At 61.3% G+C, this 57,671-nt stretch carries 35 protein-coding genes and 3 pseudogenes; 20 read left to right on the top strand and 18 right to left on the bottom strand.

Features of this window, described 5'->3' with window-relative positions; genetic code table 11:
* The first annotated feature begins 432 nt into the window (after positions 1-432).
* Positions 433-1,086 carry a TetR/AcrR family transcriptional regulator gene (locus BLR20_RS22065; protein ID WP_032612017.1) on the top strand — a complete coding sequence of 218 codons (654 nt, stop codon included), beginning with the start codon at positions 433-435 and terminating at the stop codon, positions 1,084-1,086.
* A 64-nt stretch (positions 1,087-1,150) separates the two neighbouring features.
* Here the strand turns inward: BLR20_RS22065 and BLR20_RS22060 are convergent, their stop codons facing one another.
* Complete coding sequence (locus tag BLR20_RS22060; protein WP_054993246.1) at positions 1,151-3,841, bottom strand: beta-glucosidase; 2,691 nt, start codon at positions 3,839-3,841, stop codon at positions 1,151-1,153.
* A 59-nt stretch (positions 3,842-3,900) separates the two neighbouring features.
* Positions 3,901-4,149: a hypothetical protein gene (locus BLR20_RS22055; protein WP_032612013.1), complete on the bottom strand. Its 249-nt coding sequence runs from the start codon at positions 4,147-4,149 to the stop codon at positions 3,901-3,903.
* Positions 4,150-4,574: 425 nt separating this feature from the next.
* Here BLR20_RS22055 and BLR20_RS22050 point away from each other — a divergent pair.
* Positions 4,575-4,772 (top strand): annotated as a pseudogene (locus BLR20_RS22050) (transcriptional regulator); the annotation flags it as partial.
* Positions 4,773-4,815: 43 nt separating this feature from the next.
* On the opposite strand, the gene BLR20_RS22045 reads toward BLR20_RS22050, so the two are convergent.
* On the bottom strand, positions 4,816-6,984 hold the full coding sequence (locus BLR20_RS22045; protein ID WP_054993248.1) for a TonB-dependent siderophore receptor: 2,169 nt from the start codon (positions 6,982-6,984) through the stop codon (positions 4,816-4,818).
* Between the two features lie 256 nt (positions 6,985-7,240).
* Here BLR20_RS22045 and BLR20_RS22040 point away from each other — a divergent pair, with 256 nt between their 5' ends.
* The 5 genes from BLR20_RS22040 to BLR20_RS22020 all read left to right on the top strand — a co-directional run bounded on the left by BLR20_RS22040 (position 7,241) and on the right by BLR20_RS22020 (position 12,283).
* Positions 7,241-8,779: a cryptochrome/photolyase family protein gene (locus tag BLR20_RS22040; protein WP_054993265.1), complete on the top strand. Its 1,539-nt coding sequence runs from the start codon at positions 7,241-7,243 to the stop codon at positions 8,777-8,779.
* Positions 8,776-8,919, top strand: coding sequence for a DUF2256 domain-containing protein (locus BLR20_RS22035; RefSeq protein WP_003315231.1), 144 nt, complete (start codon positions 8,776-8,778; stop codon positions 8,917-8,919). The genes BLR20_RS22040 and BLR20_RS22035 overlap by 4 nt, the downstream gene beginning before the upstream one ends.
* A gap of 146 nt (positions 8,920-9,065) precedes the next feature.
* Complete coding sequence (locus BLR20_RS22030) at positions 9,066-9,494, top strand: DUF2231 domain-containing protein (RefSeq protein WP_054993249.1); 429 nt, start codon at positions 9,066-9,068, stop codon at positions 9,492-9,494.
* Positions 9,491-10,783 carry a PQQ-dependent sugar dehydrogenase gene (locus BLR20_RS22025; RefSeq protein WP_010429713.1) on the top strand — a complete coding sequence of 431 codons (1,293 nt, stop codon included), beginning with the start codon at positions 9,491-9,493 and terminating at the stop codon, positions 10,781-10,783. Before BLR20_RS22030 ends, BLR20_RS22025 begins: the two co-directional genes overlap by 4 nt.
* Before the next feature lie 300 nt (positions 10,784-11,083).
* A complete protein-coding gene (locus BLR20_RS22020) occupies positions 11,084-12,283 on the top strand; it encodes an MFS transporter (protein WP_054993250.1) in 1,200 nt (399 codons plus the stop codon).
* A gap of 61 nt (positions 12,284-12,344) precedes the next feature.
* On the opposite strand, the gene BLR20_RS28635 is transcribed toward BLR20_RS22020, so the two are convergent.
* From BLR20_RS28635 to BLR20_RS22010, 3 genes and pseudogenes are all read right to left on the bottom strand, one after another.
* Positions 12,345-13,052: a methyl-accepting chemotaxis protein gene (locus tag BLR20_RS28635; RefSeq protein ID WP_477749718.1), complete on the bottom strand. Its 708-nt coding sequence runs from the start codon at positions 13,050-13,052 to the stop codon at positions 12,345-12,347.
* Positions 13,053-13,475: 423 nt separating this feature from the next.
* A pseudogene (locus tag BLR20_RS28630) lies at positions 13,476-13,985 on the bottom strand (MCP four helix bundle domain-containing protein); the annotation flags it as partial.
* A gap of 267 nt (positions 13,986-14,252) precedes the next feature.
* Positions 14,253-15,248, bottom strand: coding sequence for an aldo/keto reductase (locus tag BLR20_RS22010; RefSeq protein ID WP_054993252.1), 996 nt, complete (start codon positions 15,246-15,248; stop codon positions 14,253-14,255).
* 170 nt (positions 15,249-15,418) lie between these two features.
* On the opposite strand from BLR20_RS22010, the gene BLR20_RS22005 reads away from it, so the two are divergent.
* Complete coding sequence (locus BLR20_RS22005; protein ID WP_010433258.1) at positions 15,419-16,141, top strand: haloacid dehalogenase type II; 723 nt, start codon at positions 15,419-15,421, stop codon at positions 16,139-16,141.
* Between the two features lie 24 nt (positions 16,142-16,165).
* Here BLR20_RS22005 and BLR20_RS22000 read toward each other — a convergent pair whose 3' ends face one another.
* Complete coding sequence (locus BLR20_RS22000; protein WP_010433255.1) at positions 16,166-16,684, bottom strand: GNAT family N-acetyltransferase; 519 nt, start codon at positions 16,682-16,684, stop codon at positions 16,166-16,168.
* A 622-nt stretch (positions 16,685-17,306) separates the two neighbouring features.
* On the opposite strand from BLR20_RS22000, the gene BLR20_RS21995 reads away from it, so the two are divergent.
* The 4 genes from BLR20_RS21995 (at position 17,307) to BLR20_RS21980 (ending at position 40,625) form a co-directional block, all read left to right on the top strand.
* Entirely contained in the window at positions 17,307-26,372 is a 9,066-nt protein-coding gene (locus BLR20_RS21995) for a non-ribosomal peptide synthetase (RefSeq protein WP_054993253.1), read from the top strand.
* On the top strand, positions 26,369-30,481 hold the full coding sequence (locus BLR20_RS21990) for a non-ribosomal peptide synthetase (RefSeq protein ID WP_054993254.1): 4,113 nt from the start codon (positions 26,369-26,371) through the stop codon (positions 30,479-30,481). The genes BLR20_RS21995 and BLR20_RS21990 overlap by 4 nt, the downstream gene beginning before the upstream one ends.
* Positions 30,478-39,660 carry a hybrid non-ribosomal peptide synthetase/type I polyketide synthase gene (locus BLR20_RS21985; protein ID WP_074595043.1) on the top strand — a complete coding sequence of 3,061 codons (9,183 nt, stop codon included), beginning with the start codon at positions 30,478-30,480 and terminating at the stop codon, positions 39,658-39,660. The genes BLR20_RS21990 and BLR20_RS21985 overlap by 4 nt, the downstream gene beginning before the upstream one ends.
* A 95-nt stretch (positions 39,661-39,755) precedes the next feature.
* Positions 39,756-40,625, top strand: coding sequence for a TauD/TfdA dioxygenase family protein (locus BLR20_RS21980; protein ID WP_054993256.1), 870 nt, complete (start codon positions 39,756-39,758; stop codon positions 40,623-40,625).
* 42 nt (positions 40,626-40,667) lie between these two features.
* On the opposite strand, the gene BLR20_RS21975 is transcribed toward BLR20_RS21980, so the two are convergent.
* Complete coding sequence (locus BLR20_RS21975) at positions 40,668-41,183, bottom strand: GNAT family N-acetyltransferase (protein ID WP_054993257.1); 516 nt, start codon at positions 41,181-41,183, stop codon at positions 40,668-40,670.
* Positions 41,184-41,337: 154 nt separating this feature from the next.
* On the opposite strand from BLR20_RS21975, the gene BLR20_RS21970 reads away from it, so the two are divergent.
* From BLR20_RS21970 to BLR20_RS28535, 3 genes and pseudogenes are all read left to right on the top strand, one after another.
* A complete protein-coding gene (locus tag BLR20_RS21970) occupies positions 41,338-42,465 on the top strand; it encodes a saccharopine dehydrogenase family protein (protein ID WP_054993266.1) in 1,128 nt (375 codons plus the stop codon).
* A gap of 151 nt (positions 42,466-42,616) precedes the next feature.
* Positions 42,617-43,756, top strand: a pseudogene (locus tag BLR20_RS28540) (methyl-accepting chemotaxis protein); the annotation flags it as partial.
* Between the two features lie 33 nt (positions 43,757-43,789).
* Entirely contained in the window at positions 43,790-44,662 is an 873-nt protein-coding gene (locus BLR20_RS28535; protein WP_371834329.1) for a methyl-accepting chemotaxis protein, read from the top strand.
* Between the two features lie 175 nt (positions 44,663-44,837).
* Here the strand turns inward: BLR20_RS28535 and BLR20_RS21960 are convergent, their stop codons facing one another.
* The gene (locus BLR20_RS21960) at positions 44,838-45,770 is read right to left on the bottom strand and encodes a DMT family transporter (RefSeq protein WP_054993259.1); all 933 of its coding nucleotides are present in this window, start codon (positions 45,768-45,770) and stop codon (positions 44,838-44,840) included.
* 74 nt (positions 45,771-45,844) lie between these two features.
* On the opposite strand from BLR20_RS21960, the gene BLR20_RS21955 reads away from it, so the two are divergent.
* On the top strand, positions 45,845-46,699 hold the full coding sequence (locus tag BLR20_RS21955) for a LysR family transcriptional regulator (RefSeq protein ID WP_054993260.1): 855 nt from the start codon (positions 45,845-45,847) through the stop codon (positions 46,697-46,699).
* 34 nt (positions 46,700-46,733) lie between these two features.
* Here the strand turns inward: BLR20_RS21955 and BLR20_RS21950 are convergent, their stop codons facing one another.
* From BLR20_RS21950 to BLR20_RS21940, 3 genes are all read right to left on the bottom strand, one after another.
* Positions 46,734-47,018, bottom strand: a complete 285-nt coding sequence (locus BLR20_RS21950; RefSeq protein WP_010437186.1) for a type II toxin-antitoxin system RelE/ParE family toxin — start codon at positions 47,016-47,018, stop codon at positions 46,734-46,736.
* Entirely contained in the window at positions 47,008-47,247 is a 240-nt protein-coding gene (locus BLR20_RS21945; RefSeq protein ID WP_032611982.1) for a CopG family ribbon-helix-helix protein, read from the bottom strand. Before BLR20_RS21945 ends, BLR20_RS21950 begins: the two co-directional genes overlap by 11 nt.
* Positions 47,248-47,406: 159 nt before the next feature.
* Positions 47,407-48,423: a 1-aminocyclopropane-1-carboxylate deaminase gene (locus BLR20_RS21940; protein ID WP_002552793.1), complete on the bottom strand. Its 1,017-nt coding sequence runs from the start codon at positions 48,421-48,423 to the stop codon at positions 47,407-47,409.
* A gap of 186 nt (positions 48,424-48,609) precedes the next feature.
* Here BLR20_RS21940 and BLR20_RS21935 point away from each other — a divergent pair, with 186 nt between their 5' ends.
* Together BLR20_RS21935 and BLR20_RS21930 are read left to right on the top strand one after the other, a co-directional pair.
* A complete protein-coding gene (locus tag BLR20_RS21935) occupies positions 48,610-49,116 on the top strand; it encodes an Lrp/AsnC family transcriptional regulator (protein WP_010437192.1) in 507 nt (168 codons plus the stop codon).
* 146 nt (positions 49,117-49,262) lie between these two features.
* Positions 49,263-50,171, top strand: a complete 909-nt coding sequence (locus BLR20_RS21930; protein ID WP_010437195.1) for a DUF808 domain-containing protein — start codon at positions 49,263-49,265, stop codon at positions 50,169-50,171.
* A gap of 177 nt (positions 50,172-50,348) precedes the next feature.
* On the opposite strand, the gene BLR20_RS21925 is transcribed toward BLR20_RS21930, so the two are convergent.
* The 6 genes from BLR20_RS21925 to puuE form a co-directional block, all read right to left on the bottom strand.
* On the bottom strand, positions 50,349-51,134 hold the full coding sequence (locus tag BLR20_RS21925; RefSeq protein ID WP_003423373.1) for an outer membrane protein OmpK: 786 nt from the start codon (positions 51,132-51,134) through the stop codon (positions 50,349-50,351).
* Positions 51,135-51,500: 366 nt separating this feature from the next.
* The gene (locus BLR20_RS21920) at positions 51,501-52,793 is read right to left on the bottom strand and encodes a urate hydroxylase PuuD (RefSeq protein ID WP_054993261.1); all 1,293 of its coding nucleotides are present in this window, start codon (positions 52,791-52,793) and stop codon (positions 51,501-51,503) included.
* Positions 52,794-52,798: 5 nt separating this feature from the next.
* Complete coding sequence (locus BLR20_RS21915) at positions 52,799-53,311, bottom strand: ureidoglycolate lyase (protein ID WP_003371439.1); 513 nt, start codon at positions 53,309-53,311, stop codon at positions 52,799-52,801.
* Between the two features lie 220 nt (positions 53,312-53,531).
* A complete protein-coding gene (gene alc, locus BLR20_RS21910) occupies positions 53,532-54,527 on the bottom strand; it encodes an allantoicase (protein ID WP_010427176.1) in 996 nt (331 codons plus the stop codon).
* 41 nt (positions 54,528-54,568) lie between these two features.
* Positions 54,569-55,084 (bottom strand): 2-oxo-4-hydroxy-4-carboxy-5-ureidoimidazoline decarboxylase, encoded by a 516-nt coding sequence (gene uraD / locus BLR20_RS21905; RefSeq protein ID WP_010427174.1) that lies wholly within the window; start codon positions 55,082-55,084, stop codon positions 54,569-54,571.
* Positions 55,081-56,010, bottom strand: a complete 930-nt coding sequence (puuE, locus tag BLR20_RS21900; protein ID WP_054993262.1) for an allantoinase PuuE — start codon at positions 56,008-56,010, stop codon at positions 55,081-55,083. The genes uraD and puuE overlap by 4 nt, the downstream gene beginning before the upstream one ends.
* 389 nt (positions 56,011-56,399) lie before the next feature.
* On the opposite strand from puuE, the gene uraH reads away from it, so the two are divergent.
* The gene (gene uraH, locus BLR20_RS21895; protein WP_054993263.1) at positions 56,400-56,753 is read left to right on the top strand and encodes a hydroxyisourate hydrolase; all 354 of its coding nucleotides are present in this window, start codon (positions 56,400-56,402) and stop codon (positions 56,751-56,753) included.
* A 111-nt stretch (positions 56,754-56,864) separates the two neighbouring features.
* Complete coding sequence (locus BLR20_RS21890; protein ID WP_054993264.1) at positions 56,865-57,614, top strand: GntR family transcriptional regulator; 750 nt, start codon at positions 56,865-56,867, stop codon at positions 57,612-57,614.
* Positions 57,615-57,671 lie beyond the last annotated feature (57 nt).

Raw genomic sequence — 57,671 nt, 5'->3', positions numbered from 1 at the left:
CCGTCCGCGGGGCGCAGCGAGCGGACTGCTTTCTCTCGACAGGCTACACCTGATGCTGGTCTTTCTATGACGACCACCATACGGTCATTCTCGCGCTTGAACTCACGGCCTGTCGTGACTGCGTAACAGCGGCCATGTCAGTGGACACCTGCCGACGAATCGGGTTTCGAGGGATCAGGAATTTAAAGCAGCCATTGTGTCCTGCGCTGATTGAAGGGGAGTGTCCAAAAGCACGGCAATTTGTCCGGGTGTTCATCGGCCTGTGGGCGGCTTTCTTTAGAGGGCTTCAGGCCAGGGGAATGACTTTTTTGCAAGCTGCGCACATTGCTCATGAGCTGATGCGAATTGTGCTTGCGGAGCAGCCTTTTTTCAGGGGTTCTTCGGAGCACATGCTAGGATTTACCCTTTCGTTATGCGAAACGTGCCCTTCGTATGTCCATCAATGCAAACAGCTCCGGTACACCCAGCGCAGCCAAGCAGCCAGCAGCCAAACGTCGCCTGCCCAAGGGCGAGGTGCGCAAGGCCGAAATCATCAAGGCGGCCATGACCCTCTTCGCCCGTGATGGCTACGCCGGTGCCTCGCTGACCAACATTGCCAAAGTGGCAGGTCTCTCTCAGGTCGGCCTGCTGCACCATTTCCCGACCAAACTGGTGTTGCTGCAAGCTGTTCTCGAACATCGCGACCAGTACATTGCCGGCCGGCTGCAGGATGCCGATCAGGTCGCTTCTCTGCAGGGGTTCCTGTCCTTTCTGAAGCAGGTCATGAGCTTCAGTATCGAAGACGCCGCGGTCAGCCAGGCGCTGATGATCATCAACACTGAAAGTCTGTCGGTCACGCATCCTGCACACCGCTGGTTCAGCGAGCGTTTCGCGATTGTGCACGGTCATCTTCAGGCGCATCTGAAGTTGCTGGTCGAGGAGGGCGAAATTCGAGCGGATATTGACGCAAGGCAGATCAGCCTTGAGATCGCCGCCATGATGGATGGCATGCAGATTCAATGGCTTCGATCGCCAGGAAATGTGCAGATAGAGGAGGGGTTTGCCAGGTTTCTCGAACGACTGGCGCGGGATCTGGCTGCACATTGAGCTGCCAGGAAGGCATCGATGGTCCTGTCGACCACCGATGCCTTTGACGCGTGAGAAATGTCGCTTAGTAAGCCTGTTCTGCCTTGACCTGTACGGCCTTGCGCAGGGGGATCGGCAGCGGGTTGGAGTCGCGAGTGGTCAATTTTTCCGGGTACAGCGCTACAACCGTGCGGTCGAGTGTCAGGTTTTCCGAGTCCTTGCCCACCAGCACCTTGAACTTGCCAGGATCAACGTTCCAGCTCACCGAGTTTGCTGAGTAGTAAGCGAACGAACGCGAGTCCAGTGCGATGGTCACGGTCTTGCTTTCGCCAGGCTTCAGGTAAACCTTGGAAAAGCCCTTCAGCTCTTTCTCTGGACGATCAACCAGCGGCTTGGAAGGCTGCACGTACAGCTGAGCCACTTCAAAACCGGCCTTGTCACCCGTGTTGGTAACCTTGAACGACGCTTGAATGGTCGCGCCCGGTGCCAGCACGTTGCTCGACAGCTTCAGATCGCTGTACGCATAAGTGGTATACGAAAGGCCGAAACCGAATGGGTAGAGCGGTTTGGTGTGCTTCTTGTCGTAACCGCGATAGCCCAGGTACAGACCTTCGCTGTAGCTCATCTCGACAGGCGGGTTAGGGCTGCTGAAATAGTACGGCACCGGGTTCGAGTACGATGCGTAGCTCGGATTGTCCTGCGCCTTCTTGTCCAGCGTGATCGGCAGCTTGCCCGACGGATTGACCTTGCCGAAGAGGATCTCAGCCAGTGCCTGACCGCCCTGTTGCCCTGGATACCAGGCATGCAGAGACGCGGCTACCTTGTCAGCCCACGGCTGCATGTCCATGCCACCGCCACCGTGCAGCACCACGATGGTTTTCGGGTTGGCTTTCTGAATGAAGCCGATCAGCTCGGACTGGAATTGCGGCAGTTCGAACGGACGGTCAAGCGACTCACCCTCGTATTCGAAGTTGTTGCCGGCGGCTACCACGACAGCGTCGTAATCCCCTAGGTTCTTCGGTGGACGCAACGATGCCCAGCTCATCTGCACGCCGTTCATGCCGCCCAGTACCGGGGTGAAGTTGCCCTTGAGCCGGCGGTATTCGAGACGCACGTTGTACTCGGTACCGGCCTTGAGGTTCAGCGTTTTAACCGTTCGCGGAACCACTGGAATCAGATCGAACGAGACTTGCGAACCCTCGCCCTCGAGCACCAGTTCATCATTGATCCAGAGTTTATAGGCACCGTCCGCACGGACCTTGAACACCTGAGGGCCGGTGATCGTCGGTTTGATCTTGCCAGTGAAACGGGCCGAGAACGAACCGGCTGAAGGGCTGTAGCCATTGACCGCGCTGCTGCCGTAATCAGTGACGTTGGTGTTGGTAATCCAGTCCAGATTGACGCCCGGCTCGATGCGGGTTGCAACCGGATCGCCGGACAGCGAGGTGTTGGCGTAATACTCGGCTTTTACGCCGGTATTGCTGATCGCCTGTTGGTCACTGCCAGGCTGATACCAGACCGATGACTTAGGGTTCAGGCTCATCTGTGGCAGGTAGTCCACATTGGATGGGCTAGACGCCAGTTGCTTCAGTCCGCTCACTTCGGTGACATAACTGGCCGGTGCCGAATAGGCGGTACCGAACGGCGCGGTCGGTGGCTGCATGGCCATGTCGCCAATGACGGCGATCCTTGCGTTTCTGGACAATGGCAGCAGAGGTTTCTGCCCGTCCACTGGCTCGTTGCGCAGCAGGACGATCGATTCTCTGGCCACGTTCAAGGCCGCCAGCTGACCGTATTCACGATGCTCCAGTGGCTGCGCCTTGTTGATCCCTTTGTCAAAGCCGTAGCTGACCAGTGCCCTCAGGTTCCGGCGCACCTTGTCGTCGATCACGTTCTGGTGCAACTGACCATTCCAGACATAAGGCAGCAGTTTGGCTTCGGTAAACTGAAGGCCGCTGGGCATGTCGATATCGGTACCGGCCCAGGCACCTTTGAAGGCGTCCTGAACCGAGTTGAAATCGCTCATGACGTTACCTTGAAAGCCCCACTGGCCTTTCAGGATATCGGTGATGAGGTGGTGGTTTTCACACGCGTATTCGCCGTTGATCTTGTTGTAGCCACACATGATCGAGGCGATATTCGAGTTCTTGACCAGCGACTCGAAGCCCGGCAGGTACAGCTCCTGCATCGCTCGTTCGTCGATCTTCACATCCAGATAATGACGGTTCGCTTCCTGCTCGTTCATCAGGTAATGCTTGGCGGCCGCCTGGATGCCCTGAACCTGGATACCGTTGGTGACGGCAGGGGCCAGTACTGCGCCGAGAAACGGATCTTCCCCGCTCATGTACTCAGCCGCCCGGCCGTTGAACGGCGTGCGGTACAGGTTGATGGCTGGCGACAGCATCTGCTGACCGCCTGCGATGCGGGTTTCGTAGCCGATGGCCAGACCGAATTCCTTGGCCCGGTTAATGCTCCAGGTGGCCGCGAGTGCTGACGGGGAAGGGTACTGCGCGCCGAACGTCTTGCCGCCGACCAGTACGCCCATCGCCGAGTCATAGGCGACCGTGCCCTGCAGGTTGAACTTGTCCAGCTTGGGAATCATGCGGCCGTCGTCAACGCGCGAAAAATTGATTTTTTCCGATTGCGTCATGTTGTCCAGCATCGCGCCTACGCGCGCTTCCACTTCATTGCCGGTCATCGGCGTGACAGCGAATACGCTGCCTGCCTGGGCGATACCGAGCGCCAACAGGCTCAGGCCCAGGCCTTGTTTGATCATGGACACGGAGTTGTTCCTTACGTCATTCATGGGTTGATCGGTTGCAGTCAGTGGGTCACTCAGTGGTCTTCATTGCCGGCAGGAGCGTCCGCAGTGTCGATCGGTGCATCCACCACCGTTTGCGCACCATTGGGCGTTTTCTGTGCGGCAACGTCGGCACCGGTGATCTGCTCGCGCTGGGCGTCGACTTCTGCGCGGCGCTCGCTCGACGTGGATGGCAGCGGGTTCTGCCTGTCAGCGGCAGACACCGGGAGGGCGGCAAGGGACATCAGTAAAGTGGCAACAACAGGCAGCAGGGGGCTGGCCATCGGGAGAATCTCCAAACAGAAATATGAAACAGGCAGACAGGCAAGTCGGCGGCTCAGGGCCGCTGACAGTTCATTCAAGGCGTGCGTAACAAGCAGAAAATTGCTGAACGGTAAAATACACGAAAGCAATTTTATATATTTGATTTAGAGTAAATTTATATAGCGGCGTTATGATTTTTATGTTGTTTATATTTCATAAAGTTAATTTTATGGACAATATTTTTATTATTTTCTATGTTTTATAGACATTAATCGTCTTTTTAAAAAGCAGAGTGTTCACTCTGTTTTACGTTTTTTATGTTGTTTAATGCGGTCGCGTGCTGATAAGCGCAAGTATCGCTGCCGCCTGAATACTGGCAGTGAGTGCCAGCATCATCACGTCGCCTTCAGGCCCGTCGAATAAAGTCCGTACGCCACCGAAGAATGCCTATGCCTCTCTGGACTGGAGTGAACGCGCCTCGCATATAGGCGGCGCATTGGGCGCTGCGCTGCTGGAACTGATGCTCAAGCGTGGATGGGTAAGCCGCCATCTGGATTCCAGAACAGTGAAGCTGACGCCCAAAGGAGCAGGAGGGATGGCGAAGGCGTTTGGCTTGGAAGGCGGTGCGCAACCGCTTGGGTAACCACGCCGCTACCGAGCATGTCCGGTAGCAGCGTGGCTCAGGTTCAGAAGCTGTACTTGGCCGTCAGCGCATAGCTGCGCGGGTTGCCGTAGACGTCGGTGGAGCCCCAGACTGAGCTTGCGCCAATTGCCGTGTAGTAGGTGCGGTCGAAGATGTTGTTGGCGTTCAGTTGCAAGTCGAGGTTCTTGCTCACCTGATACCCCGCCATCAGGTCGGCGACGGCGTAGCTGCCCTGTTCCAGGCGATAGCTGCCATCGGTGAGCGCGATATCGTTGTACATGCGGCTCTGCCAGTAGACGTTGCCACCGACGCGCATTTTCTCCAGTGCGCCCTGCAGGCGATAGACCGTCGACACCTTGAACAGATGCTCGGGTGTATCGGTGTTGAATTGCTGGTTCTTGTTCGCCGGATCGGCGTCCTTGAGGTAGTGGGTGCGAGCGTAGGTGTAGCCTGCGCCGACTTGCCAGTTCTCGGTCAGCGCGCCTTGCAGTTCCATCTCGATGCCCTGACTGCGTACCAGACCGGCAGCGTCGTAGCAGGTCAGAACCGCGCAGCCCGCCTGGGTCGGCGACTGGGTCTTGAGGTTTTTCTGGTCGATCTGGAACACCGCCAGGGAGGTGTTGAGGGCGCCGTTGAAGTATTCACCCTTGATACCGACTTCATAGTTTTCGCCAACCACCGGCTTGAGCACCTTGCCGGACAGGTCCTGTGCGCTCTGCGGCTGAAAGACGTCGGTGTAGCTGGTGTACAGCGAGTGGTGGTCATCCAGCTTATAGATCAGCCCTGCGTAGCGCGTCAGGTTACGGGTGACCTTGTAGTCTTCGTCGCCGGCGCGGTCATCGTAGTCGTACCAGTCCAGACGGCCGCCGAGGATCAGGGTCAGCGGATCGGCCAGGCTCAGGCGTGTGGTGAGATACACCGCATCCTGGGTGGCGATGCTGTGCGTCTTGCCATCGCGGACGAAGTCCGGCTTTGGTGCGCCGATGGGCAGTCCGGTGTCGTAGGGGCTGTATTCCTTGCTGGTCTGGTCGTACACGCGCCGGCTGGTACCGACCACCACTTCATGAGTGCGGCCAAAGGCTTCGACCGGCCCACTGGCGTAGACATCGAAGGCGGTCTGCTTCTCTTCCGGCCTCGACTGGTAGGCCGTGGTTTCCAGCGGGCCGTTGTAGCGAGACAGGTAGGTCCCCGAAAACAGGCCGTCCAGCGACGAGCTCGAGCCCGCTACGCGCAGTTTCCAGTCGTTGTCGAAACGGTGCTCCAGCTCACCGAACACGGTGTCTATCCGGATTTTCTTGTTTTCCCAATCCGAGCCGGAATAGGTGGAGCGCGGCAGGTTCAGGTGGTGACCATCAGCGCCGAGGGGCAGGCCGCCCCAGAAATAGTTGGTCTGATCTTCCTGACGAGACAGGCCCAGGGTGGCGGTCGTTGCGTCGCTCAGATCGGCTTCGATCACCCCATAGAACACGCCGTGATCGCTCTTTTCCTTGTCGCGGAAGCTGTTGGCATCCTGGTAGGAGCCGACTATCCGGCCGCGAACCGTGCGGCTGTCGTTCAGTGGGCCGGACGCATCGAAGACGCCACGGTAATCGTCCCAACTGCCGACCGTGCCGGTAAGGGAGACCTGTGGCACGGCGGTAGGGCGCTTGCGCACCATATTGATCGCTGCCGAAGGATTGCCGGAGCCTGTCGCCAGGCCAGTCGCGCCTCTGATCACTTCGACATGATCGAACATGGCCAGATTGGGTTGAACGCCTGCCGTGTAGCCCGAGTACGAGGCGGGCAGGCCGTCGTACATGATGTTGTCGATGTCGAAACCGCGCGACGTGTAGGTTTGCCGACCGGGTCCGCTGGACTGGTCCAGAAACAGTCCAGGGGTGTACCTCACCACGTCATTGATGCTGGTCATGGCCTGATCGTCCATGCGCTGACGGGTGACGACCGTCACGGCCTGCGGCGTTTCACGAATGGTCAGCGGTAACTTGGTCGCTGTCTGCATCGGGCCGGTGGTGTAGGACTGACTGCCTTCGGTGGTAGAGCCAAGTTGATCGCTGCTGATCTCTGTGGCGCCCAGTTCCATGGTCGTGGCGGGCTGTGCTTCGCCAACCTGTGCTTCAGCGGCAAAGGCTGCCTGCGTGGTGGCAGCCCAGATGCCCATGGCCAGCAGACCCGGTGTGAAACGATTACGGCTTTGCGATTGTTGCCCCGACATGAACCCGACACTCCCTCGACGCCGTCCATGGCAGGATGATAATAATGTTGATAATGGTTCGCATTAGTGTGACAGGTTGTTTCGATCAGAAAAAGACACTGCGAACAAATAGTTAACAAAATTTTCACATTTCCAGAGTGAGGCCGGGTGTGTGTAGGCCTGAGTGTCGGGCAGGTATCCCATCGAAAAACGCTATGAAAATCTTGTACATGAAATTACATTGGTACAAGTTTTTATGGCTGCGGAGCCTCTTCCATTGACTCAATCCCCTCATCTCCATCTGGTTCTCGGCGACCAACTCTCCTTCGACCTTGCGTCCTTGAAGGGCCTGATCCCCGAGCGCGACACGGTCCTGATGGTCGAGGTCATGGAGGAGGCGAGTCATGTGCCGCATCATCCGCAGAAGATCGTGCTGATCTTCAGTGCCATGCGGCATTTTGCCGAGGCGCTGCGTGAGCATGGTGTCCGGGTGCAGTACGTCATGCTCGATGATCCGCAGAACACAGGGTCGGTGCCGGGTGAGTTACAGCGCTGGCAGGCCCTGCTGCGGGCAGAACAACTGCACATTACCGAGTGCGGCGACTGGCGTCTGGAACAGTCAATCAAAGACTGCGGGTTGCCGATCCAGTGGCACGCCGACACGCGCTTTCTCTGTTCCCGGGACGAGTTCTCGTCCTGGGCGCAAGGCAAGAAGCAGCTGCGCATGGAGTTCTTTTACCGGGAGATGCGCCGCAAAAGCAGGCTGCTGTTGAACGGCGACGGTACGCCGGTCGGTGGTGCCTGGAACTTTGATGCGGAGAACCGCAAGGCACTGCCCAAGGGCGTGGCAGCGCCTTATCCGCTGCGCTTTTCCCCCGACATCGTCACCCGTCAAGTGTTGACGCTGGTGGGTGAGCGCTTTGCCAGCCATTACGGCTCGCTGGAGACCTTCGACTATCCGGTTACGCACGCTGACGCTCAGGCGCTGTGGGCATATTTTCTGGACTATGGCCTGGCCGGTTTCGGCGATTATCAGGACGCCATGGCCACCGATGAGCCGTTTCTGTTTCATGCGCGGATCAGCGCAGCGTTGAACATCGGGCTGCTGGACTTGCGTCAGATCTGCAGCGATGTCGAGTCTGCGTACTGGTCGGGCAGAGTGGGGCTGAATGCCGCCGAAGGTTTCATTCGCCAACTGATCGGCTGGCGGGAGTATGTGCGTGGCGTCTATTGGCTGAAAATGCCCGATTACGCGAGCGGCAATCTGTTCGGTAACAGCAGGCCGCTGCCCGAGTTTTACTGGACCGGCGAAACGAAGATGAACTGCATGAGTCAGGCCATCGGCCAGAGTCTGAAGCATGCTTATGCCCACCATATTCAGCGCCTGATGGTAACCGGTAATTTTGCCCTGCTTGCCGGCATCGTGCCGGAGCAGATCTGCGAGTGGTATCTGGCGATCTACATGGACGCCTTCGAGTGGGTCGAGCTGCCCAATACGCTGGGCATGGTCATGCACGCGGATGGCGGCTATCTGGGCTCCAAGCCGTATTGCGCCAGCGGCCAGTACATCAAGCGCATGTCTGACTATTGCCGCGGCTGTGCGTACAAGGTCACTGAAAGCACCACTGAGTATGCCTGCCCGTTCAATGCGCTCTACTGGCATTTCCTGATGCGCCACGGCGACCTGTTACGGCGCAATCAGCGCATGGCAATTATCTACAAAAACCTTGATCGGATGGCCGAGCCCAAGCAACAGGCGCTGTGGGAGCGGGGTGAGCATTTGTTGGCCAGACTGGATGCCGGAGAGGCGCTTTGAAAAAGAACGAGTTGCCGGTCAAGACCTGCGTAGTCTGCGGGCTGCCGTTCACCTGGCGCAAGAAGTGGGCGCGCTGCTGGGATGAGGTGCTTTACTGCTCTGAGCGTTGCCGGCGAAACAAGCGCACGGCACGCGAGTAGCGTTTTCAAAATATTTCGAAATGAAAAGCGCTGAACTATCGCTTGCTCAGCATGATCCTTCCTTATGCGCATTCAGCGCGACCCCGACCTGCCAGCGCATCCGCACTGAGTTTTGATCCAGGGTCGCCGAACGAAAAGGAGCCGTCATGACCGTAACCACCCATCCCGTCTACCGCTACACGCCAGGCCCGCTACATGCGACCTTGCTTGCCGGAACCGTGCCTTTGTTTCTCGGCGGCTTGCTGAGTGATATTGCCTATTACCAGACCTTTCAGATTCAGTGGAGCAACTTTGCCGCCTGGCTGATTGCCGGAGGCCTTTTGTTCTGCGGGCTGGCGTTGCTGTTCGCGTTGGTCAATCTGGTTCGCGCCGATCACAAGGGCGGTCGTCCTGTGGTGTACTTCCTGTTGTTGCTGGTCACCTGGGTGCTGGGGCTGGTCAATGCCTTCGAGCATGCGAAAGACGCCTGGGCGGTCATGCCGTCCGGCTTGATCCTGTCGGTCATCGTCACTGTTCTGGCCTGCGTTGCGACGTGGACCGGGCTCACCAGCCTGCGTTCCGGAGGTGCAGAATGAGAAATACCCACGCATTGACTGCATTGAGCATGGCGCTGCTGCTGAGCGCCTGCGGTGGTGAAGCAGACAGCACTCAGGCGCGCGGACCGGATCCGAAGCTGCCGGACCCGCAACGAGGCCTGCTGCCGAGCATGAAGATTGCCGAACCGACCGCATGGGGCGATCAGAAGCCTGCCGTACCTGAGGGTTTCAGCATCACGGCGATTGCCAGCGATCTGAATATTCCACGTCAGTCCATCGTTTTGCCCAACGGCGATATCATTGTTGCCGAAGGGCGCGGCGGCAGTGCTGCCAAGCTCAAGCCCAAGGACGTGATTGCCAGCGTCATCAAGGCCCAGGGCAACACCAAGGTCAAAAGCGGTAATCGTCTGACGCTGTTGCGGGACGCGGACGGCGACGGCAAGTATGAGCTGAAGACGGTCTTCGCCGAGAACCTCAATGCGCCTTATGGCCTGGCCTTCGCGAACGGCAAGCTGTACGTGGCCAACCAGGATGCGCTGGTCAGCTTCGATTATCAGGAAGGTCAGACCAAGGCCAGCGGTGAGCCGACCAAGGTCACCGATCTGCCTTCGGCGATCAACCACCACTGGACCAAGGCGCTCACGGCAAGCCCCGATGGCCGCTTCCTGTATGTCGGTATCGGCTCGAACAGCAACGTGACCGAGCGTGGCATGGAGGTCGAGATCGATCGGGCGATGGTCTGGCAGATCGACGCCGCCACCGGTGCCCACAAGCCTTATGCGACCGGTCTGCGCAACCCGACGGCACTGGCGATTCAGCCGGGCACCGGGCAACTGTGGACGGTGGTCAACGAGCGTGACGAACTGGGGCCTGATCTGGTACCGGATTACCTGACCTCGGTGAAGGAGGGCGCGTTCTACGGCTGGCCCTACAGCTATTGGGGCCAGAATGTCGACACGCGTGCCCAACCGCAGAATCCGGCCAAAGTCGCTGCGGCGATCAAGCCTGATTACAGCCTCGGTTCGCACGTCGCCGCACTGGGCGTGTCGTTCTCGATCCCGGCGATGGGCGACAAGTTTGCCGATGGCGTGTTCGTCGGTGAGCATGGCAGCTGGAACCGCGATAACCCGGTGGGTTACAAGGTGATCTTCGTGCCGTTCAGCAACGGGCGTCCTGCCGGCGAGCCTGTGGATTTCGCAACCGGTTTCCGCGGAGCCGACGGCAAGACGCGCGGCCGGCCGGTAGGCGTGACGGTTGATCCGAAAGGCGCACTCATCATCGCCGACGACCTGGCAAACACCATCTGGAGAGTGACCCGCAACAAGTAGGTCACGATAGCCAGAGGTCGTTGTTGATTGATCGTTCCTGCGCAGAGCGTCGGCACGATAGTGGGTGATTGATCGTTCCCACGCTCCGCGTGGGAATGCCGCTCGTGACGCTCTGCGTCATCCATGGACCTCGACGCGGAGCACCGGCCCGATAGCCGGTCTTCGCAGGAATTACCTCGCTTCACTGAAACAAAACTCCCTCTCAAGGTGGCCTTGATGCGGCCTTACACGTTAGGGTTGGCGCTTCCACGCGCTGGCCTGAGCGGCCGGTCGCTTACATCCCCGAATTCTGGAACCGCTGTGAGTCGCTTTGAAACCGCTGGAAACGTCGAAACAAAACCCGCTTCATGGTGGGCTGTCGGCAGTGTATCGCTTGGATCGTTCGCCACGGTCACCACTGAATTTCTGCCTGTCGGGCTGCTGCCCGATATCGCTAGCGACCTGGGCACCAGCATCAGCCAGACAGGCTTGATGATGGCCGTTCCCGGCATCCTCGCGGCCATTTCGGCACCCTCCTGTATTGCCCTGTTCAGTCATGTCGATCGCAAACGCCTGCTGCTCGGGCTGCTGTCGATACTGCTGGCATCCAACCTGATCGTCGCGTTGTCCACGCACTTCTGGCTGACGCTTGCAGGCAGGGTGCTGCTTGGCTTCGCGCTGGGGGGATTCTGGACGATTGCCGGGTCGCTGGGGCCGCGCCTGAGGCCCGGCAAGGAGGGCGTAAAGGCCACCGCGTATGTGCTCGCGGGCGTCTCGATCGGCACTGTCGCCGGGATTCCGGCCGGTACGTTGATCGGTGAGGCCTTCGGCTGGCGGGCCGCATTCGAAACAGCGGCAGTGGTCACGGTGGCGGTGGGTTTGTTGATCGCAACCTTTCTGCCTGCATTGCCGGGCGAGCGTTCTGCCGGCATCAGCCAGATGTTGTCGCTGGCTGGCGAGCAGCGCATTCGTCGTATGTTCGCTGCCGCACTGTTGATCTATGTGGGGCACTTCGCGGCCTACACTTACCTAGCGCCCTTCGTGCAGGAGTTCGCGCATATCCAGGGTCAGGCCCTGGGGGCATTGCTCTTCGCGTTCGGTCTGGCAGCGGTGGCAGGCAATCTGGCCGGCGGAGCCCTGGCGGCCAGAAGCGCGCCGTCCTCGGTGCTGATCATGACCCTGCTGATGCTGGGCTCGCTGACGGCGCTGCTGATGTTCGTCGGTAACCCGTGGCTACTCTGGCCGGTGATTCTGGTCTGGGGTTTCGCTTTCGGGATGATCCCCATCACCACACAGATCTGGTGTTTCGAGGCCTCCAATAATCGTGTCGAAGGTGTTCAGGCGTTGCTGGTCTGTGTGGTGAATCTGTCGATTGGCGGCGGGGCGTTCATTGGCGGTGTGGTGTCCGGCCGGGCCGGCTTTACAGCCGCCATCGTGATCGGGGCGGTATGTGCCGCACTGTCTATGCTCACCGTGACACTGGCGATGCGCAGCTCAAGGCCGGTTAGTTGTACAGACTGATCTGCCGGTAATGAGATATCGCGGCGATGCTGAATCCATCGCCGCTATACCGATCACACCCTCAGCCTGCCTTGAAAAACGCGACCTTGCGGGTCAGGCGATCCGCGAGCTGTGCGAGCTCCTCACTGGCGGTTGCCACCTGCTGCGATCCATTGGCAGATTTGAGTGTCGAGTCGTGAATGCTGGTGATGTTCATCGCAACGTCTTCTGCCACCGCACTCTGCTGAACCGACGCGCTGGCGATCTGCGCGTTCATGTGGTTGATCGCGCTCACTTCCTGATTGATTCTCGACAGGGCGCTTTGGGCATTGCGTGTCCGTTCCACGGCACGATTGACCAGTTCACAGCTGTCGTGCATGTTCTGTGCCGCAGTTTCGGTACCACCCTGCAGCGTGCTGATCATGTTTTGAATCTCCTGGGTCGACAGCTGGGTGCGATTGGCCAGCGAACGAACCTCATCGGCGACCACCGCAAAACCTCGGCCATGCTCGCCCGCGCGGGCGGCTTCAATGGCCGCGTTGAGCGCCAGCAGGTTGGTTTGTGAGGCAATCGAGTTGATCACCTCGATCACCTTTTCGATCTCCTCGCCGTGCCGTGAGACCTGCTCCACGGTGCCGGTCGTTTCGGTCAGCGTGGCAGCCAGTTGTTCGATGACAGTGGTGGTGCCTTCAACGAGGCTGTTGCCGTTCGCCACCTCACTGTCAGCCAGGCGTGCCGCATCTGCTGCCTGCGCTGCATAACCCGACACTTCACTGACCGTCGCGGCCATCTCGCTGATGGCGGTAGCCACCTGTTCGGCTTCACGGGTCTGCACCATGATCTGCGTATTGTTGGCGGAAGAGGCTGCCGACAGAACGCTGGAAGACTGGCTGACCTCCTGAGCGGCCATTCGGACGTCGGTGATGGTTTCCGAAAGGCGGTTCAGCGCCGTTCTCAGCACGCCCATGACGCTGTCGGGATAGGCCGTGGTGATGGATTGCTGCAGATCGCCCGCTGCCAGTCGGCGAATGGCCTCTGCAACGTCTACCGGCTCTGCGCCAAGGGTCTTTTTCACGAAGCGGATGATGAACGCCGACAGCACAATACTCAGCAGCACAGCGAACGCAGTGGCCAGCAGCATCAGGCCACGGAACTGGCTGGCGGTCGCCTGCACATTATCCAGTTGGACCCTGATCGAGGCTTCCTCATGGTCGATGAGCGCATTGATGCGCTTCAGCCATTCGCTGTAGTTACCGGAGGTCTGGCTCAGCAACAAGGCCTGGGCACCGGCGATGTCTCCGGCACGGCGCAAGGCAATCACGCTCTTGGTAGAGACGAGCGTTTGCTGTTCGATTTCCTTGATGCCACGCAGCAATTGGCGTTCTTCGGCACTGACATTGGGCTTGGTGAACAATTGCTCCATCGGTACGGCCGAGTCGACATAGTCCTTTTCAAGACGGGTCATCTCTGCCAGATGCAGCGCCAGGTCCTGGTCGTTGTTGACCAGCACGGCATCGCGCAGAGCGATCGCACGGTTATGCACGCTGCCCCGGAAGTTGATCGCATAGCGTTGCACCTTGGCGGCATTTTCGCCTACGTCTTCCAGGGTGCTGTCGATGAACCCGACCCGCTGAATGCCAACGGCTGTGATCAAGATGAGCAGCGAGACGACAGCGGCGAATCCCAAGCCGATGCGCGTAGCCAGAGAAACCTGATTTTTCATGGAATGAACCCGAGCGGGGCAAGAGGAGAAGTCGAATTAAATAATGGCAAAGAGCCTTTATTCAGAATGGCCTGACAATACCGTCCAGTGGGCTGACTGCCCAATAGATATTTGCGCACGACGACATAGACAGGTGTTATTTCAGAACTGTATGACAGTTACGAAAGCCTGGGGTGCGATCTTTTCGGGTACCCGTGGTCGCTGTGTCCAGCAAGTCACCGGCGAGGCTCATGCCGTTCGCCGGTTGCGGTTTTTTTGCAGCGCCGGTCAGACGAATCCGGTCACTGCATGGGGCACGTAGGGTGCCTCGAGGCGTTTGATGTCCTCATCACTGAGCACCAAGTGCAGTGCTGCGATGGCATCATCCAGTTGCGTCGCCTTGGAAGCGCCGACGATAGGCGCTGATACACCGCGCTTGGCCAATACCCAGGCCAGTGCGATTTGCGCCATCGGCACCCCGCGCTCTGCGGCAAGCTGTTCCACGGCATCGATCACTCGACCGTCTTCCTTTTCCGTCGCCTCGTAAAACGACTGGCCGGAAACGTCGGTTCTGGTCCGCTCGGTCTGCTGACCCTGCGGCCTGGTCAGCCGGCCGCGTGCCATCGGACTCCACGGCATCAGGCCGACACCCTGATCGATACACAGCGGAATCATTTCGCGCTCTTCTTCGCGATACACCAGGTTCAGGTAATTCTGCATCGAGACGAACCTGCTCCAGCCATGCGCGGCCGCCACCTGCTGGGCCTTGGCGAACTGCCATGCATACATGGAGGACGCGCCGATGTACCTGGCCTTGCCGGCCTTGACCACATCGTGCAGCGCTTCCATGGTTTCCTCGATGGGCGTGTCATAGTCCCAGCGGTGGATCTGGTACAGGTCGACATAGTCAGTGCCGAGCCGCGTCAGGCTCGCATCGATACTGGACATGATGGCCTTGCGCGAGAGCCCCTTTTCGTTAGGCCGGGTCGAGCCTTCCCACATGTTTGCCGGAAAGAACACCTTCGTTGCGATCACGGTCTCGTCGCGACGCGTGAATTCCTTCAGTAACTTGCCGACGATGGTTTCTGAAGTACCTGCCGAATAGCTGTTGGCAGTGTCAAAAAAATTGATGCCTTGCTCGACGGCGTGCCTGATGATCGGCCTGCTTGCTTCTTCGCCCAGTGTCCAGGGATGCGTTCCGGCATCGGGCTCGCCGAAGGTCATGCATCCAAGGCACAGTCTGGAGATATCCAGTCCTGTGTTTCCAAGCTTTACGTAGTCCATGAATCCTCCGTCTATCGTTGATTGGCCAGTCGCCGAGCCGTTTCGGTGCCGTCCATAACGTTTACAGTTGGGGCAATGTCTGCCCGAGACAACTCTCTTTGGCGCGATTGGTTCTATAGTTCTAGATCTGTAGAACTATAAGCGACTGTGCGCGATTCAGGAGCAGCAAAATGGCCAGACTGGAACAGATAGGGTTTCTCGGTTTCGATGTATTCGGCACTGTTGTCGACTGGCGAAACGGCGTGGCGCGGGCCGCGGCGCCGTTTCTCCAGCGGCATGGCGTGGACGTCGATCCCCTCGATTTTGCCGATCAGTGGCGGGATCTGTATCAACCTTCCATGCAGCGCGTGCGTGCAGGTGAGCGCCCGTACGTGACACTCGACGTGCTCAACCGGGAGAGTCTCGAAACAGTGCTGGCACGCCACGAGGTGGATTTCGGCAGCATCCCCGACGCCGAGCTTGCCGAGCTGAACAAGGCCTGGGAGCGGCTCGATCCGTGGCCCGACTCGGTCGCAGGCCTGACCCGATTAAAGCGCAGATTCTCGATCGGTACGCTATCGAACGGACACATCGCCGGAATGCTCAACCTGGCGAAATTCGGCGGACTGCCCTGGGATGTAATCGTCGGTGCGGAGATTGCCGGCACCTACAAACCGATGCCCCAGACTTACCTGAAGTCTGCAAAAGCAGTGGGCCTGGCGCCGCACTGCGTCGCCATGGTGGCTGCGCATAACGCCGACCTCACTGCCGCACGTGCGAATGGCTTCAAGACCGTTTTCGTCCGACGTCCCACCGAGCACGGGCCAGGCCAGACGTCTGACCTGACCGCTGAACAGGACTGGGACGTGATCGTCGACTCCCTGACCGAAGTGGCTGAAGCGCTCGATTGCTGAAGCGCCGCTACCCGGGCTGGCTGCTCACCCGCGCAAGTCTTTCCACATGTGCACCTTGGCGACGAATCCGTTGCCGACAGCGACTGCAAGGGGTTCGAGGCCAAAGGTCACGAAGCCCATGCGCTCGTACAGTCCGACTGCTTCGCTGTTGCCCTGCGTGACAGTGAGCTGGACGAGCAGAAGTGCGGGGCGAGTTCCCGCATGGTCGAGCACGCTGCGCACCAATCGAGAGCCGATGCCCCTGTTCCTGTGCCCCGGGGGCACATACATGCCGAACAGGGTCGATTTGTGTCGGGCCTTGTTTCGGGTTTCCACGCAGAGGCCGGCTACGCCCAGCAAGTGACGGTCTTCAACGGCGGCGAACACTACTTCGGTTGCGCCAGCGCTGTCATCGAGCCTTTTCTCCCACCATTGGGCAGGCAGCACTTCGCGCTCCTTCACGTCAGAGGTAAAGGCGTCTGGATGACGTTCATAGGCCTCAAGCATCAAGGCGCGATAGGCAGGCGCATCGGCCGGGGTCAGTCGTCGGTAGGTGAGGGTCATGGAGGCCGGGCTCGTGTGAATCAGGTTTCGAGTATTGCATTGCGCGCCGTTGAAAGTCGTTGCCCGACGCTGAAATTTCAGACAGATGTGGCGGCTGGACAGCAGTGCCGTTTGACGGACACTTTCGCGGTTTGTAACTTTTTGTTTGCCTCACCGCCAAAAATCGTGGTTATTATCCCGGGCGCTCAGGGCCAAAAACCCGGCGCCAATGACTGTCACGGGTCCACAGACTCCGCAGTCACAGCCGATCGGGTCCACCCTGGCGCTGACACCCCGGCGCAGGCCGTTCCCCGTCGTTGACCCTCGAACGGAAGATGAGGTTTCAATTGGTCACGCGGTATGCAAACGTCATTTCCAAGGGCAGAGCGATCAGTCTCGTCAACGAGCCAGCCACCCCCCTTTCTGTATGCGAGTCGCGCCGTGCCGCATTCGCCTGTCATCCCTCTGCGATTCCCCCGAGTGCTTGCATGTCAGCTCATGACATGAGCCCGAGAGCCCGCGCTGCACCTTCCCCCTGAGTCTCGATGTTCATCCGGCATTTCTCATGCCGTGTCTGACGGGCTTGTCGCTCTGCGCTCCCGTCTGCTCATAACAATAATCTGTTCACGGACGGTGATTCCTGATGGTCGACAAATCTTCCTCGCGCGGGACGGGCTTCGCTCATCCTGATACAGAGCAACCCTTTGACCAAAACCAGTGTGTACATGGCCTTTTCGAAGCCCAGGCGCAGCGCAATCCTGACGCCATAGCGGCACGCTTCGAGCTGGACACGCTTGACTACGCCACGCTCAATATTCAGGCCAACCGCCTGGCTCACTACCTGCGCAGCCTTGGGGTCGGGCCGGATGTGCGTGTCGGGATTTGCCTGGAGCGCTCGCTGGACATGCTGGTCGGCGTGCTCGCGGTACTCAAGGCGGGCGGTGCCTACGTGCCACTGGACCCCGCATACCCGAAAGCCCGTCTGGCACACATGCTGGCAGACAGCGCGCCACGCGTGCTGCTGAGCCACGCTCCGGCGCGCGCGGCGTTGCTGGCGGCACTGGAGCAAGGTGAGGTCGCATCAAAGGTGCTTGATCTGGCCAATACCCGGCTGTGGGCAGAGCAGCCCACGCACAACCCTGACCCGCATTCGGTCGGTCTGACGTCCCGCCATCTGGCTTACGTGATCTACACCTCGGGCTCCACCGGAACGCCCAAGGGGGTCATGGTCGAGCACCGTGGGCTGACCGCGGTGAGCGCTGCCTGGGAGCCTTTGTACGCGCTGCACAAGCCCCTCAGTCACCTGCAGATGGCCGGGTTTTCCTTCGATGTGTTCAGCGCCGACCTGATCCGCGCACTGGGTTTTGGCGGCACGCTCGTGCTCTGCCCGCGTGACACGCTGATGGACCCGCCTGCGCTGTATCGCCTGTTGAGCGAGGCGCGTATCGATTTCGCCGACTTCGTGCCTGCGGTCCTCAACCCGTTGCTGGTCTGGGCGCAGGAGGCGAGGCGCGACCTGTCGTTCATGAGCACGGTGGTCTGCGGTTCGGACATCTGGACGGCCCACAGCGCGCGCCAACTGCGTGGGTTGTGTGGCGAGCATGTGCAAATCGTCCAGGCCTACGGGGTCACCGAAGCGAGCATCGACAGCACCTGCTTCGAGTTCGAGGCCGACAGCCAAGTCGATGCAGTGCTGCCCATCGGGCGGGCGTTGGCCAATACGCGGATTTACCTGCTCGATGCCGCTGGCGAGAGGGTTCCCCAAGGCGTGACCGGCGAACTGTACATCGGCGGCGTGGGGGTTGCGCGTGGCTACCTGAATTTGCCGGAATTGACCCGCGAGCGATTCATCGACAGCCCGTTCGTGGCCGGTGAGCGGTTGTACCGTACTGGCGATCTGGCCCGCTATCGGGCTGACGGCAATCTGGAATTCCTCGGGCGCAACGACTCGCAGGCCAAACTGCGCGGCCTGCGCCTGGAGCTGGGTGAAATCGAGGCGCGTCTGGCCGAGGTTGCCGGTGTGCGTGACAACGTTGTGGTGCTGCGCGAGGACAGCGCGGGCGTGCCCAGGCTGATTGCCTACTTCCGCGAACAGAGCGGCGCCGCGCTGACGCCCAAAGGCCTTCGCCAGCATCTGCAGCTCAGCTTGCCGGACTACATGATTCCTGCTGCATTCGTGCGTATGGACGCGCTGCCGTTGACCGCGAATGGCAAGCTGGACCGTATCGCACTGCCCGAACCGGGGGATGACGCGTTTGATCGGCACGTGTTCGAAGCTGCGCAAGGCGAAAAGGAAATCGCCCTCGCGGCCATCTGGGCCGAGGTGCTGGGCGTCGAGCGAGTCGGTCGCCAGGATCACTTTTTTGCACTCGGCGGCCACTCGCTGCTGGTCATGCGCGTGCTGGCCAAGGTCCGTCAGACACTGCATCTGGAGGTGTCACCCTCAGCCCTGTTTACAGCCCCCGTGCTGCAGCAGTTCGCCGAACGACTGAGCACCGCTCAGCAGGGCAACGCTCGCCCTCCAATCACGGCAGTAGAACGTAGCGGGGCACACACGTTGTCGTCTGCCCAGCAGCGCCTGTGGTTTCTGGCGCAGATGGAAGGCGGCAATGCGGCTTACCACATGCCCTTGAACCTGCGCTTGCGCGGGCCGTTGCAGGTGGCCGCGCTGGAACGCAGTTTCAATCAATTGGTGGACCGCCACGAGGCGCTGCGCACCACCTTTTTTGCGGTTGAAGGCGAGGGGCGGCAGCGCGTTGCGGCGGCGGGGGCGAACTTTCCACTGCCAGTCATCGACCTGCGCGGCGAGCACGATGCCCAGGCGCGTCTGCTGGCGTTGATCGACGCCGAGGGCAGCAAGCCGTTCGACCTCGCGGCCGGGCCGTTGATGCGCGTCAGCCTGGTCAAGCTGGCCGATGACGATCACGTGTTGTTGCTGACCCAGCATCACATCGTTTCGGACGGCTGGTCGATGGGCGTGCTGACCCGCGAGCTGGGGCTGCTCTACGCCGCGGCGATTCAGCAACCGGCCGCGCACGGGCAGTCCCTGCCACTGCCGCCGTTGCCTGTTCAGTATGTGGATTACGCGGCCTGGCAACGCCAGTGGCTGTCCGGCGAGGTGCTGGATGCGCAGCGGCGCTACTGGCGTGAAACCCTGAGCGGTGCACCGATACTGTTGGAGTTGACCACCGATCACAAGCGTCCGGCGGCCCAGGATTACCGCGGCGGCTTTGTGCCGCTGGTCTTTGACCGCGCGCTGACGGCTCGGCTCCGAATGTTGGCTACGCAGCAGGGCACCACGTTGTTCATGAACCTGTTGGCGGCCTGGTCGCTGTTGCTGATGCGCCTGTCGGGGCAGGATGACGTGGTCATCGGTGTGCCCTCGGCGAACCGTAGCCAGCAGGAGCTGGAAGGGCTGATCGGATTCTTCGTCAATACTCTGGCCCTGCGCATGACCCGCTCCGGCAGCCCGACAGTGGCCAGCTGGCTGCAACAGGCGCGCAGCGTTGCGCTTGCCGCCCAGGAACATCAGGACTTGCCGTTCGATCAAGTGGTGGAGTTGCTCAATCCGCCGCGCAGTCTGGCGTACAGCCCGGTGTTTCAGGTGCTGTTCGCCTGGGAGCAGCATCAGGATTCCGATCTGGCTTTGTCCGGGGTCGATGTCAGTGTGCTGCAAAGCGTCCAGCCAGTGGCCAAATTCGACCTGCAACTGGCACTCAGCGAACGGGACGGGCAAATCGTCGGCGGCCTGGAATACGCGTCGGGGTTGTTCGAGCCGGAGACTGTGGTGCAGATGGGCGAATACCTGCACCGCATTCTCACGCAGATGGTCGAGGACAGCGAGCAGCCGCTTGCGACGCTCGACCTGCTCAACGCTGAGCAGCATCGACGCATCGTCCACGACTGGAACCGCACCGAACGCGATACTTCTGCACTGCCCGATTGTGTCAAACGTTTCGAAGCCGTGGCGCAGCAAACACCCGATGCCGTGGCGTTGCTGGCCGATGAGCGAGTGCTGACTTACGCAGAGCTGAACCAGTCTGCCAACCGGCTGGCGAATTACCTGATCGAGCAGGGCGTGGGGCCCGAGCAGCGCGTCGGGCTGTGTCTGGAGCGCTCGCCGCAGATGGTCATCGGCCTGCTGGCCATTCTCAAGACCGGCGCCGCTTACGTGCCGTTCGATCCTGCCTACCCGGCCGAGCGTCTGGCATTCATGTTCGCGGATGCCGCACCGAGCCTGCTGCTGACCCAGTCTGCGCTGCGCGCCGGTCTGCCACCGTTGCCCGACACGCTGCCGATCTGCTGCCTCGATGTGGAGGTGCAACGCTGGTCCGGGTATTCCGAGGCCAATCCGCGAGTGCCCGTCAGCCCCGGCAACTTGGCTTACGTGCTCTACACCTCCGGCTCGACCGGGCGGCCCAAGGGCGTGGCGCACAGTCGTGCGGCGCTGGATAACCTGATCGCCTGGCAACTGGAGCAGACGCCTGTTTCACAACGCGTGCTGCAATTCGCGTCGTTGAATTTCGACGTGTCGTTTCAGGAAATCTGCAGCACCTTGTGCCAAAGCGGCAGCCTGGTGCTTATGAGCGAAGCCGGCCGCAAAGACCTCGTCGCGTTGCGTCCGACGCTGGTGGCCGAGGGCGTACAACGGGCGTTTCTGCCGTTTGCCGTGCTTCAGCAACTGGCCAGCCTCACTGAAGCTGACGCGTCGGTGCCGATGCCTGTGCCAAAGGGAGGCTGCGAAATCATCACCGCCGGCGAGGCGTTGCTCGTCAATGACGAACTGCGTGCCTTTATCTGTGGCCTCGGGGGGGCGCAACTGCATAACCAGTACGGCCCGACCGAAACCCATGTGGTCAGCCAGTTCAGCCTCGACTGTGATCAGGCCGGGCAGTGGCCGGACACGCCGCCAATCGGCCGGCCTATCGCCAATGCGCGTCTGTATGTGCTGGACGGCGATCTGAACCCGGTACCGGTCGGCGTGGCGGGCGAGTTGTACATCGCCGGAGCCTGCCTGGCCCGTGGTTATCTGAATCGTCCGGACCTGAGTGCCGAACGCTTCCTGCCGGACCCGTTCAACCCGCAGCCCGGCGCACGCATGTACCGCAGCGGTGACCTGGCGCGGTTCGCGGCCGACGGTAACGTGCACTACCTGGGGCGCATCGATCAGCAGGTCAAGCTGCGCGGCTTTCGCGTCGAGCTGGGCGAGATCGATAGCCTTCTGCACCAGCAACCCGGTGTGCAGGAAGCGGTGGTGCTGCTGCGCGAAGATGTGCCGGGCGACAAGCGTCTGGTGGCCTATGTGGTGGGGCCTGCAACCGCCGAAACACTGCGTGCCGAGCTGCACCGGCACCTGCCGGAACACATGGTGCCGACGGCCTGGGTGGCGCTGACGCAATTGCCGCTGACCCGTAACGGCAAGCTCGACCGTCAGGCGCTGCCGGCGCCAGAGCGCCAGGCCACCAGTGCCTACGTGGCACCGCGCGACGAGACCGAGCGGCATATGGCGTGCATCTGGGCCGAGGTGCTCAAGTGCCAGCAGGTCGGTATTCACGACAACTTTTTCGAGTTGGGCGGGCATTCGCTGCTGGCCACGCGGATGATCTACATGATCAACCAGCGTATGGGCGCGCAGCTGTCCCTGAGCAGCCTGTTCAAGACGCCGGTGCTGGTGGACCTGGCTGAGCAGGTAAGGCTCGGGCGGGGTGACGGGCCTTCGCTCGACACACCTTTTACCCCGATTGAAGCTGATCGCGGCGCACGCTATGCGCCGTTCCCGTTGACCGATATTCAGCAGGCGTACTGGTTTGGCCGCGAAGCGTCGGTCAGCCTCGGCGGTGTCAGCGCCCACGGTTATGAAGAGCTGCGCATCCCCGGCTTCGACGCGCCACGTTTCGAGCAGGCGCTGAACCGCATGATCCAGCGGCACGACATGCTGCGCGTGGTGTTCCTTGGTGATGGCACGCAGCAGGTCCTCGACAGCGTACCGACCTATCACATGCCACGCAGCGATCTGCGCGGCCTTTCTGCCGACGCTGCGCAACAGGCCCTGCAAGGTACCCGCGAACGTCAGTCGCATCAGGTGCTGGACGCCAGTCGCTGGCCGTTGTTCGAGTTCAGTCTGTCGTTGCTCGATGGGGACATCAGCCATTTGCACATCAGCCTTGACGCCCTGATCGTCGACGCTGCGAGTACGCAGATTCTGGCGCGAGAGCTGATGGCGTTTTATGCCGACCCGCAGTTGCAACTGCCCGAACCGGGTCTGACTTTCCGCGATTACGTGCTGGCCGAGCAGCGCTTGCGCAATGACAGCCGCTATTCACAGGCACTGGACTACTGGCGCGAGAAGGTTGCCACGCTGGCGCCTGCGCCGGACCTGCCGCTGGTGTGCCAGCCGGAAAGCATCAGCCAGCCGCACTTTACCCGCCGCGACCGCGAACTTTCAGCGCAGCAGTGGTCACGGCTCAAGGCGCTCGCCAGGCAATTTGCCGTGACCCCGTCGGTGATGCTGCTGACCGCATTCAGCGAGGTGCTGGCGCTGTGGAGTCGGCAGTCGCGCTTCACGTTGAGCCTGCCGCTGTTCAACCGCATGCCGCTGCACCCGGATGTCGATGAGATCATCGGCGACTTCACCTCGCTGGTCTTGCTTGAGGTCCAAATCGACGGGGCCGCGAGCTTCATCGACAAGGCGCGTGCCGTGCAGGCACGGCTGTGGCAAGACATCGACCACTCGGTGGTCAGCGGGGTCCGGGTGCTGCGTGAGCTGTCCCAGGCCCGTGGCGTGCAACAGACCGCCATGCCCATCGTGTTCAACAGCACCCTGTCGGAAGCCGCGCCGGAACTGGCCGAATTCAACCTTGCCGATGCGTTGAATGCCGAGCACATGCACAGCATCACCCAGACTCCGCAGGTCTGGCTTGACCACACGCTGCTGGAGCTGGAAGGGCGCCTGCTGTTCAACTGGGACAGCATCGACGAGTTGTTTCCGCAAGGCCTGATCGAGCAGATGTTCGTCGCCTACAACGCGCTGCTCGATCGCCTGCTGCAGGCCGATGCGTGGAACGCCGGCACGGTGGACCTGATACCGCTGGCCCGCTTGCCGGTGCCCGACGCCAGCCCGGTTGACTCAGGCCTGATGCACGAACTGTTTGATCGCCAGGCACTCGCTGCCCCGGATGCGCTGGCGGTCATCGGCATACGTCGTCAGTTGAGTTACCGGCAACTGCGGGCCGAAGCGCGGCAGCTGGCGGCGCTGCTTCAGCGTCGCGGCGTGGTGCCCAATCAACTGGTCGCGGTGGTCATGGAACGTGGCTGGGAACAGGTCGTCGCGACGCTGGCGATCCAGTACGCAGGCGGGGCTTATCTGCCGCTCGACCCGGCGTTGCCGATCGAGCGTCTGGATCACATCCTGCAACGTGCCGAAGCCAGTCTGGCGCTGACTCAGCCGGCACTGCTGCAGCGTATCGAGTGGCCCGCGCAGGTCCAGGTCATCAGCGTGAGCGACCCGATCATGGCCGATGATGGTCTTTCCGATCAGTCCGAATTGCACGCCGTGCGTCTCACCCCGGACGATCTGGCCTATGTGATCTACACCTCAGGCTCGACCGGCATGCCCAAGGGCGTGGTCATCGATCATCGCGGTGCGGTGAATACGCTGCTCGACATCAACCGGCGCTTTGCCGTCGGTGCTGCCGACCGGGTACTGGCGGTTTCGTCGCTGAGTTTCGACCTGTCGGTCTACGACTTCTTCGGCACGCTGGCTGCTGGCGCTGCGGTGGTACTGCTCGAACCGCAGCAAGCCCTCGACCCGGCGCACTGGCTGACGCTGATCGAGCGGCATCAGGTCAGCCTGTGGAATTCGGTGCCCGCCTTGTTCGGCATGCTGCTGGAGTATGTACAAGGTGAACGCAGCGCGTTGCCGTCGTGCCTGCGCGTGGCGATGCTGTCGGGCGACTGGATTCCCCTGACTCTGCCCGAGCGCGCCTGGGCGCTGCAGCCAGCGTTGCAACTGATCAGCCTTGGCGGAGCGACCGAAGCGTCCATCTGGTCGATCCAGTATCCGCTGCAACAGGTCGACCCCGCGTGGCGCAGTATTCCCTATGGCAAGGCGCTGGATCACCAGCGCTTCTACGTGCTGGATGACGCACTGCAGGTTCGCCCGACATGGGTGGCTGGCCAGCTGTATATCGGCGGTATCGGCCTTGCCAAGGGCTATTGGCGTGATGAAGCGCTGAGTGCCGGCAGTTTCTTCGCCCACCCGCTGACGGGCGAACGCCTGTACCGGACCGGCGACCTGGGGCGCTGGCTGCCCGACTGCAATATCGAGTTTCTCGGTCGGGAAGACACCCAGGTCAAGGTCCAGGGGCACCGCATCGAGCTGGGCGAGATCGAAGCGGCGCTCAATCGCCATCCCGGGGTGCAGAGCGCCGTGGTGCGGGTGCTGGGCGAAGCGCTGGGCGAGAAGCGGCTGGCGGGTTATGTACTCAAGGCCGATCCCTCGTTGCAGGCCAGTGATTTTACCCAGTACCTGGCAGACAAACTGCCGGCCTACATGGTGCCGACCTCGTTCACCTTCGTGCAGGAATGGCCGCTGTCGGCCAACGGCAAGGTCGACAAGAAGCGCCTGCCGGAGCCGTCGCAGGTTCAGGATGCCGGTCCCGCGCTGGAAGTGGAGGGGCCGCAGGAGCAACAACTGGTGATGATCGTGCAGGGCGTGCTCAAGCGTTCGTCGATCGCTGCCGACGCCAATTTGCTCAACCTGGGCGCTACCTCGATCGACATTGTCAGGATCAGCAATGCGCTGTCCGGCGAACTGCAGTTCCGTCCTAACGTTGCGCAACTGCTGGCGCAGCCGACCCTGCTCAACCTGCTCGGCATGTACCGCCGGAATCTGGCCAACGGCAGCGTGGTCGACAGCGTTCGTCAGCGCGCGGGTTCGCCCGAGCCGGTGATTGAAGATCCGCAGCAGCGGGCGCGCTTCAAGGCCGACCAGCGCGGCCGGCGGACCTTCGCACCGCAGGTTGCGGCGCTGGACCTTGCACGTCCGGATAACCCCGCGTTTGCGCGGCGCTTCAGCGACTACCGCTCGGTACGTCAATTCGCTGCCGGGCCCATTCCGACCGAGGCGTTTGCCGGGTTACTGGCCAGCCTGGCGCAAGGGCAACTGCACGGCGAGGTCAAATACCAGTTCCCGTCCGCAGGCGGTCTGTACCCGATCCAGTGCCACCTGTATGTCAAACCGCAGCGGATCACCGGCGTTGCTGCCGGCGCCTATTACTACGACCCGGTTCAGCACCGTCTGCTGATGCTCGACAGCGAGCCGCTCGACCCGGACACCTACGATTATTTCGTAAACCGTCCGGTGTATGAAAACGCGGCATTCTCGCTGTTCTTCATTGCCGATATGGCCGCGATCCGCCCGCTGTATGGCGAGCGCAGTCGCGACTTCTGTCATATCGAAGCCGGTGGCATGGCGCAATTGCTGACCATGACAGCGGTGGAGCAGGGCCTTGGCCTGTGTGGCATGGGCTCGCTTGAAGAGCAGCAATTGTCGGCCCTGTTCGACCTGGGACCGAATCATCAGTTGATCTACTCGATGGTGGGCGGCCTGCGCACTGCCGACGAACAACGCCGCGCGCAGGTCGAGGCGTTCGCTTCTGCCGCAGATCGAACGGACGACGCCAGCGACATGGAGGAGATAGAGATATGAATGCCTATCAATTGCTGGAGTTGTTCGGTCGCCACGCCGTGGTGCTTGAAGTGGACGGCGATAAACTGCGCTGCAAGGCGCCGCGCGGGTTTCTGAATGATGAGATGTTGCAGGCGCTCAAGCAACACAAGGCAGAACTGATTGCCTTGCTGAGCGGCACTGACCCGGCCGCGATCCCTCGGCGTGCCGCCGGGCAAACGGCTGTTCCGCTGTCGTTCTCACAACGCCAGCTATGGTTCCTCGATCAGATGGAACCGGGCAATGCGTTCTATAACGTGCCCACTGCGGTGCTGCTGAAAGGCTCGCTGGATGTGCCGGTGCTGGAGCGGGCGCTGAACGAACTGATCATGCGCCATGAAATATTGCGCACGACCTTCGCCAGCGTGGACGGCGAGCCACGGCAGATCGTGCACCCGGCGATGCCGTTGCTGATGCCAAGTATCGACCTGCGTAGCCTGTCGCCGACAGCGCGCGATGCGCACGTCAGCGTGGCGGTGGAGCAGGAGGCCAAAGCACCCTTTGACCTGGCCAGCGGCCCGTTGCTGCGGGCCTCGCTGCTGCGCCTGGCCGATGAGGAATATCTCTGGCTGTACAGCGTGCACCACATCATCGCCGATGGCTGGTCGATGGGCGTGATCCTTCAGGAAGTAACCACCTTGTATGGCGATTTTCTGCGCGGTCAGGCGTCCAGTCTGGCGCCGCTGGCGGTGCAGTACGCCGATTACGCCTGCTGGCAGCAACAGCGGCTGAGCGACGAGGCGCTGGCCGGGCAACTGGACTTCTGGCAGCGCACGCTGGCCGACGCGCCGCCGCTGCTCGATATGCCTGCCGACCGACCGCGCCCGATCGTGCAGCGCTACGTCGGAGCGACCTTCAGCTCGACGGTAGACGGCACCACCCTGCGCGCGCTCAACGCGCTGGCCAGACAGACCCAGGGCACGCTGTTCAACGTGCTGATCGGCGCGCTGTCGGTCCTGCTCTGGCGTCACAGCGGTCAGCGGGACCTGTGCATCGGTACGCCATTCGCCAACCGCAGCCGTCCCGAAATCGAGCCGCTGATCGGCCATTTCGTCAACACACAGGTGATTCGTCAGCGTCTCGATCCGCAGCAGACCTTTGCCGAGCTGTTGCGCGAGGTACGCGCCACCCTGCTGGATGTTCACGCTCATCAGGATGTGCCTTTCGACCGCGTGGTGGAGGCCGTCAACCCGCAGCGCGATACCGCGTATTCGCCGTTGTTTCAGGTGATGATGGTGTTGCAGAACACTCCGGGCAACGCCGCACGGATGCCCGGCCTGAGCATGACGTCATACGGCACCGGGAGTGCTACGGCCAAGTTCGACCTGGCGTTCGAATGGGTCGAGCGCGACGGTCTGCTGAGCCTGCTGGTGGAATACAACACCGATCTGTTTGACCAGACCAGCATCGAACGCCTGAGCGGGCATTATCGTCAGCTGCTGGAGCAGGTGGCGCTGAACCCCAAGCAGCCTGTGGGTTCACTGACGCTGATCAGCGATGCCGAACGCGAACAGATTCTGAACCAGTGGAACAGTCCGGCGCCGCTGGCCCAGCCCGTCGACTGCGTGCATCGCCTGATCGAAGCTCAGGTCACGCGTCGGCAGGCCGAGTGTGCGGTCATCTTCGAAGGTCGGTCGCTGAGCTACAGCCAGCTCAATAGCCAGGCCAACCGCCTGGCGCATCATCTGCTCACCCTCGGCGTCGGCCCGGATGTGCGCGTGGCGGTGTGTATCGAACGCTCGCTGGAACTGCCGGTGGCAGTGCTGGCGGTGCTCAAGGCCGGGGGCGCCTATGTGCCGCTGGACCCGGATTATCCATCGGGACGCCTGCGGCATATTCTCGACGACACGTCCCCGGTGGTGCTGCTGGCCCAAGGGCCGACGCGCAATATCCTGCGCGAGGCTTTACAAGGAGCGGACTGCGAAGTGCCGATCCTCGACGTGCAGGCCGATGCCCTGCTCTGGGCCGAGTGCCCGTCGGACAATCCGCAGCCGCAACGCGTCGCGGTGAACGCCGACCACCTGGCGTATGTGCTGTATACCTCCGGCACTACGGGGCTGCCCAAGGGTGCGATGATCACGCATCGCGGGCTGAGCAATATGCTGCTGTGGTGTCAGCAGCTCTATGGCGCATCCGGCCGCATGTTGCACAAGATTCCATTCGGTTTCGACGCCTCGGCCTGGGAGATCTTCTGGCCGTTGCTCACGGGTGGCAGGCTGATCATCGCCCGTCCCGGCGGGCATTTCGAGCCTGGTTACCTGGCGCAGGTGGTGCGTGAACAAAGCGTTACCGCGATGGTCTTCGTGCCGGCCATGCTGCAACTGTTTCTTGAGGTCGAAGAGGTCAGCGCCTGTCACACCCTGAAGGATGTGTTCAGTGGCGGCGGGGAGCTGTCGCCCGCAGTGGCCAGGCTGTTTCAGGAGCGTCTGCCGCATGCCCGCCTGCACAACGTCTATGGTCCGACCGAAACCACAGTGATCAGCAGTGTCTGGACGCTGGAGCCCGGTGCCGACGTTCCGTCGCGCCAATTGCCCATCGGCCGACCCCTTGCCAACACCCGTTTTTACGTGCTCGACGAGCGTGATGCGCCGGTGCCAGCCGGGGTCACCGGTCAGTTGCACATTGGTGGTGTCGGCGTTGCACGGGGTTATCTGGGGTTGGACGAGCTTACTGCCGAACGGTTTATCGACAACCCGTTCGTTGCCGGTGACCGGTTGTACCGCAGCGGCGATCTGGCGCGTTATCGCCCGGACGGTCAGTTGGAGTTTCTCGGCCGCAACGACTTTCAGGTCAAACTGCGCGGCATTCGCCTGGAACTGAGTGAAATCGAAGCACGGCTGGACCTGTTTCCCGGTATTCGCACCAGTGTGGCGTTGATCGTCGGTGACAGCGCGCAGAACCAGCGTCTGGTGGCGTGCTGCGTCATCGACAGCGCAGTCGACGAATCCGCGCTGCGTGCGCACCTGGCAACGACCCTGTCCAGCGCCGTCATGCCCAGCGCTTATCTATGGCTGGACGCCTTGCCGTTGACGGTCAACGGCAAGGTCGACCGTGCAGCGCTCGCGGCACAGGTCGATCAGGATCTGGCCGACCGGCAAGTCAATCTCGGCAGCCCCAGGGACCATATCGAGCTGACCCTGTATCAGATCTGGAAGGACCTGCTGCTGGTGCCGCAGATCGGCATTCGCGACAACTTCTTCAACGTCGGCGGGACATCGATTGCGGCTATCAAGATGGCCTACGAAATTGGCCGGGCGTTCAGCGTCGAAGTGCCTGTGCGCGTGATCCTCGGCCACCCGACCATCGAGGCGTTGGGCGGTTGGCTGCGCACTGGAGCCAGCCTGGCTGCGGCACAGGACAACCTGATCGAATTCCGGCGCGGTGCCGGGCAACGCAACGTGGTGTGTATTCACCCGGCGGGGGGCACAGCGTTCTGCTACCTGTCGCTGGCCAAGGAGCTTCCCGAAAGCATCGGGGTGTACGGTGTGCAATCGCCGGGGTTGAACCCTGGTGAGAGTACCGAGCCAAGCGTCGAAGCGATGGCCGATGCCTATCTGCGGCGGATCGCTGCATTGACCTCTCAACCACTGGTACTCACCGGGCTGTCGTTCGGTGGTCTGGTGGCGTACGAAATGGCCCGTCGTCTGACAGCTGCCGGCCATCGTCAGGTGACGGTGGTGCTGCTCGATACCCAAGGCTCGGATGATCCGGGGTTCCGGCAACAGATCGGCACCGTGGACATGGCGGAGTTCCGCGACAAGCTTGTGCGCTTCAACGGCATGTATCCCGGCATCGAAGACGCGCAGGTCGAGCGGTATTTCCACCTCTACAACCACAACCGCCTGGCCATGGCCGCGTACGAGTGCGCGCCACAAGCAGGGCGCATCGTGCTGATTCAGGCTCGCGAAGGCTTCAGCCGCACGCAGTTGCATGAGCTGCGCAGCTTCTGGCGTCGCCGCGCGGGTAACGGTTACAGGGCCCGGCTGGTGCACGGTGGCCACTGGGACATGCTGGAAAGTGCCGAGGTGCATCGGGTCTCGCAGACGCTCAGGCAAGAGCTGCAACGTTTCGACACGCAGGAGGCGCAATGATGAACCGGCACGAGGAGAATATCGCCCGCAACCCCAAGACCCTGCTGTCACGTTTTGCCGAGCAGGTAAGTCTTGATCCCCTGGCGCTGGCGGTGATCGACCGGCAGGTACGGCTGACCTACGCGCAACTGGCCAGTGCCAGTGAACGCATCGCCAAAGGGCTGCTGGCACAAGGCGCAGGCCCTGCTGATCCGATTGCCCTGTGCATGCCGCGCTGCTGGCAATGGGTCGCCACGATACTGGCCGTGCTGAAAGTCGGAGCTGTGGTGGTGCCGCTGGATCGGGCCAGCCCGGCCCTGCGTCGACAATTGATGCTCGACGATGGAGGCTGTGTCGGGCTGGTGACCCTAGGTGAAGACGCGGACAGCCTGGCAGCGCCACAACGTGGCTGGTACGTCAGCGTCGAAGCCTTGCTGGAGTACCCCGATCAGCCAGCACTGCCGCTGCCCGAGGACTTCGCCGAGTCGAGCTTTCTGTTCTACACCTCGGGCACCACCGGCACCCCGAAAGCCGTGGAGGTGGGCGAGCGTGGTCTTTTGCGTCTGGCCCGGACCGACAGCTGCCTCGACATTCGCGCAGGCGAGCGTGTTGCCTGTCTGTCCAACCCGGCGTTCGACGCCTGTAACTTCGAGCTGTGGGCACCGCTGCTCAACGGCGGTTGCTGCGTCATCATTGCCGACGCAGACCTGCAGGACGCACAACAACTGGCCAGGGTGCTGGAAACGCAGCAGGTCGACAGCCTGTTCATGACCGTGTCGCTGTTCAACACCTTGAGTACGGATAACCCCGCCTGTTTCTCCAGCCTGCGCCAGGTGCTGATCGGCGGTGAGCAGGTCAGCGCCGCGGCGGTGCGTGCCTGGTATCAGGCCAATCCCGACAGCCGTTGCCAGATTTTCAACGCCTACGGACCCACCGAATGCACCACCTTCGCCGTGTGCTATCCGATCCCCCGCGATTTTGCCGGGGACGCGGTGCCGATCGGTCGGCCATTGCCTGACACCGGCGTGCAGGTGCTTGATGCGCAACAACGTCCGGTTGCCAGTGGCGAGGCGGGTGAGCTTTACCTGAGCGGCAGCGGGGTCGCACGCGGTTATCGCAACCGTCCGGCAGAGACCGCACAGCTTTTCCTGCGCCTGCCGACAAGCGATGCCGGGGACGTGCTGCATTACCGAACCGGCGATCAGGTGCGGATCAATGCCGACGGGCTGATCGAGTACCTGGGGCGGATTGACCGTCAGGTGAAGGTCCGCGGTTTTCGCATCGAGCCAGGCGAGGTCGAGCAGCGCATTCTGCAGCATCCGCAGGTGGCGCAGGTGCATGTCTGTACGCGCAGGCAGGCGGCTGAGGACCACCAGTTACTGGCGTTCATCGTGCCGCGCGAGGCGCTGGACTATCGTGATTTCGACCAGCACCTGCGCGACAACCTGGCGGTATGGATGCGCCCGCATCAGCTGTTTGTGCTGCAGCGCCTGCCGTTGACCGCCAATGGCAAGATTGATCAGCGTGCGCTGTTGGAACAGCCCTTGAAGCCGTGGCGACCGGAGGCGGGCTCGCGGGCAGACGAGCAACACTCGCCCGCGCTGGACTGGCTGCTGACCCAGGCGCGCAGGTTATTGTCGCAACCTGAGCTGAATGGCGAGGATGACTGGCTGGGCAGCGGCGGCGACTCGCTCAAGGCCATGCGTCTGCGCTCTGCAATCCGCACCCATTGGCAGCGGGAAATCAACCTGGGTGCGGTGCTGAGCGAATCGTTTTCGGCATTGGCCGAGCGCCTTGGTGATGAGCAGGGTGCGGCGTCTGCCTATCCGCCCGCGCCGCCCATCAACCGTTCAGGGCGTGCGCCGGCGACTGCCGAGCAAAGTCGCCTGTGGCTGATGCAGCAGCGCACGCCGCAGGCGACGGCTTACAACGTGCCGATCATCCTGCACCTGGCGACGGGTGTTCAGCTCCCCGCACTGGCCGAGGCCGTGCAGCGCCTGCTGACGCGACACAGCGGGCTGCGTACGGCGTTTGTGTCCGCTGCCGACGGGCTGCATCAGCAGGTTCACCAACGGGAAGCGGTGTGCCAGACCTTTGCCACAGGAGCATTCAGTGAACAGACCTGGCGCAGCTTTGCAGCCCTGGTCTTCGACACACCTTTCGATCTGGCGACATCGGCCCTGTGCAAGGCCTGGCTGCTGCCGTTTGCCGATGGCAGTTGTCGCTTGCTGCTGAACCTGCACCACGTGGTCATCGATGGCTGGTCGATGAACCTGTTGTTCGATGACCTGGTGCAGCTGTACGACGATGCGCTGCAGGGGCGGCGGAGTGCCGAGCCTTCGCCGGGTCTGGGCACGCTGGAATTCGCGCTCTGGCAACGACAATGGCGTGTCGACCCGCGCTACCGCGATCAGCGCCGCGCCCTGGCCGGGTTGCACCGTCAGCTCCCGGCGTCTTCGCCCGCGCTGCTGCCGGTTCGCGAGCCTGGTCCGCAGGCACGGCTTTATCGTCAGCCGCTGGGAGCCAGGCGCAGTGCTGCACTGGATCGGTTTTGCAGCCGACAGCGCGTCACTCGCTATGAGGTGCTGTTCAGCGTCTATGCCTGGAGCGTGTACGCCCTGACCGGCTGTGAACGGCCACGCATCGCCAGCCCGGTATCCAACCGTCCGCTGAGCGAATTCGAAGACGCAATCGGCATGTTCGCCAATACCGTGCTGATCCCCACGGCGTTCGACGGCGACAAGGCGCTCGACCAGCAGATGCATCAGCAGACCGCCACTGTGCGTGAGGTGCTGGCCTTGCAGGACGTCGCGCTGGCGGATCTGGTGGAAGACCTGCGGCTGTCGTCGAGCAGTTCGCTGTTCGATTTCATGTTCGTGCTGGAAAACACCGACTACGCCAGGCTGGCTCAGACCGGCCTGCGCGCCACGCTGGAATTCAACGAGACCGTACAGGCCAAATGCCCGCTGACCTTGCTGGTGGTCGATGCCGGGTCACAGCTGGAATGCTGGTGGGAGTACCAGTGCAGTTATTTCGATGCGGCACAAATGGTCGCCGTCAATCAACTGCTGCAGCAGGGGCTTGATCTGCTGCTGGAGAGGCCGTCTGCCACCCTCGATGCGCTGCTCACGCCTTACCGCTCCAGCCTGCCGCCCGCCAGTCAGGGCGACAGCGCTGAGCCGCCGTTCAGCACCGTGGCCGACTGGTTTGCCTATCAGGTGAGCTGCACGCCGGATGCTCCGGCACTGGTGGCTGATCAGCGGTGCATCAGCTACGCCGAACTGGATGCACTGGCCAATACTCTGGCGGCCACCCTGATCGAGCAGTGCCCGCTGTCGGAGTGCAACAATGCGCCGCTGCAAGTGGTCCTGTACCTCGAGGCGTCGGTCGAGCACATTGTGGCCTTGCTGGCGCTGGCCAGGCTCAACCTGACGGCGGTGCCTCTGGACCCTGGCTATCCGCTGGCGGTGCAGCGCCAGGTCATGCAGCAGGCGCAACCCGGCTGTGTGCTGTACAGCGCGACCACTGAAGCAGCACTGAAGAAATTGAGCGTAGACCGGCAGGTCTGTCATCGGGTCGACCTGAGCGCTGCAGCACGACCGTTCGAGCGTCGCCGTCATGCAGGGCAACGACCGTTGTACACGCTGTTCACGTCCGGTTCGACGGGGAAACCGAAAGGGGTTCAGGTGCCGGACCGGACCCTTTGCAATCTGTTGCACTGGCAGCGCAACGAAGGGCAGTTGCCCGCGATGTCAGTGACCCTGCAATTCTCCATGCTGTCGTTCGATGTGTCGTTTCAGGAGATTTTCAGCACCCTCTGCGGCGGGGGCTGTTACCACCTGATCAACCCGCATTGGCGGCAGGATGCCCAGGCATTGCTGAGCTACCTGGTGCAGACGCGCATCGAACGGCTGTTCCTGCCGTGCGTGGCCTTGCAGCATCTGGCGCAGACCGCTGTCAGCCAGGGCGCGTATCCGCAGGCGTTGCGCGAAGTGATCACGGCGGGCGAGCAACTGCTGTGCACCGAGGCCTTGCGCAACTGGTTCGGCGGCATGCCGCAGGCACGGCTGTTCAATCATTACGGCCCGACCGAAACCCACGTGGTCAGCGCCTGGCGTTTGCCTGCAACGGTTCAGGACTGGCCGCTGCGCGCGCCGATCGGGCGGGCAGTGAGCAACGCACGCCTGCTGCTGGTGGACGAACACGACCGGCCGGTGCCGCGTGGCAGTCAGGGCTACCTGCTGGTGGCAGGGCCGATGATTTCGCGCTGCTACCTCGCCGACCCGGCGCTGAATGCCGCGCGCTTCGTCGAGTTGCCACAGCCTGAGGGCCTGACCCTGTTCTATCGCACCGGCGACCTTGCGCGGGCTGATGAAAACGCCTGCCTGCATTACCTGGGCCGAGACGATCAGCAGATCAAGATCAGTGGCCAGCGTCTTGAACTGGGGCAGATCGAAGCCGCACTGATGCAGGTCGCTCAGGTGAGCAACGCGGTGGTGGCCATGCAGGGGGAGGCCCCCCGACTGGTGGCCTGGTTGCACTGCGAGGGCACGCTGCCCGATGTACAGCAGCTTGACCGACAGATCACCCTGCACCTGCCGGCGCATGTGCGGATTGACGAGTACCGGCGGGTTGACGCCTGGCCGCGCACGCCGAGCGGCAAGATTGATCGCAAGGCGCTGGGTGATCTGGGCGAGGTGCTGCAACGGCAACGCACCGGGCTGCCTGCGGCACCGTTGAGCGCACTTGAACAGCAACTGAGCGAGTTGTTCGTGGCGGTCATCGGTCGCGACATCGAGCCTGATCAGACCTTCTTCGAAGCCGGCGCCACCAGCCTCGGCCTGATGCGCCTGCATGCCCGCTACAACGAGGTACTGGCGCAGCCAGTGGCAATGGCCGCCTTGTTCGAGCATGTCAGCGTGCGCCGCCTGGCGCAGCATCTCTCCGTACCGGCAGGGCAAATGCCCGGTGCTGGGAGAGGCAATGAGCGAGTCGCCAAGGCTGGCGAACAACCCATGGCGATCATCGGCATGTCGGTGAATGTGGCCGGGGCGAGCAACCTCGCCGAGTTCTGGGCGATGTTTCAAGGAAACCGGTTGGGCATCGAGCGGTTCGACGCTGCCGAGGGGCTGGTCGGTGCACGCAGTCAACTGACCGGCCTGCTGGATTTCGATCCCGACTATTTCGGTATCAGCCTGCAGGAAGCGCGGCTGATGGACCCGCAACAGCGGCACCTGCTGATGGGCTGCGTGCAGGCACTGCAACATGCCGGGCTCACGCCTAAAGCCGATGGGCCGCGCATCGGCCTGATCGCCAGTTGCGGCGAGACCACGTATTTCCAGCAAATGCTGCGCGAAACCGCCGACGGTGATCTGCCGGACGGCTTTCAGATGGCGCTGCATCACGACAAGGACTTTCTGGCCACCAAGGCGGCTTATCACCTCGACCTCGGCGGCCCGGCACTCAGCGTTCAGGCGGCGTGCGGCAGCTCGCTGATCGGCGTGCACCTGGCGGCGGCGATGCTGCGTCAGGGCGACAGTGACGTGATGCTGGCCGCAGGGGTGTTGATCGACCCGACCCTGACCGATGGTTACCGCTATCGTCCGCAGCACATTTTTTCCCGCGACGGTCTGTGCCGCCCGTTCAGTGACGACGCCAGCGGCACTATCGGCGCCAGCGGTTATGGGGTGGTGGTGCTCAAGCCGCTGGACCGCGCCCAGGCTGATGGCGACCGGATCTACGCGCTGGTTGAAGCCTCTGCGCTGAACAACGATGGCCGCGCCAAGATGAGTTATACCGCGCCATCGGTGGCGGGGCAGAGCGCAGTGATCAGCGAGGCGCTGCGCAAGGCCGGGATCCACGGCGCCGACATGGGCTACATCGAGGCCCACGGTACCGGCACGCTGTTGGGCGACCCGATTGAAGTGGCTGCATTGACCAAAGCGTTCGGCGCGGCGCCAGCCGCCAGTTGCGCGCTGGCCTCAGTGAAAAGCCAGGTGGGGCATCTGGGCGCGGCTGCGGGCGTGGTCGGGCTGATTCGCGCGACGCTAGCCGTGTTTCATGGGGTGATCCCGCCCAACCTGGGTTTTACCCGGATCAATCCGCAAATCGACCTGCAGCATTCGCCGTTCTACATACCCACCACTTCAGGGCCTTGGCCCGAGGGGCGTCGGCGTCTGGCCGGGGTCAGCAGTTTCGGCATCGGTGGCACCAACGCGCATGTGATTGTCGGCGCAGCGCCGGAGCAGACAGCGCGCGTCGAGGATTGCCCGGCGTGCCTGCTGCTGTCGGCGCACAGCCGCACTGCCCTGGAGCGGGACATGCTGGCGATTGAAACCTGGCTCAATGCCTTTCCCGAGCAGCAGACCGCGCTGCTGCGCTACCTGCAAAACGGTCGACGCGCGTTGCCCTGGCGCTTCGCGATGATCTGCGAGCCGGGTCAGACGCCGCACCTGCAAGCCTCGTCGATCAGGCAGGTGACGCTTTCGGCTGTGCGAGTGAACGCCAGCGAACATTCACCGCAGGCCCTGCTGGACGCCTGGTATGCGGGGGCCAGCATCGACGGGGCGACCGGTTCGACGCCGCCACCCTGGGACTTGCCTCCGTCGGCATTCGATCTGCAGACCTTCCGCTTCAAACCCGCCGCACGTGCCGAACTGCAGCCGTCGTCAGCCGTCGAGCGCCAGCCGCTGACAGACTGGTTCTATCAGCGTCAGTGGCAGCGGCTGCATCGTCTGCGTACACAGCCGACTGGTGAGGGGCGTGAAGTGCTGGTGGTGTGCAGCCATGAGCGCCTGGAGGCCGACACGCTTGGCAGTCTGCAGGGTGTCTATCGGCATGTTATCGAGGTGCAGGCCGGCAATGGCTACCAGCAGCTTGGCCCCAATCGTTATGAGCTTGATCCGCTGGACCCTGTGGCGTTTGGCCGATTGATCGCCACGCTTGATCAGAATGGGCAGACGGCGGCCGAACTGGACTGGCTGCATGCCTTGCCGCTGTCGGTGGGCGGGGCGGTTGACGAGCAAAGCCTGGCGGCTGCGCAATGGGCCTGTCTCGATACGCTCAGCGCGTTGTTGCAGGCCTGGGGGCAGAACGCACAGAAGAGCGCCCTGCGGCTCTGGCTGCTGTCCTGGCAAGCGTGCCCGGTGAACGGCCCGGTCATGCGCCCTGAACTGGCGGCGCTGGCCGGTATCACCGAAGTGGCCCCGCAGGAGTACCCGATACGCTGTCACTGGCTGGACCTGCCCACGGCGCAGTTGAGCACCCAGGCTCGGCACCTGGCGGCGCTGCTTGCCGACCCGGCGTCGCTGCCGCGACGCATGGCCATGCGTGACGGTTATCTGTGGCAGCCACAGCTGCAGGCCAGTCCTCTGGCGGCCCCCACAGCGGATTCGAATCTACTGCCGGCGAACGGCACGTTGCTGGTGCTCGGCGGTACAGGCGGCATCGGTCGTACTTTGTGTGAACACCTGCTGCAATCCGGTCAGTGGCGGGTCGTGCTGCTGTCGCGAGGCGGCGAGTGTCCGAAAGAACTGCACGCCTATGCTTCGCGCATCGATAGCATCGCTGCGGATATCGCCGACCTGGCGCGCTGGCCGACGGTGCTTGAACACTTGCGTGAGCGTTACGGACACTTTGACGGCGTGATTCACGCGGCCGGAACCGGAGCGGGCAGCCTGATCCGTCAGCGCGATGCTCAGATGCTGTCTGAGGCGATGGCGAGCAAGACCCGCGGCATGCTGGCGGTCGAAGCATTGATCGAGCAGATGACCCCGGGGTTCGTGCTGTATTGCTCTTCGATGTCGGCACTGTTTGGTGGCGCCGGGCACCTGGACTACGCCGCTGCCAGTGCCGTGCTTGACGGTTTTACCCACTACCGCCCGCATGCCGAAAATGGCTGTGTGCGTCTGGGCATCAACTGGGACATCTGGCGCGATGTGGGCATGGCCGCTGCCAGTGGCATCGGAGACGACGCGCACCAGCGGCACCTGGCGGTCGGCATGTCGGCGCAAGAGGGCTGCCGGGTATTCGATGCGGCCATGACGGCTCAACTGCCGCAGTTGCTGATCTCGACCACCGATCCAGAGACGGCGCGACAGTTTTACCCGGTTCGCCACAGCGCAGGCTCGACGCTGGCCGATACTGCGCCAGCGCTGACGGCAGACACTGAAGCGCCGGACCGTCTGCCCGAGCATCTGCATGACTGCCTGTGCAAATGGTTGGGGGTGAGTGCGCTGCAGCCGGATGCCTCGCTCTATGAGCTGGGCGCCGATTCTCTGACCCTGCTGGACCTGATCGACGAACTGCAGGCCGCGACCGGCGTGGTCTTCCAGTTGTCGCAGTTCAGCCACAAGGTCAGCCTGGCCGAGGTGTTGGCGCTGGTGCAGGCGTCAGGGGCCGGAACGGTTGCGGACGAAAACCAGTGGGCCAATGCAGTACGGATCGATCAGTGGCATGCGGGCGCGGGGCGCGAGCGCCTGTATCTGATTCACCCGGTAGGTGGCGACGTGCAGGCGTACCGCGAGCTGGCCTCGGCGCTGCACCCTGATCTGGGCGTGTGGGTGATCGCCGATCCGGCCTTGCGCCTGCCCGACCTGCCGAACATCAGCGTGGATGAGCGCGCGCAACTGTATCTCGAGGCATTGCAGGCCCATCACCCCGACGGCACGGCATGGCGGCTGGCCGGCTGGTCGTTCGGCGCGTGGGTGACGCAGGCGATGTGCAGCCTGCTGACGGAAGAGTGCGAGCAACCACTGCTGTACCTGATCGATCCCCCCGCGCCGGATGCGGGTAACGAGCTGGCGCAGATCGGCGAAGCGCAGATTCAGCAGGTCTTCCAGCGCGAGTTTTCTGCACGGCGCACCCTCAACGCGACCACCATTACGGCCAGCGAGGACACGTCAGGTTACCTGCAAAGCCTGATTGTCTGCTGTCAGAACAACATGGCAAGCATGGCGGGCCACCAGCCCGTGGTGCTGCCGCGCACTCCGGTACGGCTGTTCATCGCCACGCAGCCCAATCCTTACGGCATGGGCAGTACCTGGCGGATCGCCGATCTGCAGCGGGCCTGGCAAGGGCTGTTGCCGCACATGTCGAGCTGGCAAGCACTGGACACCGATCACTACGGCATTGTCGCTGCGCCCTGGGTGCAGGTGATTGCCGAGATGATCAATACCGACCTGTCGGCGGCGCAGGGCTGAACGTTAACGGCAGGCTTTTCAGGCGGGGCTGACGTCCCGCAGACGAACCACGGGCATGGTGACCGGCCATGCCAACAACCTGAAGGTGAGGGATCATGGATCAAATGGCACTCAAGGCCATAGAAGGCATCGCAGGCGCAGTGCGTGCGCCGTATCAGAACATCACGGTCAACCGCCTGACACCGATCATCGGTGCCGAGGTCGGCGGTGTCGATCTGTCGCAGCCACTCAGCGCGGAGCAACTGACGGAAATCCGCCGGGCCTTTCTGGAAAATCACGTGCTGGTGTTTCGCGATCAGCACCTGACGGTCGAACAGCACAAGGCATTTGGCCGATTGTTTGGTCCGTTGCGCGCACTGCCGGTGGACAGCATCGATGGCGATGACCCGGAACTGGTCGTGGTGCGCGCCAACGCCCAGTCGCGTTTCGCTGCGGGCGAGCTATGGCACACCGACGGCACCGCTGACCTGGAGCCGTCGATGGGCTCGATGCTGTACGTCAAGGAGACACCCGCCATCGGTACCGGCGGCGATACACTGTTTGCCAACATGCACCTGGCCATTGAAATGCTCTCGCCGGCGATGCAGCAGTTTCTCGGCGGGTTGACAGCCATTCACGATGGCGAGATTCCGTGGAAGGGCTATCAGCCACCTGCCGGCCTGCCGAAAAGCGAGCATCCGCTGGTGGTTCGCCACCCCGAAACCGGACGTCGCAGCCTGTTTGTCAATTCCGGGTTCACCTCGCATATCGTGCAACTCTCGCCCGGCGAGAGCCACGCGGTGCTGACCATGCTGTTCGATCTGATCGCCCGCGAACCTTCTCTCAGTTGCCGCGTGCGCTGGGAGCCGAACACGCTGGTGTTCTGGGATAACCGTTGCACCCAGCACCACGCGGTGTGGGATTACTTCCCGCACTCGCGCTATGGCGAGCGGGTGACGATTCTCGGTGGGCGGCCCCAGGCCTGAAGGCGCTTGCGATTGACCGGCCAACGCCGGTCAACTGCTTAATCAGCGCAGTGGCAGGTGGTATATCAGGTCGTCGAACCACTGATCGCCGATCTGATAGGCCTGCGGGACGCGACGCTCGAAGGTGAAGCCGCATTTCTCCATAACCTTGCAGGAGGCGATGTTGCCGTCGGTCACGGTCGACTCCAGTGAGTCCAGGCCGATGGCGGCGGCGTAGTCGATGATTGCGCGACATGACTCGGTGCCGAAGCCCTTGCCTTGATGTTCCGGCAGTAACAGATAGCCCACTTCGGCATGGCCCGGCGACAGGATGCGAAAGCCGCTGACCCCCAGTTCTGCATGGCTCTGGGCGTCCATGACCACCAGGCACAGCCAGTGATCGGACGCCGGCGTCCACTCGGGCAGTCGATGATCGAAGCCTTTGCGGATCTGCACCTCTTCGATTGCTCCGAATACGTACTGCATGGTCTCGGGCTCTGAGTGCAGCCTGAAAAACAGTGGCCAGTCACTGGCGAGCAGAGTCCGCAGATAAAGTCGTTCGGTGTGTAGTTCCAGCATCCGTTGCTCCCGGGACAATCAAAAAAGGCACCGGGTTTTGTACTCGGCCTGCGGTCAATGATCAATAATGCACGCACATTTCATCGCCGTTGCTCACGGTCATCGTGATGCAACCAGGCAGGATCACATCCTTCGGCAGGTCAGGGACGAGTCAATGGCATTTCGCGTATTGGTCATCGGTGGCTACGGCAACTTCGGCAGCCTTATCTGTAATCATCTGGTGATGATGCCGGACATCGAACTGGTCATTTCCGGTCGTGACCCGCGCAAGCTGGCGGAAAAGGTCGCAGCACTGCAGACGCTGGGGGGCAGGTTCTGCGAGAGCTGGTGCGTGGACATCCTGCAGGAAGGCGCGGGCAGCGAGCTTGGTGAATTGGGCATCGATCTGCTTATCCACACCGCGGGGCCTTTTCAGGGACAGTCGTATGCCGTGGCCCGGCATTGCATCGAGGCGGGCGTGAATTATTGCGACCTGGCGGATTGCCGGGCGTTCGTCGCCGGTATCGTCACCCTCGATGCCCAAGCGCGTGAGGCAGGTGTCAGCGTGCTGAGCGGGTGCAGCTCGGTGCCGACGCTTTCGGCGGCGATCATTGATCAGCATCGCCAGCGTTTTCTGCGCATCGATTCCATAGAGCACGGCATCTCGTCGGCAGCGAAAATGCCCGGCCTGTCGACCGTGCGCGGCGTGCTGGCCAATGCCGGGCGGCCGATCAGGCAGCTGCGCAACGGCAAGGTCCACGACGTCCACGGCTGGATGGACCTGACCCTGCGCCGGATGCCCGGCATGGGCACGCGGCTGGTGGCCAATGTCGACGTCCCGGACATCGATGTATTCGAAACACGCTACGCCGCACAGAATCTGAGCTTCAAGGCCGGTTCCGCGCTCAAGGCCGGCGGCATCGCGACCTGGTTGCTGGCGCTGGCGATTCGTTGCGGGCTGGTGCGCGATCCTGCGCCGTGGGCCGAGCGCCTGTACCGTTGGGGCGCGCGCTTTGAACAGTGGGGTGATCGAAAAAGCGCAATGTACATCGATGTCGACGGCCTCGACCTCGACGGCCAGCCGTTGCGCATGCACGCGCAATTGACAGCACTGAACGACAAGGGGCCGGAGATTCCCGGCAGTGCCGCCGTCGCGCTGAGCAGCAAAATGGCCAGTGGCTATCGTCCACAACCGGGCGCTCGGGCCTGCGTCGGAGAAATCACCGTGGACGAGTACCTTGCGGCGATCGACGAGCCGGAAAGTGTCCGGCTCGATGTTCATTTCACGAGCCACAACGCCTGACGCTGCTGCAGATATCCGATGACTCCGAGCGGGCGGATTTTGTGTCTATTTCATGACACAGGCGTGCTGTTTCCCTCGGCACCAATCGTCGGGTAATTCTGCTCGGGCAACTTAAATAAATCTTAATCATTGATGCCGAAGCCCGTAATTCATGGGGCGCAAGGTCTTCTCTAATCAACCTGGCCGGTATTCCAGACAGGTTAACTATCAAGTTAACCCTTTCAGCGCCGACTCACGGGTATTCCGAAAAATCGAAGGCATACACGTAATGAGCGCAAAATGGTTGGACAATTTGAACGTCAGCAAGAAGCTCGGGCTGGGCTTTGCCGCTATTTTGCTCGGTGTGCTGACCGTTACCGTCATCGGCTACTCCAGTACTAACCTGCTGATCGAGCGCATGGGCAAAAGCAGCAAGGTCGCCGAGATCAAGGCTGACGTCCTGAGTGCCCGGATCGCTGCGCAAGCCTATGCGACCGGTCCTACTGCTGCAGGTGTACAGAACTACGCTGGCGCTCTGGATACCTTGAGCCGCAGTGTCGATAAGGGCCTTCAAGTGTTCGTGGTATCGAGCAACCTGGCCAAGCTGCGCGACATCAAGGAGCAGGTGGGCGGTCTGAAGCAGACCTTCGATCAATTGGTCGGCATCAATCAGAAAGTCGATGAGGCGTTGAAACCGATCATCAAGGTTTCCGATGACGTCAGCGCGACCTTCGAGAATCTGCTGAACAAGACCATTGACGACACCTTGCGCGCGCCGAATGAAACCGGCATCAGGCAGGTCAAGATCGCTGGCGACTTGCGTAACGGCATGACCAATTTCCGTCTGGTGTTTCGCCGCTACCTGAGTGTTCCGAATGTCGACAACCGTCAGGCCACCTATAAGTCCGCCGATGCCCTGATCGCGCAAGTGGATGCCGCTCGCAGTCAATTGCCTGTCGAGGCAAATGCCGCAGTGGATGCTGCGCTGGTCGCGTTGAAACAGTACAAAGTGCTGATGACGTCGATCTCGGACATGCTTCAGCAGACCGAGCAGATCCGCAACGACCTGCAACAGCAATCCATAGCGACCGCAGCCCGCGCCGATGACTTGGCGGCACAGCAGGTCATCAGTGCCAAAAAAGAACAGGAAACCGCTGTGGTGCAATTGCTCAGCGTGGCGCTGGTCGTGCTGCTGGTCGGCATCTTTGCTGCGTTCCTGATCACGCGCCAGATTACCGTGCCGTTGAGCAGCACCGTGATTGCGGCGCGCCGGATCGCCGACGGCGATCTGACCCATGACACCAGCACCACCCGCCAGGACGAACTGGGCCTGTTGCAGAACACCATGCAGCACATGACTGTTTCGCTGCGCGGCTTGATCGGTGGGATCGGCAACGGTGTCACGCAGATCGCCACGGCGGCCGAACAGTTGTCTGCCGTCAGCGAGCAGACCAGCGCGGGCGTGACCCTGCAGAAAAACGAAGTCGACCAGGTCGCCACCGCCATGAACGAGATGGCCTCTACCGTACAGGAAGTGGCGCGCAACACCGAAGACGCTTCGCAAGCCGCCAAACAGGCCAGTGAACGCGCCGCTCACGGCAGCAGTGTGGTGCAGCATGCCACGCGCGAAATCGGTCAGTTGGCCGGTGAAGTGCAGCAACTGGGCCAAGCCATGCAGCGCCTGACCGAAGACAGCGGCAAGATCGGCAGCGTGATTGACGTGATCAAGGCAGTCGCCGAGCAGACCAACCTGCTGGCGCTCAACGCAGCCATCGAGGCTGCACGGGCAGGCGAGCAGGGTCGTGGTTTTGCCGTGGTGGCTGACGAAGTCCGCTCGCTGGCTCAGCGTACGCAGAACTCGACAACCGAAATCGAAGCGCTGATCCAGGCGTTGCAAAAAGGTACAGGCGCCGCCTCGGGCCTGATGGACGCCAGCCTGCAGCGCACTGAAGGCACCGTGGTGCTGGCTCGTCAGGCCGAACAGGCGTTGGTGGAAATCAACCAGTCCATCGGCACCATCGAACAGATGAGTCAGCAGATTTCCGCCGCGGCCGAGCAACAGAGCGCTGTGACCGAAGAAATCAACCGCAGCGTACTCAGCGTGCGCGACATCGCCGATCAGTCGGCTTCGGCCACCGAGCAAAGCGCAGCATCGACTGTCGAGCTGGCCCGTCTGGGCAGCGATTTGCAGAGCATGGTCGCGCGTTTCAAGATTTAACCTGCGCTAGGCTCTGTACGAAAAGTCGGCGAGCGAAGGTCAGGCGAGGCAAAAACAGGCGAGGAAGCGGAGTCTACGTGTTGTAAATGAGCATTCCGAGCCTGTTTTTAACGAAGCATCACCGAGCGCAGCCACTTTCGTACAGAGCCTAAGCAAAGTCGGCCTCCTGAGCCCATCAGGAGGCCGACTGCCGTTGCTCCGCCCGCACCACCATCCACACGCCGACACCTGACACCGCCATGCCTGACGCCATCTGCCAGGACAGCGGTTCGTCGAACATAGCCCAGGCCCAGAGCATTGTCACCGGTGGGCTGAGGTACAGCACGCTGGCGACGCGGGTGGCTGACGCGCGGCGCAGACACACCCAATACAGTCCGTACCCGCCCAGGGTTGCCAGCCCCACCGTCCATAGCACGCTCAGCGCAAAGCCGCTACTGGCTACAGGCGCCAGACTGCCCTGCGTGCCCTGAATGATCGCGAAGGCGATACTGGAGACAGCGCATTGCAGCCACAGGTTGGGGAGCAGTGCCATGGGTTGCGCGGTGCCGGACTGTTTCTGCCACAGCGTCGCGATGGCCAGCGACAACATACCCAGCAGCGGCAGGCCGTAGGCCCACAACGGTGCGTCACCCACCGCCAGTGCGCTGTAGGTCACCAGCACTACACCGATCAGCCCGACAAACAGTCCTGCCCAGATTTGCCAGGCCAGCCGTTGCCCGAGCACCAGTGCCGCCAGGAGTGCCATGCCCATCGGCAACAAATCGGCAAAGAGTGCGGCGAGTCCGGCAGGCACGCCCAGCGCAATGCCCTGTGTGACGCCGGCGACGTAGCCAGTCATGGCCAGCAGACCGATCCCTGCGTTTTTCAGCAGCGTGGCAGCCGGGATCGACCTCAGTTGCCTGGCGACAAAAGGCAGCAGGATCAGCGTGACCACCACACAGCGCCAGAACACCACCAGCAGCGGCGGCGCATGTTCCAGCGAAAAGCGTGCGCCGACGAAACCCGAACTCCAGGTCAGAATCAGCGCAGCTTCAAGCAGGGGAAGGGGAATGGCCTGGTGCCAGGCAGGCCGCGAGACGCTCGGAGCAATCGACAGGTATGGGTTCATGGACACAGGTTACGAAACCGGCGTAGTCTAATAAATCAAAATTAAATGCATAAGTTGTTCAGGAATTCTGAATCATGACGGCCATTCTCGACATCGAACTGGTGCGCACCTTCCATGCGGTGGCGCGGATAGGAAAGTTTTCGGCCGCCGCCGAGCAACTTCATAAAAGCCCGGCCGCGGTGAGTGTGCATATCCAGCGCCTTGAGGCCGTGGCGGGCGGGCGCTTGCTCAACCGCGACAACCAGGCGGTGTCGCTGACGGCGCTGGGCAAGCGCCTGCTGTTGTCGACGACCGAGTTGCTGTCCACGCATGACCGGGTGCTGGCGGATCTGCAAGGCACTCATCTGGCCGGACGCATCACGCTGGGTGTGCCGGATGAATACGCCGTGCATGTCATTCGCGACATCCTGCCGGTGTTCGCGGCCGCGTGGCCCAATGTCGTGCTGGAATTGAAATCCGCACCCAGCTACGCCCTGCGCGAGCAGGTTGCGCGTGGCAAGTTGCAGACAGCAGTAATCGCGCAACCCAAAGGGCAGCGGAATGCTGACACGCAGTTTCTGGTATCGACCAAGCCGGTCTGGGTCGGGCCGGCAAGCGCCGCACTGGCATCCGCGGACCCGGTGCCGCTGGCCATTCACGCAGCGCAATGTCCTTATCGTGAAGCCATGATGGCTTCCCTCAAAGACAACGGCCGCAAAATCCGTGTAGTTCTCGAAAGCCCGTCCAATCAGGCGATCAAAGCCTGTGTGGAAGCGGGCCTTGCGATCAGCCTCATCGATCGGAGCGGGGTCACGGAAGCCATGCAGATTCTCGATGATCTGCCTGAAATACCCGAGCACGAAATCGTCTTCCTGCGCTCGCCGTCATCACAGAGCGACGAGGCGGTGAGCCTGCTGGCGCAGGCGCTGCAGAAGTATTTTCGGGTTTGATAGCGAAGCTGTGTGCAGCAAACGTATCTGCGGTTTACCACGCGGGTGGCGATTGTCTTCTGGTGTGGAAAATCCGTAGAACCTGTAGTCGGCCGCTACGGATGCGATATGGAATCAGGTAAGGCAGGTCTGGCAGAGGCCATTCTCTGGTTCCGGCAATCCGTCCTTCCCGGCCCATGGCGGGAAAACTCGCGAGCTGCGTTACGCTTGATTGAATGGCCTTCACGAAAGCAGCGGCAGCAGCTGGATTGTCCAGTGCGATATACGCTGCCTCCTCATCCAGATTCTTTAGTGCCGTTTTGAGCCACTCAACCTGCATTGCCTGACCATTTGTTCATGACAGCTTTTACATCGTCTGGGCTTGCGAACTCGTCGGCGTCGGCTTCTTCGATTGCACGCTGAATTTCGGCGATCTGCCAAGCCTCGCGTGTCAGGTATTCGCGGAGCGCGTCGAGGGCCAAAAATGACTTGCTGCGCCCGGTCGCCTTTGCAAGGTGTGCAAGGGTATCTGCCATTTCGTCCGGCAGACGTAGAGACATTGTGGACATATACACCTCACACGTAGTTATTTGTATTACATGAGGGTGCAGTGTAATACATGTGAATACACGTGTGGATGCGGTTTCCATTTCAGGTTTGCCGGCTTTTTGAGCGGGCGCAAAATAGCCCGCGAATTCACGGGCCATTCGAGCAGCTTTTGGGGTGGCTCAACCGTCCTTGAACAGAAAACTGTAGGCGTTCAACGCCGGCACGCCGCCGAGGTGGGCGTAGAGCACTTTCGAGCCTTCGGGAAATTCGCCGTTGCGCACCATATCGATCATGCCGTGCATGGATTTGCCTTCATAGACCGGGTCGGTCAGCACGCCTTCCAGGCGGGCGCAGAGGCGGATGGCTTCGAGGGTGCCATCGTTCGGCAGGCCATATTCCGGGTAGGCGTAGCGGGTGTCGAGCACCACGTCTTCGGCGGTTATTTCGCGGCCCAGCTCCACCAGTTTTGCGGTGTTCTGAGCGATGCGCAGCACCTGCGCGCGGGTCTTTTCCGGTTTGGCCGACGCGTCGATACCGATCACGCGCTGTGCCCGGCCATCGGCCGCGAAGCCGACGAGCATGCCCGCGTGAGTGCTGCCGGTCACCGAGCAGACCACGATGTAGTCGAATTTGAAGCCCAGCTCTTCTTCCTGCTGGCGCACCTCATCGGCAAAACGCACGAACCCCAGGCCGCCATAAGGATGTTCCGAGCAGCCTGCTGGAATCGGGAACGGTTTGCCGCCGCTTTCCTCGACGTCGGCCATGGCCTTTTCCCAGCTCGGGCGAATGCCGATATCGAAGCCTGCCGAATCCAGGCGCACATCGGCGCCCATGATGCGCGACATCTCGATATTGCCGACCCGGTCGTACAACGCGTCCGAATAGTTGACCCAATTCTCCTGCACCAGCACGCACTTCATGCCCAGATGCGCCGCCACGGCCGCAACCTGACGGGTCTGATTGGACTGGATACCACCGATCGATACCAGCGTGTCGTAGCCGCCGTCGATGGCTTCCGGCACCAGGTATTCCAGTTTGCGGGTCTTGTTGCCGCCGAAGGCCAGACCGCTGTTGCAATCCTCGCGCTTGGCATACAGCTCGACCTTGCCGCCCAGGTGCTCACTCAAGCGTTTCAGGGGAGTAATAGGCGAGGGGCCGAAGGTCAGAGGGTAGCGCTTGAACTTGCTCAGGTTCATATCGGGTCTCCGTTGATAAGTTGATGCGGGCATTGAAGGCGGGTCTCGATGTGTTTATCGAGCTCCCCGGCATGGCTTCCATCATAGAAAATCGACGAATAATCGTGGTTGCAAAGAATTGTCTATCTACAAAATAAGCGTTAGCCTGAATGCAACTAAACAGACTTTTATTGTGTGATTTTCATTATGAAAGCAATAAATGAACGCACTAAAAAGTCCGGTGCCGACGTGACGCCGCTGCTGGACAGGATTGACCGCGCCATCCTCAAGACCCTGCAACGTGACGCGTCCATTTCCAATGTGGCACTTGCCGAGAAGGTCAAACTGAGTCCGCCTGCATGCCTGCGGCGCGTCGAGCGGCTGAAAGAGGCGGGCGTGATCAAGGGCGTGGTGGCGCTGCTCAATGGCGATGTTCTGGACGCGGGCATGGTGGTGCTGATCGGTGTCGTGCTGGACCGCTCGACACCGGATTCCTTTGCCCAGTTTGAAGCCGCCGCGCAGAAGGTTTCCGGCTGCATGGAGTTTCATGTCGTCACCGGCGAGTTCGACTACTTCATGCTGCTGCGTACCAGGGACAGTCAGAGTTTCAACCGCCTGCACGCCGAACAGTTACTGTACTTGCCCGGTGTCAGACAGATTCGTTCGTTCATGGGGCTGCGTCAGGTCGTCTCCACGACACAGTTACCTATCTGACGGGTTTCGGCGTGGCCTGTTTGCTGCATGCAGCGTCAAACGTTCACGTCTGACCAAGGTCAGAGCTGTTGACTGCCACACGATTGACTCTGGCGCATGATTCAATCAGTGCCGTTTTCTTTTTTACTTGCTCAAGGATTTTCATTTTGGCTGCTGGAAGCTTGCTTACCCTGCTTGACGATATTGCAACGTTGCTCGACGACGTGGCGCTGGCCACGAAGAAAACGGCGGGTGTGCTGGGTGATGATCTGGCGCTCAATGCACAGCAGGTCACCGGTGTTTCAGCGGATCGCGAATTGCCGGTTGTCTGGGCCGTGGCCAAGGGGTCGCTGCTCAACAAGGCCATTCTGGTTCCGGCAGCATTGCTGATCAGTGCCTTTGCACCCTGGGCGATTCTGCCGTTGCTGATGATCGGCGGGGCGTTTCTGTGCTTCGAGGGCTTCGAGAAAATCGCCCATAAATGGCTGCATCCCGAAACCGGCGAAGAACATGAGCAGCGCAAGCAGGCGTCGACGGATGCATCCGTGGACATGGTGGCGTTCGAAAAGGAGCGCATCAAAGGCGCGATTCGCACTGACTTCATTCTTTCGGCGGAAATCATCGTGCTCGCGCTGGGCGTGGTCTCGGCCAGACCGTTCATGGATCAGGTCGGCGTGCTGGTCATCGTCGCAGTGCTGATCACCGTGGGTGTATACGGGCTGGTGGCCGGTATCGTCAAACTCGATGACCTGGGCCTGTACCTGAAGAAAAGCGCAGCCTCGGCTGCACAAAAGATCGGCGCCGGCCTGCTGTGGCTGGCACCGGTGTTGATGAAAGTACTGTCGATCGTCGGGACTGCTGCCATGTTCATGGTCGGCGGCGGGATTCTGGTCCATGGCCTGCCGTTCGCTCATCATTGGGTCGAAGGCGTGACCGAAGCGGCAGCGGGTGCGGTAGGCGGTTTGTCGATGGTCGTCCCGACGCTGGTCGATGCGGTCGCCGGGATCATTGCCGGTGCCGTGCTGGTGCTGGTCGTGACGCTGATTGGCAAGGTCTGGAAAGCGGCGAAGGAGTGAGTGGAGGAGGGGCTCCACACTTCTGATTCAAGTCCGTGGGAGCGAGCCGGGCGACGCTTCGCTTGCTCGCGAAGGGGTTGATACAGCCAACCGAAGGGTGTCTGAAACACCGCCTTCACGAGCAAGCTCGCTCCCACAGAACTTGGGAGTGAGCGTCATCACCGTCAAACAACGTGCTTAGAAGAACACCTTTACCAGCAAACTCGCGGTGTTCTGATCGGTGTCGAATGAACTGGTGTCCTTGATGCCGTATTTGTTGGTCCAGTAGTCGTATTCGATACCTACGTACAGCTGCCGCTCCGGGTAATTCAGTGCCTTGCCCAGGTCGTACTTGATCTGCGGGTTGAAGTGCAGGTTGGAGTGGTAAGTGCCACGCGAGGTCTTGTCGTTGTCGACCACCCAGTCCATGAAGCCGTCGATCAGCACATCCGATTTGCCCACCGGAATGGTGTAGGACCACACCGGAGTGATCTGCCACACGCCGTCGCCCGGGCGATTGCCTTCGGTCTGGCGTTGGTAGAAGTTAAGCTGGAAATAGTCGAAACCCGGGATCTTCAAGTCGAACGCTGGACCGATCAGGTACGACTCGTTATCGCCCTCACCAAACTCGTAAGTTGCGGCAATCAGTACATCGCTGATCGGCCCGAACTCGAACTTCTGGCCGAAGATCTTGCCCAGTGACAGGCGTGGCGAGAACTCGCCGTAATAGGTGTTATCGCCAGCGGTTGCGTCTTTCTTGCCGTTGTAGAAGATCTTGTCGACGAAGAAGAAGTTGTCGCCGTACTTCCAGCTGTCCGCGTGCTCAAAGGTGAAGGTCTGCTGATTTTCCGGGTTGACAGCAAAGTCTCGTCCATTGAGATAGGTCAGGCTATTACTCTGCCACTGGAAGATATCCCCTGCCATGGCGGGTGCAGCAGCCAGCAGACTGCTGGCCAGTAATGCACTGGAAATCGTACGGTTCATGCGGTGAGCCCCTTGATGTAGATCGTGATTTTTTCGGACTGGCGTTCTATGCGTGACGCCTTGTCGATGCTTGCAATAATTTGTCTGTCTGGTCAGCTTTGTGTTGTTAGCAAGAGCTGCGCCAATCAGTGAAAAAAAGTTTAAGTAACCCTTTAAACCGGCATCAACGTGTCGATTTCAGATCATTTTTCCGAATGGGCAGCGTTCTGAGCGCCGTTCAGCCAGTGGGCCGCCCGGGTCAGGTTCAGTTAGCGGGAAGGAGAGGGGCGGGTTGGCAGCGGCGGCGGAGGATACTGACTCACGTCGCCGTGCTCAAGTGCTCCAGAGCAGGGCGTCCGGAGCGAAAACAGGGCAATGCCCGTTGCTTCAGTTGAGGTGTGCGCCCTGATCGATCCAGGCGCCTACCAGATCACGTTCCTGCTGGGTCATCTGGGTGATATTGCCCAGCGGCATGATCGGCGCGGTGATTGCCTGCGCCTTGATGCGCGGTGCCTGTTGCTGGATCTGTTCAGGCGTATCGAACATCACGCCGGCCGGAGCGACGCTGAACAGCTGACTGGTAGGCGTGGCCGAGTGACAGACCGAACAACGTTGCCGGATGACGTCGTGCACCTTGTTGAAGTCTGCACCTGCCACCTTGGCAGGCTCGGGCTGGGCAGGCGCTGCCTGAGCAGGCGCAGCGGCGGGTTGCGCTGGTTGCTCATCAGCCCGATGACCGCCGACCGCTGTACCGGGCAGTGGCTGATAGACGATCTTTGCCGGCGCTTGCGCAGGGCCGGTGACATACGCCAGGCACAGCATGCCCAGTGCCGCGACCGGCAGGGTCCAGGCGAATCGATGGCTGTCATGTCGTGTATTGAAGTAATGGCGCACCAGCACGGCCAGCAGCGCGATGCCTGCAAGAATCAGCCAGTTGTACTCACTGCCGTAGGTGCTTGGAAAGTGATTGCTGATCATGATGAACAGCACGGGCAGGGTGAAGTAGTTGTTGTGCCGCGAACGCAACAGGCCTTTTGCTGGCAGGCTTGGGTCTGGCGTGCGGTTCTCGGCAATCGCGGCTACCAGCGCGCGCTGGGCCGGCATGATGATGCGGAACACGTTGCCGACCATGATGGTGCCCATGATCGCGCCCACATGCAGGTAGGCACCGCGACCGCTGAACACTTTGCTGAACCCGTATGCCGCCGCGACCAGCAGCACGAACAGGACCACGCCCAACAGGGCAGGGCGCTTGCCCAGTGGCGAGTCACACAGAAAGCTGTAGATGAACCAGCCGACGAACAACGAACCGAGGCCGATGTGCACGCCTTCGGCGCCACTCAGGCTGCTGCCCGGGGCCAGCAGGTACAGCGTCGGGTTGGCGTAGAACACCACGCACAGCAGGGCCACGCCGGACAGCCAGGTCGAATAGGCTTCCCATTTGAACCAGTGCAGATTCTCCGGCATGGTCGGCGGTGCGAGCTTGTACTTCTCCAGGTGGTAGATGCCGCCACCGTGGATCGCCCACAGATCACCCGACAGGCCTTCACGCGGGTTGCTGCGGTTTAGGTTGTTCTCCAGCCAGACGAAGTAGAACGATGCGCCGATCCAGGCGACGCCGACAATCATGTGAATCCAGCGCACGCCCAGATTCAGCCATTCCATCATATGTGCCAGCACGGTGTTTACCCTTCCAGTGGGTGGGGATCGAGAACCAGCAACTGGCTCTCGGCAAAATAATGCTCGTCGCAGTTGTTGCCTTCGCCACTGCGATCAACCACCAGGAAGTCATCCCGCTTTTCGATCGTCAGCACCGGATGGTGCCAGACGCCGCGATGGTAATTGACACCCTGCCTGCCGTTCGACACGAAGGCGCGGGTCAGCTCTGATTCAGGCACATCGCCGACCGGCGCGACCACGATCAGGAAGGGGTTGCCGAGCAGCGGCACGAAGGCCTGACTGCCCAGCGGATGACGCTCCAGCATGCCGATGGTCAACGGCATCGGCAGGGCTTCGGCGCGGAAGATGCTGATGATCGCCTTGTCCTCAGGCTGTGCGGTCTGCACATCAGCCAGACGATGAAAGCGCATGGTCGAGCCGTTGTTGATCATGAAGTGATCGCTGCCGTCGGTTTCGATCACATCACCGAATGGCGCAAAGGCTTCCTTGGTCAGTGGCTCGATTATCAGTTTGCGCATGCGGGTTCTTCTTCAATGGTTTCGAGGGTGGGTCGTTTGCACATTCGTATTGATGACTATCGTGCCAATGCTCTGCGTTGGCATGCATTTCGTGACGCTCTGCGTCACAACTCTACGCCGCGCCACACACTCAAGACAGGACGCAGAGCGTCCGGAACTGCATTCCCACGCAGAGCGTGGGAACGATAGCCTGTTACCTTCTGCTGACTTCCGGCGCGTTTTATCTGGCCACCTTGCCCAGCACTCGCAGGCGGCTCACGCCTCCGTCCGGGAATACGTTCAGACGGATGTGGGTGATCGGGCCGATCGCCTTGATCTGCTCGGCGAACTCGTGCTCGGCGTGCATGGTCAGCTTCTGGCTCGGCAGCAACTCGCGCCAGAACAGGCTCTGGGTTTCGATCTGGCTGTCGGTGCCACCCTTGACCAGGGCGCCCTGGATCGAGCAGCTGTCCGGGTAGTTGCCTTTGAAGTGCAGGGTATCGACGATGACTTTCTCGACCTCGCCCTTGTGCCCGAGCGCCACGATTACCCAATCGTTGCCGGGTGTACGGCGGCGTGCGGTTTCCCAGCCGTCGCCCATGTTCACACCGCGACCAGGGTTGAGGATGTTGCTCATGCTGCCGTAGTGCTCATCGGAGCAGGCTATCGATCGACCGCCATTGAGCGCCGCAACCAGATCGATCTGCTCGTCCTCGCTGACCTTCGACCAGTCGCGATGCGGCACACCGTACACGCGCAGACGCGCGACACCGCCGTCCGGGTAGATGTTGAAGCGCAGGTGGCTGAACGCCTGCTCGTTGCTGATCTCATGGTAATGATGGCTGTTGCCTTGCAGCTCCACAGACGGCAGGACTTCGGTCCAGGCGGTGTTTTCATCGGGCTCGCCCGACGCCAGGAAGCAGGCTTCCAGCGACGCGGAAGGCGGGAAGTTGCCGGTGAAAAACGAGGTGTCGATGTCCACACCCTTGATGGTTCCGGCCACACCGAGGCGAATCACCGCGCTGTCGTACCCTTCGAAACGCTTGCGGCGCGACTCCCAGCCGTCCATCCACTTGCCGTTGTCGTCGAATACGCCTTCTTTCCAGACGGCCGGGGTCGGCTGGAACAGCCGGTTGGCATCGGCGAACCAGTCATCGGTGACCGAAAGGATTTTGGTGCCCAGACGCGCGTCGGCCAGGTTCACGAACTTCTCGAACGGTGCGGCGTAAACTTTCATGCTCTTTGTCTGCCTTCTGAATACGGTTATGACTGCGACGCTCAAAGCGCCTGCAGACGAAACAGTGCGATCTTGTTGATCTCGGCCAGGGCGCAAGCGAACTCGGCCTCGGGCGAGTGATGGATGCGTTGCTCGAACGCCGCCAGAATCTTGTGCCTGTCGCTGCCCTTGACCGCCATGATGAACGGAAAGCCGAAGCGGGCCTTGTAAGCCTCGTTCAACTCGGTGAAGCGCTGAAATTCTTCAGGCGTGCAGTGGTGGATACCGGCGCCTGCCTGTTCATCGGTACTGGCCTGAGTCAGCTCGCCCTGGACGGCAGCCTTGCCTGCCAGGTCCGGGTGGGCATTGATCAGTGCCAGTTGTTGTTCGTGTGTGGCACCCAGCAGGATCTCGCTCATGCGTTCATGCAGGGTCTCGACCTGATCGAGTTGCGGGCCTGTACTCTCCTCGAACGCCTGTTGCGCGACCCACGGTGAGTGTTCGTAGATATCGGCAAAGGCCGCGACGAACGCATCCCGGCCCAGGCTTGAAGGTGTCAGTGTTTTGAACGTGCTCATTGCTCGGCCTTGCCGGTAAACGGATGTTCAGTGTGCCAGTGCCGGGCGATATCGACACGACGCGTAAACCACACCTGCTCATGGCCTTTGATGTACTCGATGAAACGCTTGAGTGCGGCGAGACGGGCGGGGCGGCCGATCAGGCGGCAATGCAGGCCGATGGAAAGCATCTTCGGTGCATCTTCGCCTTCGGCATACAGCACGTCGAAGGCGTCCTTGAGGTATTGAAAGAACTGCTCGCCATTGTTGAAGCCCTGCACCTGGGTGAAACGCATGTCGTTGGTGTCCAGGGTGTACGGAATCACCAGATGAGGCTTGCCGGTCGGATTGTTCGGCTCCCAGTACGGCAGATCATCGTCGTAGGTGTCGCAATCGTAGAGAAAGCCGCCTTCCTCCATGACCAGGCGCCGGGTGTTGGGGCCGGTGCGCCCGGTGTACCAGCCCAGCGGCCGTTCGCCGCTGATCTCGGTGAGGATCTGGATCGCCTGGCGCATGTGCTCGCGCTCCTGGGCTTCGTCCATGTTCTGGTAGTCGATCCAGCGATAGCCGTGGCTGCAGATCTCATGACCTTCGGCGACCATGGCGCGGATCACCTCCGGATGACGCTGCGCAGCCATGGCGACGGCGAAAATGGTCAGGGGGATATCGAACTGCCTGAACAGCTTGAGAATGCGCCACACACCGGCGCGGCTGCCGTACTCGTACAGCGACTCCATGCTCATGTTGCGCTGGCCCTGGAGTGGCTGCGCGGCAACCATCTCGGACAGAAAGGCTTCTGATTCCTTGTCGCCATGCAGAATATTGCGCTCGCCACCTTCCTCGTAATTCAGCACGAAAGACAAGGCAATGCGTGCATTGCCCGGCCAGCGTGGGTGAGGCGGTTTGTTGCCGTAACCGATCAGGTCGCGTGGGTAGTCAGCGCTCACTGCAAGCTTCCTTTTTGTACATTGGGTGCGTTAAGTCAGGTGCAATGCCAGAGGCGATAAAGGCACTGCAGGGTCAAGATTGTATACAATTTTATTTTCAGCTTGTAACCCTGTACGTTTCTGCACCGAAGTGTCTCGGCAGGAGTAAAGCAAGCAAGAAACCTGCCTGACTGGTCAGCTAATCGTAAAAAACCTGATATTTTTCCTCTGCTTCCTTAGTGTCTGGCCAATCCCGCGCCCAGCCAGCGTCTTGGCTACAGGCGGTGGGGCGATCAGGAATTTATTGTGTACAGCTTTTCCCGAAAGTGTCTTAATCGGTCGCAATCGCAGGATGTAGAGCACTTCATTGGTGCGCTGCTTCACCATGGCGGGATGTGAGGAGTGAAGTTTTGGGAAAATTGACCACACACGTGCTGGACGCCGCCCACGGCTGTCCGGGCAGTGCCATTCGCATCGATTTGTATCGGGTCGAAGACCAGCAACTGCTGCACATTGTCAGTGCGCTCACCAACAGCGACGGGCGCTGCGATGCGCCGTTGCTGCGGGGCGAGGCCTATCGATCCGGCGTCTATCAGTTGCACTTCAAGGCTGGCGATTATTACCGCGCGCGCGGCGTTGCCCTGAATGAGCCGGCCTTTCTCGATGAGGTGGTGCTGCGCTTCGGCATTGATGCAGGTCAGGAACACTTTCATGTGCCGCTGCTAATCTCGCCGTACAGCTACTCGACGTACCGGGGCAGCTGAATACCTCTTGCCCGCCCCACACTGCGGGCTTTTTTCTGCGCGTGTCTGCGCTTTTGCCCTGTGTACAATGCGCCAGTCCCGACGCCTTAATCCACCTGCGCACGAGTGCCCATGAACGACCAGTCCCTGCCTCTCAAGAAACTGCCGCGCAGCCTCGGTGTAAGCCGTAACCTCACGCAGGACGATGTCGTTTACGAACATGTTTTCGATGCCATTCTGGAACAGCGGCTGGCGCCGGGTACCAGGCTGAGTGAAGAGGCGCTGGGCGAGATATTCGGTGTCAGCCGTACCATCATTCGTCGCGCCCTGTCGCGGCTTGGACATGAGGGCGTCGTGCTGTTGCGCCCCAACCGTGGCGCGGTGGTCGCCAGCCCCAGCGTTGAAGAGGCGCGTCAGGTATTTTTCGCGCGGCGCATGGTCGAGAAGGCAATCACTGAACTGGCGGTCGAGCACGCCACTGCCGAGCAACTGGCCGAGTTGCGCCAGATGGTCAGCGACGAGCGCGACAGCTTTGCCCGTGGTGATCGGGGCGCCGGTATTCGTTTGTCCGGCGAATTCCACCTTCAGTTGGCCGTGGCCGCGAGAAACGCGCCGCTGATCAGCTTCCAGCGCAGCCTGGTGTCGCAGACGTCACTGATCATTGCCCAGTACGAAACCGGCAATCGCACGCACTGTTCCTACGATGAGCACAGCCAGTTGATCGACGCCATCGAAGCCCGCAATACAGCGCTGGCCGTCGAATTGATGATGCATCACATGGACCACATCGACGGCAAGCTCAACCTTGACGAAGACAGCGCCTCGGATGATTTGCATGCGGTGTTCTCGCATGTCATGGGCCGGAAAAAGCAGGGGCGTTGAGGCTGTACCGATAATTCAACTGTCGTGCTGACGTCCTGCGTCGGTTTGGCCAAAAGA

Origin of the sequence: Pseudomonas congelans (genome assembly GCF_900103225.1) — a bacterium.
Lineage (GTDB): Bacteria > Pseudomonadota > Gammaproteobacteria > Pseudomonadales > Pseudomonadaceae > Aquipseudomonas > Aquipseudomonas congelans.
Note: the sequence above shows the minus strand (reverse complement) of the source record. Positions and strands in the feature narration are given on the sequence as shown.

What these genes read in the sequence shown, in the direction of transcription:
- BLR20_RS22005 (WP_010433258.1), top strand. Translation starts at nt 15,419, where the DNA reads ATGGCCAGACTGGAACAGATAGGGTTTCTCGGTTTCGATGTATTCGGC.
- BLR20_RS21955 (WP_054993260.1), top strand. Translation starts at nt 45,845, where the DNA reads ATGACGGCCATTCTCGACATCGAACTGGTGCGCACCTTCCATGCGGTG.
- BLR20_RS21975 (WP_054993257.1), bottom strand. Translation starts at nt 41,183, where the DNA reads ATGCTGGAACTACACACCGAACGACTTTATCTGCGGACTCTGCTCGCC.
- BLR20_RS28635 (WP_477749718.1), bottom strand. Translation starts at nt 13,052, where the DNA reads ATGGCCGCGACGGTCAGTGAAGTGTCGGGTTATGCAGCGCAGGCAGCA.
- BLR20_RS21890 (WP_054993264.1), top strand. Translation starts at nt 56,865, where the DNA reads ATGAACGACCAGTCCCTGCCTCTCAAGAAACTGCCGCGCAGCCTCGGT.
- BLR20_RS21945 (WP_032611982.1), bottom strand. Translation starts at nt 47,247, where the DNA reads ATGTCCACAATGTCTCTACGTCTGCCGGACGAAATGGCAGATACCCTT.
- BLR20_RS21995 (WP_054993253.1), top strand. Translation starts at nt 17,307, where the DNA reads ATGGTCGACAAATCTTCCTCGCGCGGGACGGGCTTCGCTCATCCTGAT.
- BLR20_RS22055 (WP_032612013.1), bottom strand. Translation starts at nt 4,149, where the DNA reads ATGGCCAGCCCCCTGCTGCCTGTTGTTGCCACTTTACTGATGTCCCTT.
- uraD (WP_010427174.1), bottom strand. Translation starts at nt 55,084, where the DNA reads ATGAGCACGTTCAAAACACTGACACCTTCAAGCCTGGGCCGGGATGCG.
- BLR20_RS21935 (WP_010437192.1), top strand. Translation starts at nt 48,610, where the DNA reads ATGAAAGCAATAAATGAACGCACTAAAAAGTCCGGTGCCGACGTGACG.
- BLR20_RS21960 (WP_054993259.1), bottom strand. Translation starts at nt 45,770, where the DNA reads ATGAACCCATACCTGTCGATTGCTCCGAGCGTCTCGCGGCCTGCCTGG.
- BLR20_RS22060 (WP_054993246.1), bottom strand. Translation starts at nt 3,841, where the DNA reads ATGATCAAACAAGGCCTGGGCCTGAGCCTGTTGGCGCTCGGTATCGCC.
- BLR20_RS21950 (WP_010437186.1), bottom strand. Translation starts at nt 47,018, where the DNA reads ATGCAGGTTGAGTGGCTCAAAACGGCACTAAAGAATCTGGATGAGGAG.
- BLR20_RS21980 (WP_054993256.1), top strand. Translation starts at nt 39,756, where the DNA reads ATGGATCAAATGGCACTCAAGGCCATAGAAGGCATCGCAGGCGCAGTG.
- BLR20_RS22025 (WP_010429713.1), top strand. Translation starts at nt 9,491, where the DNA reads ATGAGAAATACCCACGCATTGACTGCATTGAGCATGGCGCTGCTGCTG.
- BLR20_RS22010 (WP_054993252.1), bottom strand. Translation starts at nt 15,248, where the DNA reads ATGGACTACGTAAAGCTTGGAAACACAGGACTGGATATCTCCAGACTG.
- BLR20_RS22030 (WP_054993249.1), top strand. Translation starts at nt 9,066, where the DNA reads ATGACCGTAACCACCCATCCCGTCTACCGCTACACGCCAGGCCCGCTA.
- BLR20_RS28535 (WP_371834329.1), top strand. Translation starts at nt 43,790, where the DNA reads ATGCAGCACATGACTGTTTCGCTGCGCGGCTTGATCGGTGGGATCGGC.
- BLR20_RS21990 (WP_054993254.1), top strand. Translation starts at nt 26,369, where the DNA reads ATGAATGCCTATCAATTGCTGGAGTTGTTCGGTCGCCACGCCGTGGTG.
- alc (WP_010427176.1), bottom strand. Translation starts at nt 54,527, where the DNA reads ATGAAAGTTTACGCCGCACCGTTCGAGAAGTTCGTGAACCTGGCCGAC.
- BLR20_RS21985 (WP_074595043.1), top strand. Translation starts at nt 30,478, where the DNA reads ATGATGAACCGGCACGAGGAGAATATCGCCCGCAACCCCAAGACCCTG.
- BLR20_RS21925 (WP_003423373.1), bottom strand. Translation starts at nt 51,134, where the DNA reads ATGAACCGTACGATTTCCAGTGCATTACTGGCCAGCAGTCTGCTGGCT.
- BLR20_RS22000 (WP_010433255.1), bottom strand. Translation starts at nt 16,684, where the DNA reads ATGACCCTCACCTACCGACGACTGACCCCGGCCGATGCGCCTGCCTAT.
- BLR20_RS21940 (WP_002552793.1), bottom strand. Translation starts at nt 48,423, where the DNA reads ATGAACCTGAGCAAGTTCAAGCGCTACCCTCTGACCTTCGGCCCCTCG.
- BLR20_RS21915 (WP_003371439.1), bottom strand. Translation starts at nt 53,311, where the DNA reads ATGCGCAAACTGATAATCGAGCCACTGACCAAGGAAGCCTTTGCGCCA.
- BLR20_RS22045 (WP_054993248.1), bottom strand. Translation starts at nt 6,984, where the DNA reads ATGTCGGGGCAACAATCGCAAAGCCGTAATCGTTTCACACCGGGTCTG.
- BLR20_RS22065 (WP_032612017.1), top strand. Translation starts at nt 433, where the DNA reads ATGTCCATCAATGCAAACAGCTCCGGTACACCCAGCGCAGCCAAGCAG.
- BLR20_RS21970 (WP_054993266.1), top strand. Translation starts at nt 41,338, where the DNA reads ATGGCATTTCGCGTATTGGTCATCGGTGGCTACGGCAACTTCGGCAGC.